This window comes from Pseudomonas sp. BS3767, assembly GCF_900099665.1.
Classification (GTDB): domain Bacteria; phylum Pseudomonadota; class Gammaproteobacteria; order Pseudomonadales; family Pseudomonadaceae; genus Aquipseudomonas; species Aquipseudomonas cerasi.
In genome coordinates, this window is the sequence record NZ_FNCX01000011.1 from 1 (window position 1) to 57,671 (window position 57,671).

Here is a 57,671-nt window from a genome sequence, read left to right on the forward strand (position 1 = left end):
ACCTTGCAAACTATTGATCTACAAGGCTTTTTCGTTTCCGTCTGCGCCGGAAGTGGGGCGAATTATAGACACCTCACAGAGGGCGTCAACCGTTATTTTGAACTTTTACCGATCTGGCCTTCGCAGCGCCGCCCAGACGCGGGATTCGCCGAGCAAACACGGGAATCCGCAGCAACAACAGAAATGCACCTATCCCCGCATACAGCGCCCACTCTTTAAGGTCGGCCCGGACAATCCAGAACATATGCAGCAAACCCAGTCCCAGAATCACGTAGATGATCCGGTGCAGCTTTTTCCAGCGCGCCCCAAGACGACGCTGACTATAGCGGTTGGATGTCACCGCCAGCGCAAGCAGCCCAAGGAACGCCAGCGCACCAACGATGATATAAGGACGCTTGACCAGTTCGACACCCAACTGCCCCCAATCCAGCCCCAGAATGAACAGCGCGTACATTGTCAGGTGCAGCAGCGCATACGCAAAACACCATAGGCCCAGCTGGCGACGCACCACGATCCACCCCGACCACCCGGTCAGACGCTGCAACGGCGTCATGGCGAGTGTGATCAGCAGCATGACCAACGTCGCCACTCCGAAGTTCTCCACAAGGACCTTGCCGGGATCAGGCCCGAGCGCAAAGATCCATGCCTGGTACAACCACCACACAGGGGCAATGCAAGCGGCAAGAAATACAGCCAGACGCAAAAACGGATATCGCATCAATAGTCCTTCCGCAAATCCATGCCGGCATACAAGGAACCCACCTCTTCCTCATAGCCATTGAACATCTTCGTATCGCGCAGATTCGGACTGAACAGGCCGCTCGGCAAGCGACGCTCACGGGCTTGTGTCCAGCGCGGATGATCGACAGTCGGGTTGACGTTGGCATAGAAGCCATACTCGTTTGCCGCAATGCTTTGCCAAGTGGTCTTCGGCTGCTCACTGACCAGGCTGATACGCACGATGGACTTCACACTCTTGAAACCATATTTCCATGGCACCACCAGACGTAACGGTGCGCCATTCTGGTTAGGCAGCTCCCGCCCGTACATGCCCACCGCCAGAATCGCCAGAGGGTTCATCGCCTCGTCCAGACGCAGCCCTTCTACATAAGGCCAGTCGATCAGGGCAAAGTCCGAGCGCTGGCCCGGCATGGACTTGGCGTCTTCCAGCGTTTCAAAACGAATGTATTTGGCTTTGGAAGTCGGCTCTACCTGCTTGAGTAGCGCAGAGATCGGAAAACCAATCCATGGAATGACCATCGACCAGGCTTCGACGCAGCGCAACCGGTAGATCCGCTCTTCCAACTGATAAGGCTTCATGAAGTCTTCGAGTGCATAACGGCCAGGCTTGCCGACTTCACCATCGATCACGACACTCCAGGGCTCGGTCTGCAGAGAGCCGGCATTCTTGGCAGGATCGCCCTTGTCAGTACCGAACTCATAGAAGTTGTTGTAATGGGTCGCGTCCTTGAACGGCGTGATCGCCTCGTCCTTGACGTTGACCGCCTGCCACTTCGTGGAGGGCAGTTTATCCGCGAACCAGCCCGGCGCTTTACCAGGCTCTACATCGGCATACCGCGATGCATCGGCGGCACCTGCCCAGCGCGGCATTGCTGTGACGGCGAGCCCCGCAAGCGAGCTGGCGAGCAATGTGCGTCGCGAGAGATAAATGGATTCAGGCGTGACGTCCGACTCTTTGGAGCCGGACGCAGAAGGAAGCTTGATTAGCATGATGACTCCGCAGGCCAGGGAACTGATGCACCTATAGACTACGGAGTATGGTGGAAATTAGATCTTTGACTAGGCCTTGCGGCGACGTAGCAGATACTGAATGGGGCCAGAAAGAGCGTACGCGAGGAATATCAGCAGCAAAATGCGCGGCGGGTCGCTGAATACGACAGCAAACACCAGGACCACCGCCAGAATCGCAACAAAAGGCACCCGCCCCTTCAAGTCCAGCTCCTTGAAGCTGTTGTACTTGATGTTACTGACCATCAGCATACCGGCGGCGGCGACCAGCAATGCGACGAGAAACGACAGCTTGGAGCCCTGAATCCCGAAATCGCTGAATGCCCAGACCGTGCCGGCCACCACACCTGCCGCTGCCGGACTGGCCAGGCCGATGAAGTAGCGCTTGTCAGCCTTGCCGACCTGAGTATTGAAGCGCGCCAGACGCAATGCAGCACCGGCTACATAGATGAAGGCAACCATCCAGCCGACCTTGCCCATGTCGCCCAATGCCCAGCCGAATGCCAGCAACGCCGGTGCCACACCGAAGGCAACCATGTCGGACAGCGAGTCGTACTCGGCGCCAAACGCACTTTGCGTGTTGGTCATGCGCGCAACACGACCATCCAGGCCGTCGAGCACCATGGCCACGAAGATCGCAATCGCAGCGAAGGCGAAATACTTGCTTGCCCCGGCAAAATCACCGGCGCTCATGGCGCTTTGCGCACTCATGGAGCTGATGATGGAGTAGAAACCCGCGAACAGATTCGCCGTGGTAAACAGGTTGGGAAGCAGATAGATACCCCGATGCCGGACCTGTCGGCCGTCGGCGTCATGGCCATCTTCCACGTGTTCATCGATAGGTAGCAGACTTTCAGCGTCAGAGGCCTTGATGGGCTCTTCAGGACGTTCGCTCATGGAGATTACCTTGCAGCGGTATGAAAAGGTTCGACACAGGTCTGCGGCGAGGGTTCGCCTGCAAACGATGCAGCTTTATACCAGAGCCTGACCCATAACGAAAAAGCGCGACCGATGGGTCGCGCTTTTTCCTGTGAACCAGCTGTAGTCCGGCGGTGAGCCGGAAAAGCTTAGTTCTTGTCTTTGTCGACGATTTTGTTCGCCGCGATCCAAGGCATCATCGAGCGCAGTTTTTCACCGATGATTTCGATGCCGTGCGCAGCGTTGTTACGACGCTTGGCAGTCATCGACGGGTAGCCGGTGGCGCCTTCGCTGATGAACATCTTCGCGTATTCACCGTCCTGGATACGCTTCAGAGCGTTGCGCATGGCCTGACGGGATTCGGCGTTGATGACTTCAGGGCCGGTGACGTATTCGCCATATTCGGCGTTGTTGGAGATCGAGTAGTTCATGTTGGCGATACCGCCTTCGTACATGAGGTCAACGATCAGCTTCAGTTCGTGCAGGCACTCGAAGTAAGCCATTTCCGGCGCGTAGCCAGCTTCAACCAGCGTTTCGAAACCAGCCTTGACCAGCTCGACAGTACCGCCGCACAGAACAGCCTGCTCGCCGAACAGATCGGTTTCAGTCTCGTCCTTGAAAGTGGTTTCGATAATGCCGGTACGGCCGCCGCCAACGCCCGAAGCGTAGGACAGGGCAACGTTCTTGGCGTTGCCGGAAGCATCCTGATAAACCGCGATCAGGTCAGGGATACCGCCGCCCTTGACGAACTCGGTACGCACGGTGTGGCCGGGAGCCTTCGGCGCAATCATGATCACGTCGAGGTCAGCGCGCGGCACGACCTGGTTGTAGTGAATCGCGAAGCCGTGGGAGAACGCCAGTGTTGCGCCCTTTTTCAGGTTCGGCTCGACTTCGTTCTTGTACAGCTGGGACTGAAACTCGTCCGGGGTCAGGATCATGACCAGGTCGGCAGCGGCAACGGCAGAAGCGACGTCGGTCACTTTCAGGCCATGCGCCTCGGCCTTGGCGACAGTGGCCGAACCTTTACGCAGGCCGACAGTGACATCAACGCCGGAGTCTTTCAGGTTGCACGCCTGGGCGTGACCTTGCGAACCGTAACCGATGATGGCGACTTTCTTGCCCTGGATGATCGAAAGATCACAGTCTTTGTCGTAGAAAACTTTCATGGAAATCCCCTGTTATCTTGGCCACACAGGCCATTTGCTTAATTGATTTAGATGCTCAGCACTTTGTCGCCACGGGCAATACCCGTTACGCCACTGCGTACTGTTTCCAGGATAGCGGCGGTGCCGATGGCCTGAATGAAGCTGTCCAGTTTGTCGCTCGTGCCGCTCAGCTGCACGGTGTAAACGCTGGCGGTCACGTCGACGATCTGCCCGCGGAAGATATCCGTGGTGCGCTTGATCTCGGCACGCTGCGCGCCAGTGGCCTTGACCTTGACCAGCATCAGTTCGCGCTCGATGTGAGCGCTTTCCGACAGGTCGACCAGCTTGACCACTTCGATGAGCTTGTTGAGGTTCTTGGTGATCTGCTCGATCACCTCATCATGACCTACGGTGGTGAGCGTCAGACGCGACAGGGTCGGGTCTTCGGTCGGCGCAACCGTCAGGCTTTCGATGTTGTAATTACGCTGGGAGAACAGACCGACGACGCGCGACAGTGCACCCGGTTCGTTTTCCAGCAGCAGGGAAATGATATGGCGCATGATTATGTCCGCTCCGTCTTGCTCAACCACATATCGCGCATGGAGCCGTCCTTGATTTGCATCGGATAGACGTGCTCGGTCACATCGACCTGAATATCCATGAACACCAGCCGGTCAGTCATGGCAAAGGCTTCTTCCATCTTCGGCTTCAGATCCTTCAGGTCAGTGATACGCATGCCGACGTGGCCATAGGCCTCGACCAGCTTGACGAAATCAGGCAGCGACTCCATGTAGGAGTGCGAGTGACGCGCGCCGTAGCTCATGTCCTGCCACTGGCGGACCATGCCCAGCACACCGTTGTTGAGCAGAATGATCTTCACCGGCAGGCCGTACTGCAGGCAGGTCGACAGTTCCTGGATGTTCATCTGGATACTGCCTTCACCGGTCACACAGGCAACGTGCGCATCGGGGAAGCTCAGCTTGACGCCCATAGCAGCCGGGAAGCCAAAGCCCATGGTGCCCAGACCGCCGGAGTTGATCCAGCGGTTCGGCTTGTTGAAGCGGTAGTACTGCGCAGCGAACATCTGATGCTGGCCGACGTCCGAGGTGACATAAGCGTCGCCCTTGGTGACTTCGCACAGCGTTTCGATAACGGCCTGCGGCTTGATGACCGTGCCATCGCCACGGTTGTACGGGAACAGATCACCCGTACCGCGCCACTCGTCAATCTGCTTCCACCACGCGGCAACGGATGCCTTGTCGGGTGTCTCGCCGATCTCTTTCAAGGTGGCGACCATTTCGGTCAGCACGCTTTCGACAGGACCGACGATAGGCACGTCGGCCTTGATGGTCTTGGAGATCGAAGCCGGGTCGATATCAATGTGGATAATCTTGGCGTTCGGGCAGAACTTGCTGGCGCCGTTGATCACACGGTCATCGAAGCGCGCGCCGACGGCCAGAATCACATCGGTGTGGTGCATCGCGAGGTTGGCGGTGTAGCTGCCATGCATCCCGAGCATGCCGACGAACTGACGATCCGTGCCCGGATAGCAGCCAAGCCCCATCAGGGTATTGGTTACCGGTGCATCGAGCAGTTGCGCCAGTTCGGTCAGTTGCGCCGAAGCATTGCCCATGATCACTCCGCCACCGGCGTAGACGATCGGGCGCTTGGCCGCCAGCAGCATCTCGACGGCCTTGCGGATCTGACCGGAATGGCCACGAACCGCCGGGCTGTAGGAACGCAGCTTGGCTTTTTTCGGAAAGACGTATTCGAATTTTTCGGCCGGGTTGGTCATGTCCTTCGGAATATCGACGACCACCGGGCCTGGACGACCGGACTGTGCCAGGTAGAACGCCTTCTTCAGAACTTCCGGGATTTCCGACGGGTGCTTGATCATGAAGCTGTGCTTCACGATCGGCCGGGAGATACCGATCATGTCGGTCTCCTGGAACGCATCGGTGCCCACCAGCGTACTGGCTACCTGACCGGACAGGACCACCATCGGAATGGAGTCCATGTACGCCGTGGCGATACCGGTAATGGCATTGGTTGCACCAGGACCCGAAGTCACCAGCACCACGCCCGCCTTGCCGGTCGCCCGCGCATAGCCATCAGCCATGTGCGTGGCAGCCTGCTCGTGGCGAACAAGGATGTGGCTCACCGCCGGTTCTTTGAACAGGGCATCGTAGACATGCAGGAGGGCACCACCGGGGTACCCATAGATATGCTCAACGCCTTCGTCACGCAAAAAGCGGACGACCATTTCAGCGCCAGATAAAAGCTCCACGTTGTTCACCTCTAAAACGCCAGAATACCGCCCACTCCGGGACGGGTCTTAATAGGTTTACTGCCAGCAGAGCATGAGCGACGGTGGTCGCCGACTACGTCAGCACTGACTGAGCAAGTATTGGGAGGTCCCTGAGTGTTGCGGAACATTCCCACCCAGCGCGAGGTAACGCGTTGCGGGTGTTACAGGTCGGCGCGGGTGTGCGCCTCATGATCTACCGAGAGGGTCTGCTTCTGGCAGTCCTTCTACAGCGAACTTTGGATTGTTGTGATTCCCCCCCTTCAAGTCAAGCGATCCGTGCGCTTTCTTGACACCCGACGAGTGAAATCGCACCGTTTCGGACTGAAATGCACTGTTATGGTAGCTTTCTGCATGCACAGACTTTCAAGGACCCGACATGCACTGGATGATTCTCGCCGCTGCGCTGGCCATCAGCGCAACCAGCCAGGCCGCTTCAATCTATAAGTGGGTGGATGCCCAGGGTGTGACGCACTTCGATGCTCAGCCGCCTACTGGTCAGCAGGTACAGGAAATCAATGTGCAGACACCGCCACCTGCCGCCGCGCCGGGCATGCCAGCGGACGACGGGGCTGCGCAGCAACGCGAGATTGACCAGAAAGTCAAAAGCCAGGTGAAGGCTCAGGAAGCCAACCGCGCGGAAAGTTGCGAGACCTTGCGCACCAATCTCGCGCAGTTGCAGAACAATCCGCGCGTGCGTGAGCAGGTGGGAGGCGAATCGAGGCGCCTTACGGATGAGAACCGCAAGACGCGTATCGAAGAAACCAACAGGGCTATCAGCGAATACTGCCGATAGAAGCGCGCCGATCAGCGCGCTGCTGTAATCAGCTGGTCGAACCGCGCCAGATGCGCTTGCAGTTGCCGGGTTTCAGTCATGCACCCGGCATAGACCATCTCGGCCATTTCCAGAATGCCGGAAGCGTTGGGCAATGGCAGGTCGCGTTCAAGGATGACCTTCATCCGCGGCAGGAAAATCCATTGCAACCACTGGGCGAACTCCAGAGTATCGACGCTGAACGGTTCCTGACTGGCGAGCGCCTGCTCGCTGGGCGGTGTCGTATCCCACCAGCCCAGCAAGCGCAACTCGCGCTCTATCAACAACAGTTGCTCGGCAACCTCAGGCAAACGTCCGTCCATCAGCGAGCCTTTTGACGAGCCAGGGCGGCACCGGCCGCATCACCCTGCTTTTCGCGTGACTGAGCGATCAATCCCCACAGGCTGGCCTGAAGGCTGGTGCGTCCGTTGGCGTAAGTCAGACCACGACGTGCCAGTTGCTCGGCCTGGGCCGCATCGCCCTGAGCCAGACGCACCTGAGCCAGACGATAGAGCACTTGCGGCTCGCGCGGTGCAACCCGCTGCGCACGCTCGAGACTGGACGACGCGCCATTGAGATCGCCGCTGCTCTGCTGTTGCTGCGCGGTGGTCAGCAATGCCAGTACAGGACCATCAAGCTGTTCGTCCTCCGACAGACCGCCACCGCTGGACGGGATTCCGGTCGGAGCAGAGGCAGCCGGCATGCTGTAACTGTTATTCGCAGGAGCCTGACTGACCGGGGCCTGATTGACCGGGGCGGCATCGACAGGCGGAGTGTTGACACTGAACGGCGCCTGAGTGGCCGGCGCAGAGAAACTCTGCCCGGCATCAGCACCACCCGCGCCCGGCACCATCACTACGACGCCCGAGTCCTGCGGTACGGCTTGCGGCTGCTGTTGCACCGGCGCGGTGTTGGTGCGGTAAGTACCGTTACGCGAAGCTGCCGCACGTTCGCCGTTGGACACCTTGGAGCTCGAATCCACGACCGGAATCGAGCCGCGTTCCACACTGGCGCAGCCGTTCAGCAAGGCCAGTGCCGTTAAAGCTGGAATCCACCATTTATTCACTTCAAAACCTCGATTGCCTAGTTCAACCAACCCTTGACCCAGTCCATCACCTCAGTGGCAGGTGCCGGAGCGCCGCCGCATGTCGCGCCGGGCTGGGGCTCACTGCCGCGAATATACGGCATCTGCACGGCATTCGGGCAGCTTGCATCCGAACCCTGACCGGTCTGTGCATCGACCCACGCCTGAACGACGTTGTCCGGCATCGCCATGTCCAGCGGCAGCGGACCGGCCTTGCGCATGAAACTGGTCCAGACCTGCAGGGCACCGGTAGCACCGGTAAACGGTGTCTTGCCGTTGTCATCGCGGCCCATCCACACCACGGCCAGCAGGTCCTGACTGAACCCGGCAAACCAGCTGTCGCGAGAGTCGTTACTGGTGCCGGTCTTGCCTGCCAGATTCAACGAGCTCGGCAACACGTTGTAAACAGATTTGCCCGTACCTTCGCGCATCACCCGCTGCATCGCATTCTGCACCAGGTATATGGCACCCGGATCGAAGCGCTGTTCAATCTGGAACGGATAACGTTTGAGCGGCTCGCCTTCAGCGGTGAGCACACTGCGGATACCGCGCATCGGCGTATTGAACCCACCGCTGGCAATGGTCTGATACATGGTGGCCACCTCCATCGGACTCAAGCCACCCGCACCCAGCAGCATCGACGGATAGGCAGGCCATTCGCGCGTCACACCCAGCTTGGCGAGGGTCTTGAATACGTTTGGAATGCCCAGCTCAAGACCCAGCTTGGCGGTCGACAGGTTGTACGAATGCGCCAGCCCCTGATACAGAAAGATATTGCCGTGTGACTTGCGATCGTAGTTCTGTGGTTTCCAGATCTGGCCATCGGCGCCTTTGACCTGAAACAGTTCGTCGGCGATCCAGCTGGTCAATGTGTACTGGCTTGGCCGTTCGAGTGCCGTCAGGTAGATAGCCGGCTTGACCAGCGAGCCGATCGGCCGTACCGCGTCGATCGCCCGATTGAAGCCCGAGAACCCGGCCTCACGCCCGCCGATCAACGCCTGCACTTCGCCGGTTTCAGGGTTGGTGACGACCATGGCCGACTCCACCTCGTCAGAGCCCTTGCGCCCGGCGAGCTTCTTGAATGTATCGTCCATGGCAGCCTGGGACTTCATCTGCAGGATCGGATCGAAGCTGGTAAAGATCCGCAACCCTTCTTCGGTCAAGTCTTCGTCACGATAGTCTTCGCGCAGCTGACGCTTGACCAGATCGAGGAACGCCGGAAACGAACTGTCGGCGAGGGTCCCGGTCTTGGTCACACCCAGTGGCATTTTCTTCGCAGCGGCAACCACTTCCGGAGTAGCGACGCCCTGCTGCTCGAACAGGTCGAGCACCAGATTGCGACGCTCCAGAGCACGCTCCGGATTGCGACGCGGGTTGTAGAAGGAAGGCCCTTTGACCAGACCGACCAGCATCGCCACCTGATGGATTTTCAGTTCGGAGAGCGGCTGGCTGAAGAAATACTGGCTGGCCAGACCGAAACCGTGAACGGCACGCTGGCCGTCCTGCCCGACGAACACTTCGTTGAGATAGGCCTCGAGGATTTCCTGCTTGCTGTAATGGATCTCCAGCAGAACGGCCATCATGGCTTCGGTCAGCTTACGGGTGAGGCTGCGCTCGTTGGTCAGGTAGAAGTTCTTGACCAACTGCTGGGTCAGCGTGCTGCCGCCCTGGCGCATTTGCCCCTGTGAGGTATTGACCCAGATCGCCCGGGCAATGGACTTGGGCGACACGCCGAAGTGGTGATAGAAATCACGGTCCTCGACCGCTACCAACCCGTCGAGCAGATAGGGCGGCGCCTGATCCAGCTTGATCAGGATCCGGTCTTCCAGATTCTTCGGGTAAAGACCGCCGATCAGCAAGGGTTCAAGCCGCGCCACCGCAAGCTTGGCTCCATTGCCCGACGACAGGTCGGCTACGTAGTCACCGGAAAAGCGCACGCGAACCTGCTGCGCTGCGTCAGTGCCTTCGTAGAACTGGAAACCACGTGTGTTGAGGTCGACGGTATTGCCGTTCACCGCTGCGGCGCCGGGCCCGTTCGCCACGCTTTCGCGGCGATAGCCCAGGGCGTCCAGCTCGATGAGAAAGTCATCGCGGCTCAGCTTCTGTCCGACGAAAAGTTCCAGCGGCCGTGCATAGACCTTGGCCGGGATGGTCCAGCGCTTGCCGGAGAATTTTTCCTGGACGATGGCATCCAGGTAAATGGCCAGGCCGCCCAGCAGAACCAGGCCGACAATACCAAGCTTCAGCGCCCAGCCCAGCCACTTGTTAAGGCTGCGGGGAGGTTGTTTTTTTGCAGAACGAGAGGTGCGGGATCGAGTCATGGGCGCGGATTATACGCACTTTACCGAGGATCGACAGACGCCCGAGTCAGCGGTTTGCAGCCTCGCGCCAAGCGGCCATAATGGCGGCATCGTGTACTTACATTTTGAACACATTCCTGAAGGATCGACCGTGAGCCAGTCTTTGATTGCTGCCCTGCAGAACCCTGCCCTCTTCCCCCATCCGGTGGAGAGTTTCCAGGTCATCGAAACGCACATTTCCTGGGTGCTGCTGACGGGTCCATACGCCTACAAATTCAAAAAACCGATGAACTTCGGCTTTCTGGACTTCACCACGCTGGCCCTGCGCAAGCATTTCTGTGAGGAAGAGTTGCGCCTGAATCAGCGCCTGACCGACGACCTCTACATCGAAGTCCTGCCGATCACCGGCACAGCGGACGCGCCGCAACTGGGCGGCGACGGCGAAGCCATCGAATACGCGCTGAAGATGAAGCAGTTCTCGCAGGACGGCCTGCTGAGCACACTGCAGGCCAACGGTGAAGTGACGACTGCGCACATCGACGAACTGGCGCACCAGATTGCCGGTTTTCACCTGACCTCGCCGCAGGTCGGGGCTGAAAGCGAACTCGGCTCGCCTGACAGCGTGATGGCCCCGGTGGTACAGAATTTCGAGCAGATTCGCCCGCTGATCAGCGAAAAATCCGACCTGGCACAGCTTGATGCCCTGCAGGCGTGGGCAGAGTCGAGCTTTGCGCGACTCAAGCCGCTGCTGTCTCACCGCAAGGCCGACGGGTTCATCCGCGAATGCCATGGCGACATTCATCTGGGCAACGCGACGGTGATTGATGGCAAGGTCGTGCTGTTCGACTGCATCGAGTTCAACGAGCCGTTCCGCAAGACCGATGTCTACGCCGACATCGGCTTTCTGGCAATGGACCTTGAAGACCGTGGCCTGAAGTCGCTGTCGCGGCGCTTGATCAGTCAGTACCTGGAAGTCACCGGCGACTATGCAGGCCTGGAGCTGTTGAATTTCTACAAGGCCTACCGCGCAATGGTTCGTGCCAAGGTGGCGTTGTTCAGCCAGCCAGCCGATGCCGACGGCTTGCAGCGCGCAGCGACGCTTCGTCAATACCGCAACTATGCCAATCTGGCAGAGAGCTACAGCACCATCCCTTCACCGTTTCTGACGATTACCCACGGTGTCTCTGCCGTCGGCAAAAGCCACGTTGCGATGCGTCTGGTGGAATCGCTGGGCGCCATCCGCCTGCGCTCGGACGTAGAGCGCAAGCGCCTGTTTGCCGGCCAGAATCAGGATCTGTACGACGCGCAAGCCAGCGGCGCAACCTATGCGCGCCTGCATGAGCTTGCTACCGCAACCCTGCGCGCGGGCTTCTCGGTGGTGATCGATGCCACCTACCTGAAGCGCGAGCAGCGCGATGCGGCGGCAAAGATTGCGGAAAACACCGGTGTGCCGTTCCTGATTCTGGATTGCGAAGCGCCACAGGCTGTGATCGCTGGCTGGCTTGCGCAGCGTCAGGCGCAGGACAACGACCCGTCTGACGCGACGCTGGAAGTCATCGAGGCTCAGCAGGCCAGTCGCGAGCCGCTCGGCGCCGACGAGATCCTGCGCAGCAAGAAGGTTGCAACCAACGTCAGCAGCGACCTGGACAGCCTTATCGACAACCTGCGCCAGCGCCTGCCGGGCCTGTAAAAAGACACATGGCCGTTGAGCGGTTAACGCTTCACGGCCTCAAGATGATGGCGATATAATGGCGCCATAATTCCAACGCAATGACATGTGCGAGGCCATCATGAGCCACCCCAAACAGATCGACTCACCGCTTTATATGCTGCTGCGCAAAGATGATGTCGAAGGTTTCAATCAAGAGAAACCACGAACCGGCACCATTGATATGGTCGGGGGCGACTTCAGGGGGCTGGACCTTCGCGCGCTGGACACCGCCAATATCGACTTCACCGACGCTTATTTTCGCTCTGCCGACCTTCGTGGCCTGGACCTGCGAAATACACCGATGGAAGGTGCGAGCATCGCTCACGCTCAGATTTCAGGGGTGTTCTTCCCGGCCGAGCTCTCGGCTGACGAGATTCTGATGTCGGTGAATTTCGGCACGCGCCTGCGCTACCGTACCCACTGATACCGCAAAAACGTTGCAGCCTGCATGCGCGATGCACGGCAGGCTGGCGATGTATTGTCCTGCTTTCACCCCTTCTTCTCTCGCATGAGCAGCCCCGTCGCCACTGACGCTACGCTGTGCACCGCACTTTTTAATCCTTGAATACCGTGCCTGGATCATAAGCAGGCACCGGCACCCGTACGACCAAAAGAAATGTTGACTTACAAATGAGAATAGTTATGATTATCACATCCGGTCGCGAGACTGGACGGTAGCCTGAAAGACCTTGGTTCGGACTTTCAGATTATCTCCTCATCAGGCTAATCACGGTTTTTGACCCGGCTCTTTGCCGGGTCTTTTTTTGTCCGGCGCAAAACCAACGAACACTCAAAAACCATCGCCGCTGCCATGCGACTCAAGCAGGCCCAGTCTTGCCAGCAAGTCGTCCAGCAAGCTCGATCCTCCCAGCCGTAAACGCCCGGCGTTGATCCATTGCAGACCAAACCGGGCGCGGACCAGTGCCATGTAAACACGTGCCTCGTCGAACGTACGGATCCCGCCTGCAACCTTCAGCCCCACCTGCCCGCCTACGTCCGCAATCGACTCCAGCATGACCCGTGCAGCCTGCGGCGTGACATGCGTGGCGGCCTTGCCGGTGCTGGTCTTGATAAAGTCGGCGCCTGAGACGATTGCATCGCGGCACGCATTGAGGATCATTTGCGAGTCGCGCAAGTCACCGGTTTCAAGGGTCGCTGTAAGCCTGACCTGCCCGGCACACAAGGCCGAACACGCCGAGATCATCGCCAGGCCGGGTTGCCGGTCTCCGCCGAGCAGCGCGCGAAAGGGGTAGACGACGTCGATCTCGTCCGCGCCAGCCATCAGCGCAGCGCGTACCTGCGCGATGACCGACTGAACATTGCTGCTGCCATGAGGGAAATTGACCACCGCGACGACCTTGATATGACGAGCCTGTAGGCGATCCAGCGTGGTGCGCGCCAGACACACAAACCGTTGCTGGACGCTGACCGCTGCCACCGGTCCCACAGGCGTACAGGCACGCCGACAGATGCCGACAATGCGCTGCTCCGTGTCGTCTGTATTGAGGGCGAACAGCTCAAGCAACCCGATGACCTGACGCGCCAGTCGCTCATCATCTGCTGTCATCTCTTTCATAGTGTTTCCGCTCTGCAAAACATGAGCCGACGATATACGGCTGCAAGGCTTGCGGGCGCGGGCGGTGCGCTTAGAGACGAAAGCTACAAAAAGACAGGAAAGAACCGACGCAGCCTGTAATGACGTCAACGTAACGCAGCGCATCGATCCGAAGAAAATGCCAGACTTGTCCGATCAGGCATCAACCCAAAAACTGGCCCCCGAAGAACCGGCCTATGGAGGCTTCTTGATATTCCTCTGCACTTCAAGCCACCTGCCCGAAGCTCACAGCAAAGGCTTCGAGCTGGGCGAACATGCGTTGTTTGCCGTGCGCCGTCAGGGAGAGGTCTTCGTCTACAAAAACCGCTGCCCGCATCGCGGCGTTCCCCTGGAATGGCAACCTGATCAATTTCTGGACAGCAGCGCAAGCCTGATCCAGTGCGCTACGCATGGAGCATTGTTTCTGATCGAGAACGGCGAATGCGTGGCCGGGCCTTGTGAAGGCCAGTCCCTGACCGTCATCAAAAGCCGTGAAGACGCCGAGGGCATCTGGGTCTCGCTGCAGTTGGATGCATGAAGGGGACTGAACCGCCTGTACCCGGATGCCTCAATCCAGCCCGAGTACCTGCAGACGCCGGTCAATAAAGATCTCTTCAGACGTCAGTTGCGCACCGTAGGCAAGAATTTGCACACCGGCATCAACGGCTTCACGCAACGCCGCTGCGTAGGCAGGATCAATCTCCTGCGCAGGCCGCACAGCGTCCACACCGGTGAGATTGACGCAATACAACAGCACGGCGCGCACGCCTTCGCGCGCCAGCGTCGCCAGTTCGCGCAGGTGCCGCGCGCCACGCTGGGTCACCGCATCGGGGAATGCCGCCACGCTGGAACCATCGAACCCCAAAGTGACACTTTTTACTTCCAGGTACAGGTAGCCATCCGGGTACTCCAGACGAAAGTCCACACGGCTTTTTTCCTGGCCGTAGGCCACCTCGCGCTTGAGCGCCGTGAAACCCGTCAGTTCGCTGATGACCCCGGCGCGCAAGGCCTCTTCAACCAGCGTATTGGCCCGTCCGGTATTGATACAGGCCAGGCGACCCTGCGGGGTTTCGCTGATTTCCCAAGTGCCCGGCAGTTTGCGCTTGGGGTCATTCGAGCGACTGAACCACACGCGCCCGCCGGGCATCATGCAGTTGAGCATCGACCCGGTGTTAGGGCAGTGAATGGTCAGCAACTCACCGCTATCGGTTTCGATATCAGCGAGAAAACGCTTGTAACGCACCAGCAGACGACCCTGTTCAAGCTGCGGAGAAAAACGCATCAGACGCCCCAGCTACGCAAACCGCGAGCGATTCGCTCGACCGCCTGTTCAAGGCGCGGCAGGCTTTGCGTATAGGCAAAGCGCACGTGGTGCCCGGCCTGGAAACGGCCGAAGTCCAGCCCCGGTGTAAAGGCGACGTGCTCGGTTTCCAGAAAGTGCCGGCAAAAGGCAAAGGCATCACCGCCAAACGCGGAGATATCCGCATACAAATAGAAGGCCCCTTCCGGCTCGACGGCGATACCGAAACCCAGCTCGCGCAGCGCTGGCAGCAGAAAGTCCCGGCGGCGGCCGAACTCGGCGCGCCGTTGCTCGAGTATGGTCAGTGTCTGCGGCTCAAAACAGGCAAGCGCCGCATGTTGCGCCATGCTCGGCGCGCTGATGTAGAGGTTCTGGGCCAGTTTTTCCAGATCGGCCACCGCATCCTGTGGTGCGACCAGCCACCCCAAACGCCACCCGGTCATGCCGAAATACTTTGAAAAACTATTGAGGACGAAAGCGTCGTTATCCACTTCCAGCACGCTACTGGCATCCACACCGTAGGTCAGGCCGTGATAGATCTCGTCCACCACCAAATGGCCATTGCGGGCTTTCAGAGCCTGAGACAAGGCTGCCAGTTCGTCACGACTCAATAGAGTGCCGGTCGGATTGGCCGGCGATGCCACCAGAGCGCCGACACTGTTCGGGTTCCAGTGCGTGGCCACCAGCTCGGGAGTCAGCTGATAGCGCTCTTGCGGACCGACCGGCACCAACTGCGCCTCACCTTCTATCAGACGTAAAAAGTGTCGATTGCACGGGTAGCCAGGGTCGGCCAGCAACCAGTGTTTGCCCGGATCGACCAACAGACTGCTGGTCAGCAACAAGGCGCCTGAACCGCCCGGCGTGACCAGAATCCGCTGAGGATCGACGTCGACGCCGTAACGCTGAGCATAAAACCTGGAAATGGCCTCACGCAGTTGCGGCAGACCGCGCGCGGCGGTGTAGCGCGTTTTGCCGTCTGCCAGCGCCGCCTGGCCAGCCTTTATGATGGGCTGCGCAGTGGTGAAATCGGGCTCGCCTATTTCAAGGTGAATAACGTCATGACCCGCCGCCTGCAATTCATTGGCACGCGCCAGCAATGCCATGACATGAAAAGGTTCTATGGCGCGACTGCGCGCACTGTAAGGCTGGCTCATGGATATTCCTTTATAGGGCGGGTGTTAAAACATGATTGTCATCACGGCGCGCCATGATTCTACCCAACCACCCGCCCGACGGTGCGTTTGCGAACTGAAAAGCCCGGTTTCCAAACGCTGAATAAAAGAAAGCTACGACGGTGCGCAGCGGCTAGAGTTCATTTGGATGGAGGGCAGATGCGAAATGGCCATCTCCACAAGAAGACGGCGTCGTCATGCTCGACAACCGGGAGTAGCGCACTCCGATTTGATCTGGTAAGTTCGCCCGCTTGCAGCTGCAGGGCCGACGGGTGTCGGTGATGGAACAATCCTGCGCAATAGATTAGAAGAGTGAGAGGCGGTCCAGACATGCCCACCCCAGAAAAGCAACAGAACCATCTAATCAGCGGCTTTGAGCCCTACGTGGAAACGAAGGGTGAAGAGTACATGGGCGAGCCGATGCGCGCGCACTTCACCAAGATCCTGAACAAGTGGAAGAAGGACTTGATGCAAGAGGTCGACCGAACGGTAGACCATATGAAGGACGAAGCTGCCAACTTCCCGGACCCGGCCGACCGTGCCAGTCAGGAAGAAGAGTTCAGCCTTGAACTTCGTGCCCGCGATCGCGAACGCAAGCTGATCAAGAAGATCGACAAGACGCTGCAACTGATCAAGGACGAAGAATATGGCTGGTGCGAATCCTGCGGCGTAGAGATCGGCATCCGCCGTCTTGAGGCTCGCCCGACTGCAGACCAGTGCGTCGACTGCAAGACCCTTGCAGAAATCAAGGAAAAACAGGTCGGTAAATGACCTGGGGCCGCCTTTGACTGAAAAGACGCTTCGGCGTCTTTTTTTGTGCCTGTTGAAAGCACGATGACGGCGAATCTTGTTCCCACTCCGTGCTCATCGCTGTCAATAGTCCAACTGACTCCCATGCGCTCGTTGATCGCGATGGCACTGACGACGCAGAGTGCGACGTTAGTGACGGCACTGCTGTGTGACGCAGAGCGTCACGAACTGCACGCCAACGCTGAGCATTGACACAAGACTCTGCATAACCACCCACTGCGTTCCACTTGCCCGCCCAAGCCCGTCACCCGTAACATCCCGCCCATGAAAAAACCGGCCTATATCGGGCGCTTTGCGCCGACTCCCAGTGGTTACCTGCACTTTGGCTCGCTGGTCGCAGCCCTCGCTTCCTATCTCGATGCGCGTGCAGCAAACGGTCAGTGGCTGCTGCGTATGGAGGATCTCGACCCGCCGCGTGAAGTGGCCGGCGCGCAGGCGGGGATTCTTGAGACGCTTGAGCGCTACGGTTTTGAATGGGACGGCCAGATGGTGCGGCAAAGCGAACGCCATGACGCTTACGCCGAGATCCTCCAGCGCTGGTTCAATCATGGCCTGGCCTACGCCTGCACCTGCTCGCGCAAACAGCTTGAAGACTTTCAGGGTGTCTATCCGGGTTTCTGCCGCAATGCAGGACATTCTCCGGAAAACGCCGCCATCCGCATTCGCGTACCGGAGCTGGAATATCGCTTCGAAGACCGGGTTCAGGGCCTCTTCAAAATGCACCTGGGGCGCGAAAGCGGTGACTTTGTGATCCGCAGGCGCGATGGTCTGTATGCCTATCAACTGGCCGTGGTCATTGACGACGCCTGGCAAGGCGTCACCGATATCGTCCGCGGTGCCGACCTGCTCGACTCGACACCCCGCCAACTGTACCTGCAGGAACTGCTGGGCCTGCCCCAACCGCGCTACCTGCATGTGCCGTTGATCACCCAGCCTGATGGTCACAAGCTGGGCAAGTCCTATCGTTCCCCGCCACTGCCGGCCGACCAGGCGACGCCGCTGCTGCTTCGGGCCTTGCGAGCACTGGGGCAGCCGCTCGATGCACACATGAGCGATGGCACCGCGCAGGAAGTGCTTGCCTGGGGCATCCGCCACTGGAACGCTGACCTGATACCCCGACTGCGCAATATTGAAGAAGCCCGGATAGACTGATCCAGAGCGGTCGCCGCAAACTGCGACGCAAGGATACTTGCAGGTTATCCGGCATCCGTTAACATGCCGCTCCTCATCTACCAGCGCAGGGAGACCAGATGTACATATACCGGTTGGTTTTGCTTCTGGTGGTCGGCATTTATCTGTTCTCTCCAGCCATCATGGACTGGTGGATCGATGCCACCGGTGCCTGGTATAGACCCTACATGCTGTGGCTGATCCTGATTGTGGTGACGTTCATTCTGCAGAGCCAGCGAGATGCCGATGAGCTTTAGTCTGACGCAGATGCTGCTGGTCAGCGCCGCCTACCTGCTGGTGCTGTTCGGTGTGGCCTGGGTCAGCGAACACGGTCTGATTCCGCGCTGGATCATTCGTCACCCGCTGACCTACACCCTGTCACTGGGTGTCTACGCCAGCGCCTGGGCGTTTTATGGCACGGTTGGTCTGGCCTATCAGTATGGCTACGGCTTTCTGTCCAGTTATCTGGGGGTGTCCGGGGCCTTCCTACTCGCGCCGGTGTTGCTTTATCCGATCCTCAGAATTACCCGCACCTACCAGCTGTCATCACTGGCCGATCTGTTCGCCTTTCGTTTTCGCAGCACCTGGGCCGGCGCGCTGACCACCGTATTCATGCTGATCGGCGTGCTGCCACTGCTGGCCTTGCAGATTCAGGCGGTCGCCGACTCCATCGGCATTCTGACCCGCGAGCCGGTGCAGGACCGGGTCGCAGTGGCGTTCTGCTCACTGATCACCCTGTTCACGATTTTCTTTGGCTCACGGCACATCGCCACGCGCGAGAAACACGAGGGCCTGGTGTTCGCCATCGCCTTTGAATCGCTGATCAAGCTGATCGCCCTGGGCGGCGTCGGTCTGTACGCCTTGTATGGCGTGTTCGACGGCCCGCAACAACTGGAACTGTGGCTGCTGCAGAACCAGACCGCCCTCGCCTCGCTGCACACGCCTTTGCAGGAAGGCCCGTGGCGCACGCTGCTGCTGGTGTTCTTCGCCTCGGCCATCGTCATGCCGCACATGTACCACATGACCTTCACGGAAAACCTCAACCCGCGCTCGCTGGTCAGCGCCAGTTGGGGTCTGCCGCTGTTTCTGCTGTTGATCAGCCTCGCAGTACCGCTGATCCTCTGGGCAGGCCTCAAGCTCGGCGCCACCACCAGCCCGGAATACTTCACGCTCGGCATCGGGATCGCCGCCAACAGCAAGTCTCTGGCCCTGCTCGCGTATATCGGCGGGCTGTCGGCGGCCAGCGGGCTGATCATCGTCACCACGCTGGCGTTGTCCGGCATGGCACTCAATCACCTGGTGCTGCCACTGTATCAGCCACCCGCCGAGGGCAATATCTACCGCTGGCTGAAGTGGACGCGACGCGGACTGATCGTGGCGATCATCGCCTTGGGTTACGGCTTCTATCTGATGCTCGGCGCGCAGCAGGATCTGGCCAATCTGGGCATCGTCGCCTTCGTTGCGACCCTGCAATTCCTGCCGGGTGTGCTGTCGGTACTGTACTGGCCGACCGCCAACCGGCGCGGCTTCATCGCCGGGCTGCTGGCCGGCATTTCGGTCTGGGCGGTCAGCATGCTGTTGCCGCTGATCGGCAACCTGCAGGGCTTCTATATTCCCTGGCTGAACATGATCTATGTGCTGGACGACACCAGTTGGCACATGGCAGCCATCGCCTCGCTGGCCGCCAACGTCTTGCTGTTCACCCTGATCTCGCTGTTCACCAATGCCAGCCCTGAAGAAGCCGGGGCTGCCGAGGCCTGCGCGGTCGATAACGTACGCCGCCCGCAACGCCGTGAACTGCATGCCATCTCGCCGCAGGAGTTCGCCACCCAACTGGCCAAACCGCTGGGCGCGAAAGCCGCGCAGAAGGAGGTCGAGCAAGCGCTGCGCGATCTCTACCTGCCTTTCGACGAGCGCCGCCCCTATGCCCTGCGCCGCCTGCGCGACCGCATCGAAGCCAACCTGTCCGGGCTGATGGGCCCCAGCGTAGCGCAGGACATGGTGGAAACCTTTCTGCCGTACAAATCGGGCAGCGAAAAATACGTCACCGAAGACATACATTTCATTGAGAGCCGGCTTGAGGACTACCACTCGCGCCTCACCGGTCTTGCCGCCGAACTCGATGCCTTGCGCCGCTACCACCGCCAGACCCTTCAGGAACTGCCGATGGGCGTCTGCTCGCTGGCCGAAGATCAGGAGATCCTGATGTGGAACAGGGCCATGGAAGAACTGACCGGAATCGTCGCCCAGCGCGTGGTCGGTTCGCGACTGGAAACCATTGCCGAGCCGTGGAAGGGCCTGCTGACCGGTTTTACCAGCCTGCCCGATGAGCATTTGCACAAGCAGAAGCTCGGTCTGGACGGCCAGACCCGTTGGCTCAATCTGCACAAGGCAGCCATTAACGAGCCCCTGGCGCCGGGCAACAGCGGCCTGGTGGTGCTGGTCGAAGACCTGACCGATACGCAAATGCTCGAAGACAAGCTGGTGCACTCGGAACGTCTGGCAAGTATTGGCCGACTGGCCGCCGGTGTGGCGCACGAAATCGGCAATCCGATCACCGGTATTGCCTGCCTCGCCCAGAACCTGCGCGAAGAACGCGAAGAGGACGGCGAGCTCAAGGAAATCAGCAGCCAGATCCTCGAGCAGACCAAGCGCGTATCGCGCATCGTCCAGTCATTGATGAGCTTTGCCCACGCGGGCGCCCATCAACATAGCGACGAAGCCGTTTGTCTGGCCGTGGTGGCTCAGGATGCTATTGGTCTGCTGGCGCTGAACCGGCGTAATTTCGAAGTACAGTTCTACAACCTGTGCAACCCTGAGCACTGGGCTGTCGGCGATCCGCAGCGGCTGGCGCAGGTGTTGATCAATCTGCTCTCCAATGCCCGCGATGCCTCCCCGGCAGGCAGTGCAGTCAGGGTCAGAAGCGAAGTATCCGAGCACACTGTGGACTTGATCGTCGAAGACGAAGGCAGTGGGATTTCAAAGGCAATCATGGACCGATTGTTCGAGCCGTTCTTCACCACCAAGGACCCTGGCGAGGGAACCGGACTTGGCCTGGCGCTGGTCTATTCCATCGTTGAAGAGCATTATGGACAAATCACTATCGACAGCCCGGCCGATCCCGAGCAGCAGCGTGGAACCCGAATCAGGGTGACCTTGCCACGCCATGTCGACGCGACGTCCACCGCGAACTGAGACCGTCGAGAGAACTGAATCAATGCCGCATATTTTGATCGTCGAAGACGAAACGATTATCCGCTCAGCCCTGCGTCGCCTGCTTGAACGCAACCAGTATGAAGTCAGTGAAGCCGGCTCCGTTCAAGAGGCTCAGGAACGCTTCAGCATCCCGTCGTTCGATCTGATCGTCAGCGACCTGCGCCTGCCTGGCGCGCCCGGCACCGAGCTGATCAAGCTCGGCGAAGGCAAACCGGTGCTGATCATGACCAGTTATGCGAGCCTGCGCTCGGCGGTCGACTCGATGAAGATGGGCGCGGTGGACTACATCGCCAAACCCTTCGATCACGATGAAATGCTCCAGGCAGTCTCGCGGATCCTGCGTGATCGACAGACGGTCAAGCACCTTCAGGACGAGCGCAACGCCACCGCCAAAACCAGCAGCGCTGAAAAAGGCCCGGCACAGAACCATAATGGCGAGATCGGCATCATCGGCTCATGCCCGCCCATGCTCGATCTCTACAGCAAGATCCGCAAAGTCGCCCCGACTGATTCCAATGTTCTGATTCAAGGGGAATCAGGCACTGGTAAGGAACTGGTCGCCCGCGCCCTGCACAATCTCTCACGCCGCGCCAAGGCGCCGATGATTTCCGTCAACTGTGCGGCCATTCCCGAATCGCTGATCGAGTCCGAACTGTTCGGTCACGAGAAAGGCGCGTTCACCGGAGCCAGCGCAGGCCGTGCAGGTCTGGTTGAGGCCGCTGACGGTGGCACGCTGTTTCTCGATGAAATCGGCGAACTGCCGCTGGAAGCCCAGGCTCGCCTGCTGCGCGTATTGCAAGAGGGCGAAATTCGGCGCGTCGGCTCGGTGCAGTCGCAAAAGGTCGACGTACGCCTGATTGCCGCGACCCACAGGGACCTGAAAACGCTGGCCAAAAATGGCGAGTTTCGTGAAGACCTGTTCTATCGCTTGCACGTCATCGCCCTGAAACTCCCGGCGCTGCGGGAACGTGGCAGCGACATCCTGGAAATCGCCCGTGCGTTCCTGGCTCGCCAGAGCAGCAAGGTCGGGCGCGACGACCTCAAATTTGCACATGACGCGGAACAGGCTATCCGCCATTACAGTTGGCCGGGGAACGTACGCGAGCTGGAAAACGCCGTGGAACGCTCGGTGATTCTGTGCGAGAACCCGGAAATCACCGCTGACCTGCTGGGTATCGACATTGAGCTCGACGGGCTGGATGACGACGAATACATGGGCATGGCGCCGTTGCCGGGCTCTTCTGGCTCGACGGGCAACGAGCCCGCCGAAGACCTGTCGCTCGAAGACTATTTTCAGCACTTCGTTCTGGAGCATCAGGACCATATGACTGAGACCGAGCTGGCGCGCAAACTGGGTGTCAGTCGCAAATGTCTGTGGGAGCGCCGTCAGCGTCTGGGTATCCCGCGTCGCAAGGGCGTCGCCAACGAGACATAAAATCAGCCCAAGGCTCTGGCACGCGGTGCGCAGGGCGGGGACAAACTGTTACCTCACGCGCTTCACGTAACAAAAGCCGGGTCTTACGGTAACGCAGGCCCGGCTTTTTTGTGCGCACTCGAACGGCCTTTCGCCCGCAAAGGCCCGGTTTACGGGGCCTGGTCAAAGTTGGCACAGCTTCTGCTATATGCTTGGTACAAGAAGAACAACAAGCCGTACGACACCCATAATAAAAACAATACGAATCGACTCACGCATAACAAGAACAACACGGCGGAGGCGCAGCTAACTGATTCTTTTGGAGAGGAGTTGTATTGGGGGCTTGCCCCGCAACCAGGCCGAGAACAACAAAAACTACCCTTAGGTAGCGCCTGAACTGGTTGGATCGAATGATCATTGCAACGCAGCGACCAAAGCAATCCGTTTGCTCTTGACTCCCGATTGGGAGGTTTCACAGACGCAAGTCTCGTGAATGGGCACTCAACAAAAACAAGAAGCCCAGGCAGAAAACAATAATAAAGAGCACACACTTTGGGGGAGCTTCGGCTCCCCCAGTAGCTTCCCCGCCTTGATCCGCGCCATCGCTTACCCTTCCGCGACAGCTTCCTACACCATCACTCGACTAAATGCTAGAATCCCCGCCCATCATGCGGTCATTCCACGTTTTTGGCCGAATATTCCTTCAAACAGTGCATCCCATGCTGAAGAAGTTGTTCCAGTCATTTCGTTCCCCACTGCGCAAACCGCAGCAACACACGCGCACCACGCCTGAAGTGCTCAATAGCAGCCAACATTCGCTGCAACGCAGTCAGTTCAGCCGCTATGCCGTGAATATCGTCGAGCGCCTGCAGAATGCCGGCTACCAGGCCTATCTGGTCGGTGGCTGCGTACGCGACATGATGCTCAACATCACGCCCAAGGATTTCGACGTCGCTACCAGCGCCACGCCCGAACAGGTGCGTGCCGAATTCCGCAACGCGCGGATCATCGGTCGTCGGTTCAAGCTGGTGCACATCCACTTCGGTCGCGAAATCATCGAAGTGGCGACATTCCGCGCCAATCATCCTCAGGATGACGAAGAAGAGGACAGCAACCAGTCCTCGCGCAATGAAAGCGGACGCATCCTGCGTGACAACGTATACGGCACACTTGAAGAAGACGCCCAGCGTCGCGACTTCACGATCAACGCGCTTTACTACGATCCGGTCAGCGAGCGCGTTCTGGATTACGCCAACGGCGTGCATGACATCCGCAATCGCCTGATCCGCCTGATCGGCGATCCGGAGCAGCGTTATAAAGAAGACCCGGTGCGCATGCTGCGTGCCGTGCGCTTCGCGGCCAAGCTGGACTTCGGCATCGAGAAGCACAGCGCTCAACCTATCCGCGCACTGGCGCCGATGCTGCGTGACATTCCGTCGGCCCGCCTGTTCGAAGAAGTGCTCAAACTGTTCCTCTCCGGGCACGCCGCCCCCACCTTTGAAATGCTGGTGGACCTGGAGCTGTTCGAACCGTTGTTCCCGGCCAGCTCCAAGGCCCTGGAATACAACCCGACCTACACCCATACGCTGATCAGCAATGCGCTGATCAATACCGACCTGCGCATCAAGCAGAACAAACCGGTCACGCCGGCGTTTCTGTTTGCTGCCCTGCTCTGGCCTGCGCTGCCAGCCAAGGTGCTGCGCGCTCAGGAACGTGGCATGCCGCCGATTGCAGCGATGCAGGAAGCCGCTCACGAACTGATCATCGAGCAATGCCAGCGCATCGCGATTCCCAAGCGCTTCACCCTGCCGATCCGCGAGATCTGGGACATGCAGGAGCGCCTGCCGCGCCGTTCGGGCAAACGCGCCGACCTGCTGCTCGACAACTCGCGGTTCCGCGCGGGCTACGACTTCCTGCTGTTGCGTGAAACAGCCGGCGAGCAGACCGATGGTCTGGGCCAGTGGTGGACCGATTATCAGGACTGCAACGACAGCGAACGCCGCGACATGATTCGCGACCTGAGCAACAAGCCTGAAGCGGCGGGCACAGCCCCGCGCAAGCGTCGTCGTAACAGCGGCGCCAAACGCAAGCGCACCACGGGCGAGGCGCAAAGCGGTGAGTGAACCGCTGTTGGCCACTGAACGCGTGTATATCGGTCTGGGCAGCAACCTGGCTGACCCGGCCGAACAATTGCGCAGCGCCCTCAAAGCCATTTCGCAGTTGCCCGGTTGTCACTTGAGCGGCGTGTCGTCCTTCTATATCAGCGACTCGCTACTGCCAGGCCAACCGCGCTTCACCAATGCCGTCGCGGCAATCGACACCGCTCTGCCCCCCCTGACGCTGCTTGATGCGCTGCAAGCCATTGAGCTGGATCAGGGCCGCGAACGCCATGAACGCTGGGGGCCGCGCACGCTGGACCTCGATATTCTGCTGTTCGGCGACCGTCTGATTGACGAACCACGCCTCAAAGTGCCGCATTACCACATGCAGGCCAGGGCATTCGTGCTGTACCCACTGGCAGAGCTGGCTCCAGAGCTGACACTGGCCGACGGGCGCCCACTGAATCGCCTGCTTGATGAATGCCCGTTCACAGGTCTTGAGCGTCTGCCTGCCGAGGCATGAAGCCTGTCTGTCACCGCACCGGTGTAACCGGTCGGACGCACAGGTAACACCTTCAATTGACTTCACGCCCCCTCCTCACGAAGATAGGCCTCCCGCCGCCACACCACAGGCGAACGGGCGCGAAACAGGCCTTTGCAAAACACCGCGATACGACGGTGTGCCTGCTTTTCCAGGATGACTCTCACGCGCTGAGCACCCGTCTTCACAGCGCCTGATGGAGGACTTTACATGCCGAACATAACCGTTACGTCGCTGCTGGCCATGAAGCAGAAGGGTGAGAAAATCACCATGCTGACCTGCTACGACGCAACTTTCGCCCACACGGCCTCCCAATCGGGTGTCGAAGTGCTGCTGATAGGCGACTCGCTGGGCATGGTCCTGCAGGGTCACGACAGCACCCTGCCTGTTACCACGGCTGAAACGGCGTACCACGTTGCCTGTGTGAAACGCGGCAACCAGGGCGCGATGATTCTCGCCGACCTGCCGTTCATGGCCAACGCAACGCTGGAACAGACCCTGATCAACAGCGCAACGCTGATGCAGGCGGGCGCACACATGATCAAGGTCGAAGGCGCTGCATGGCTGGCCGAGTCGATCCGTTTGCTGGCCGAGCGCGGCATTCCGGTGTGCGCGCACATGGGCCTGACCCCGCAGGCCGTCAACGTGCTGGGCGGCTACAAGGTTCAGGGTCGGCTGGAGGCGCAGGCCAGGCAGATGCGCGCCGATGCAATCGCGCTGGAACAGGCGGGCGCAGCGATGATCCTGCTGGAGTGCGTACCCAGCGAACTGGCTGAGGAAATCACCCAGGCAGTGAAGGTCCCGGTCATCGGCATTGGCGCAGGCAGCGCTACCGACGGTCAGGTCCTGGTGCTGCACGACATGCTCGGCCTGTCCATCACCGGGCGCGTGCCCAAGTTCGTGAAAAATTTCATGACCGGCCAGCCCGACATCCAGTCGGCTATCCGGGCCTACGTGGCCGCAGTCAAAGACGTCAGCTTTCCGGCCACTGAACACGGATTCTCGGCATGAACACAGTAAAAACCGTACAGGACCTGCGCGCCGCTGTTGCGCGGGCACGCAGCGAAGGCAAGCGCATCGCGCTGACCCCGACGATGGGCAACCTGCACAGCGGCCACGCCGCGCTGGTCACCAAGGCGGCGCAGCGTGCCGATTTCGTGGTCGCTACCATTTTCGTCAATCCGCTGCAGTTCGGTCCCAACGAAGACCTGGCCACCTACCCTCGCACGCTGGCTGCCGATCAGGAAAAACTCCTGCAGGCCGGCTGCAACCTGCTGTTCACGCCAAGCGTGGAGGAAATGTACCCGCACGGCATGGCCGACCAGACGCTGGTCAGCGTGCCGCACCTGTCGCAAGGCCTGTGTGGCGCCAGCCGCCCCGGCCATTTCGAAGGTGTCGCGACCGTGGTCAGCAAGCTGTTCAACATGGTGCAGCCTGACCTGGCGATCTTTGGTGAAAAAGACTTCCAGCAACTGGCCGTGATTCGGGCCATGGTCCGTGATCTGAACATGCCGATCCAGATCATCGGCGAGCCGACGGTACGTGCCGACGATGGCCTGGCGCTGTCCTCGCGCAACGGTTATCTGAGCGACGATCAGCGCGCCGCGGCACCCGCGCTGTATCAGGCGATTCGCCAGACCGCCGACGCGATCAGGGCCGGCGAGCAGGATTTCGATGCGCTGCTGGCGAGCAAGAGGCAGCAACTGGAGGCCGCCGGTTTTCGTATCGACTATCTGGAGATACGCGATGCCACCAGCCTGCGTCCGACGACTGCCGAGAATCGCGACCTGGTCATCCTCGCAGCGGCATTCCTGGGCAAAACCCGCTTGATCGATAACCTGCACCTGACCAGAAGCTGACAGGATGTGCGCAGGCAATGAACTAAGACACACCGGTAATGCCATACCGGTACAGGTTGCCTGAACCACAGCCGACAGTATTCGAGACAAAACCCCGGTTGCCTGTGTGCGAAAAAGTACCGGGGTCATGTAAGGCGAGGCGCAGACAAACAGGTACGCGAAGGGTAGTCTGCGATGTGTAGCCCGTGAGAAAGCTTGCGACCTCGCTCCAACAATATCCAAAGACAGAACCAGTTAAAGGAAACCCGCAGCGATGGCGTACTACCGCACTCCTTCCGATGTGACCGCTCTGCCCGCTTGGCAAGCGTTGAGCAAACACCGCCAGGCCATGCAGAATTTCAGCATGCGCGAAGCGTTCAACACCGACCCGCAGCGCTTCAGCCAATTCACCCTCAGCAGCGCTGGCCTGTTTCTCGATTATTCCAAAAACCTGATCACCACCGAGACCCGCGACCTGTTGGTCAGCCTGGCTGGCGAAGTGGGCCTCAAGGAGGCGATCAAGGCTCAGTATGACGGCGAGCTGGTCAACTCATCCGAAGGCCGCCCTGCTCTGCACACCGCTCTGCGCCGTCCGGTCGGCGACAAGTTGAAAGTCAACGGCGTCGATGTGATGCCGGACGTACACCGCGTACTCAATCAGATGACCGAACTGGTCGGCCGCATCCATGACGGCCTGTGGCGCGGTTACACCGAAAAACCGATTACCGACGTGGTGAACATCGGCATCGGCGGCTCGTTCCTCGGTCCGGAGCTGGTCTCCGAAGCGCTGGTGGCCTACGCGCACAAGGGTGTCCGCTGCCATTACCTGGCCAACATCGACGGCAGCGAGTTTCACGAGTTGTCGATGAAGATTCGTGCCGAGACCACGCTGTTCATCGTCTCGTCGAAATCCTTCAACACGCTGGAAACCCTGAAAAACGCTCAGGCTGCACGTGCCTGGTACCTGGCGCAGGGCGGCTCGGAAGTCGAACTGCATCGCCACTTCATCGCGGTGTCCAGCAACAACGCGGCGGCCGTGGCCTTCGGCATCCGTGAAGAAAACATCTTCCCGATGTGGGACTGGGTCGGCGGTCGCTATTCGCTGTGGTCGGCCATCGGTCTGCCTATCGCGCTGGCCATCGGCATGTCCAACTTCAAGGAACTGCTGTCCGGTGCCTACACCATGGACCAGCATTTCCAGAGCGCGCCGTTCGAGCAGAACATGCCGGTGTTGCTGGGCTTGCTGGGCGTCTGGTACGGCAATTTCTGGGGCGCACAAAGCCACGCGATCCTGCCGTACGATCACTATCTGCGTAACATCACCAAGCACTTGCAACAACTGGACATGGAATCCAACGGCAAGAGCGTCCGTCAGGACGGTACGCCGACGTCGACCGATACCGGGCCGGTGATCTGGGGTGGCGTGGGCGCCAATGGTCAGCACGCTTACCACCAGTTGCTGCACCAGGGCACGCAGATGATTCCGGCCGACTTCATTGTGCCGATCGTCAGCTTCAACCCGGTTGCCGACCATCACCAGTGGCTGTACGCCAACTGCCTGTCGCAAAGCCAGGCACTGATGATGGGCAAGACCCGCGCAGAAGCCGAAACAGAACTGCGCGAGAAGGGTATGGATGAGCAAGAGGTGCAGAAGCTGGCACCGCACAAGGTCATCCCCGGCAACCGTCCGAGTAATACGCTGGTGGTCGAGCGCATCAGCCCGCGTCGTCTTGGCGCGCTGGTGGCCATGTACGAACACAAGGTGTTCGTGCAGAGCGTGATCTGGGGCACCAACGCCTTTGACCAATGGGGTGTGGAGCTGGGCAAGGAAATGGGCAAGGCGGTCTACCAGCGCCTGACCGGCGGCACCGAAGAGCCGGCTGACGATGCATCGACCCAAGGTCTGATCAACTACTTCCGCGGCCGTCACCGCGGCTGATTTGTCCCTCTCATGGTTATGACCATCGTTCCCACGCTCCGCGTGGGAATGCCGTTCGTAACGCTCTGCGTCACAAAAAGGACGCAAAGCGTCCAGAACTGCATGCCGACGCGAAGCGTCGGCACGATAGTCAGTTGGACTTGTGCATCACAGTGAGCGCTGCGCGCTTGGCATGAGAGCTTCAGTCAGTTTTATCCACGCCCTCCCCCGATGCCCTGAGCACGACATGGAATTCATCCGCACCCGCATCGAAACCCAGGTCATCAGCCTTACCGGCCTGGCGCTGGGTCAACTTGATCTGGAAAGCCCCAAGGGCGATCCGGGCCTGTTTGGCCCTCAGGCGGTGTGCTGGAAGGTGCATGGCGATTTCACCAGCATGCTGGTCGGCGGCATCAGCGCATTGATGCTGCAGGCTTTGCACCCGCTGGCACTGGCGGGCATCTGGGACCACTCCAACTTTCGTCAGGACATGCTCGGCCGCCTGCGCCGTACCGGGCAGTTTCTGTCCGGCACCACCTATGGCTCAACGCGAGATGCCAACTGGCTGATCGACAAGGTCCGCAACATTCACCTCAACATCGTCGGCACCGCGCCCGATGGTCGGCCGTATGCCGCCAGCGATCCGGATTTGCTGACCTGGGTGCATGTGGCTGAAGTCAGCAGCTTTCTCGCAGCCCATCTGCGCTACCTCAACCCGGATATGTCGCTCGCCGATCAGGACGCGTATTACGCTGAAACAGCGCTGGTTGCCGAGCGACTCGGTGCACGCAACGTTCCACGCTCGCATCAGGCCATCGCTGACTATCTGGCAGACATTCGTGGCCAACTGGTCTGTGACGCGCGCAGCCGTGAAGTGCTGCGCCTGCTGCTTGACGCGCCTGCCCCCAACTGGCTGGCCAAGCCGTTTGGCGTGTTGATGATGCGCGCCGGTATCGATCTGCTGCCGGACTGGGCCAGTGACATGCTCGACATCACGCAAAGCCCCTTCAAACGCCGGATGATCCACCTGGGCGTCAACAGTACTGCGCCCATTCTGCGCTGGGCCGTACGCGACGGATCGGCGCAACGTGCCAGGCGCCGCATGGACGTTTGAACCATACGTGACGGTTTGCGGCAAACCGTGACCGAGCGGTTCACGGTTGGAACCTGCCTGCCTATCTGTGCCACCATGAGCGCTCAATAACAATGAGGATCAGCACCATGCTCGACGTCGTTATCGTCGCCGCCACCCGTACCGCCGTGGGCAGCTTTCAGGGCTCACTGGCCTCTGTCGCCGCAGTCGACCTCGGCGCAGCGGTCATTCGTCAACTGCTTGCCCGCACCGGCGTGGACGGCGCGCAGGTCGATGAAGTCATCATGGGTCAGGTGCTGACCGCAGGCGCTGGTCAGAACCCGGCGCGGCAGGCAGCCATCAAGGCCGGCCTGCCCTTCTCGGTACCGGCCATGACCCTGAACAAGGTCTGCGGCTCCGGCCTCAAGGCCCTGCACCTGGCGACCCAGGCGATCCGCTGCGGCGACGCCGAGATCATCATCGCCGGCGGCCAGGAAAACATGAGTCTGTCCAACTACGTGCTGCCGGGCGCGCGTACCGGTCTGCGCATGGGCCACGCCAGCATGGTCGATACAATGATCACTGACGGCCTGTGGGATGCATTCAATGATTACCACATGGGCATCACCGCCGAGAACCTCGCGCAGCAGTACGATATCAGTCGTGAAGCCCAGGACGAGTTCGCCGCCTTGTCTCAGCAAAAGGCGATGGCTGCGATTGAAGCCGGACGCTTCGCCGATGAGATCACGCCAATCCTGATCCCCCAGCGCAAGGGTGATCCGCTGTCCTTTGCAACAGACGAGCAGCCCCGCGCCGGCACCACCGCCGAGACCCTGGCCAAGCTCAACCCCGCCTTCAAAAAGGACGGCACGGTCACCGCCGGCAATGCCTCGTCGCTGAACGACGGGGCTGCCGCCGTGATGCTGATGAGTGCCGCCAAGGCCGAGCAACTGGGCTTGCCGGTGCTGGCGCGCATCGCCGCGTATGCCAACGCCGGTGTCGACCCGGCCATCATGGGCATCGGGCCGGTCAGTGCCACGCGTCGCTGCCTGGACAAGGCTGGCTGGTCGCTGGCCGAACTGGACCTTATCGAAGCCAACGAAGCCTTTGGCGCACAGTCCCTGTCGGTGGGCAAGGAGCTGGGGCTGGATCCGCAAAAGCTCAACGTGAATGGTGGCGCTATCGCCCTTGGCCACCCCATTGGCGCGTCGGGCTGCCGCGTGCTGGTGACACTGCTGCACGAGATGATCAGGCGCGATGTGAAGAAGGGCCTGGCCACGCTGTGCATCGGTGGTGGTCAGGGGGTTGCCCTGGCGCTGGAGCGCTAGGGCAGGCAGAAGGCGCGGGACAGCCCGCGCCTTGCATCATCAGGCGGCTGCGGGCGCCACTTCCATGTCAGCAGGCTCCGGACGCTTGATCAGCGCGTAGATCACGCCGGTCAGCACACTGCCGGCGATGATCGCCACCAGATAAAGCAGCGCATGGTTGATCGCGTTGGGGATCAGCATCACGAACAGGCCACCATGCGGTGCCATCAGCTTGCAACCGAAGTACATCGACAACGCACCCGTCAGCGCGCCACCCACGACACTGGCCGGAATCACCCGCAACGGGTCCTTGGCAGCGAAGGGAATGGCACCTTCCGAGATGAAGCACAGCCCCAGCACGAACGCCGCCTTGCCTGCTTCACGCTCGCTCTGGGCGAACTTGCGGCGGGCCAGGATCGTGGCGATGCCCATGCCGATGGGCGGCACCATACCGGCAGCCATCGCTGTAGCCATCGGCGCGTAGCTCTGGGACGCCAGCAAACCGACCGAGAACGCATAGGACGCCTTGTTGATCGGCCCACCGAGGTCGACGCACATCATTGCGCCCAGCACCACGCCCAACAGGATCGCGTTGGTGGTGCCCATGCTGTCGAGGAAGTGCGTTAACGCTTCGAGCATCCCGGCAACCGGCTTGCCGACCACGTAAATCATCACCAGACCGGTGAACAGGCTCGACAGCAACGGGATGATCAGAATCGGCTTGAGCGCTTCGACACTGGCCGGCAGACGTGCGTAGCGGTTGATCGCGGCAGCACTGTAACCGGCCAGAAAGCCTGCAACGATACCGCCAATGAACCCGGCACCCAGCGTACTCGCCAACAGACCACCGATCATGCCGGGTGCCAGCCCCGGACGGTCAGCAATCGAATAGGCGATGTAACCGGCCAGCAACGGCACCATCAGTTTGAACGCCGCTTCCCCACCGATCTGCATCAGTGCCGCAGCCAGCGTGCCCGGCTCTTTGAACGCGGTGATACCGAACACGAAGGAAAGAGCGATCAACAGCCCGCCCGCCACGACCATCGGCAGCATGAACGACACGCCGGTCAGCAGGTGCTTGTAGACGCCCGTCTTTTCTTGTCTGGCGGGTGACTTGGCGGTGGCCTCATCGGATTCCACCTGCCCTTCCGCCAAGGCTTTTTTCAGGGTCGCCTCGGACTGCTTGAGGGCGATACCGGTGCCGCAACGGTAGATCTTCTTGCCGGCAAAGCGGTCGGTATTGACCTCGATATCCGCCGCCAGCAGCACCACGTCGGCATCGGCGATGGCCTTGGCGCTGAGCGGGTTGCGTGCACCGACCGAACCCTGGGTTTCGACTTGCAGGTCGTAATTCAGACGCTTGGCAGCCTGCTGGATCGCTTCGGCCGCCATGAACGTGTGCGCGACGCCGGTCGGACAAGCCGTGATCGCAACGATGCGCGGTTGCGCGCCCGTATCACCGCTTGCCTGAGGCGCAGCTGCTTCGGACGCCACATGCACCTGCGCTTCTCGCTCGGCGCGCTGCAGAAAACTGTCGACATCCTGCAACGCATGCGCAGGCGAATCCTGAAACAGGCGTTTGCCGACAAAGCGGCTCAGGTCCACAGGACCGGTATTGACCACCAGGACAAGATCGGCGGCTTCGATGTCCTGAGCGGACAAGTGCTGATCGGCCTTATTGGGATCGATGATTTCGACGCTGGTTTCCCAGCCCTGGCGCAGGGCCGCCGCTTCGAGCAATCGTGCGCTGAGTACGCTGCTGACCTTGCCGTTCGGGCAGGCCGTAACTATGGCTAACTTCATGACGATCCTCTCTTATTGTTCTGAAAGGCTGCGTACAGTGACGCCGCCTTCAAGCCGTTTGAGTTGCGCGGCATCGGTGATACCGAAACCGATCTGGGTCACCGCCATGGCGGCAATCGCTGTGGCCGTGCGCAAGGTCTTCTGCGGCTCTTGACCGCTGATCAAGCCGTGCACCATGCCTGCCAGCAGCGAGTCACCCGCACCGACCGTACTGGCCACGGTGACCTTGGGCGGCAGTGAATGCAGTGCCACGCTCGGGCTGAACCAGTGCACGCCTTCGGAGCCTTGAGAGATCACCACATGCTCGATGCCCTGCGCCTGCAAACGCGCAGCCGCCTCGGCTTGTGCAGCGATGGAGATGATCGGTGCGTCGAGCGCATCAGCCAGCTCTTCGGTATTGGGTTTGATCAGCCAGGGCCCGGCCTTCAGACCGGCACGCAAGGCCAGACCACTGCTGTCCAGCGCCACTTTCAGACCGAGGTCCTTGAGCATCAGCAACAGTTTTTGCAGCCAGTCCGGCGTGACACCGCGCGGCAGACTGCCCGCCACGACCACCACGTCGAAACCCTGAGCGATCTGTTCAACGCGAGTGAACAGCGCTTGCTGCGCCTCTTCACTGACCTGTGGGCCCGGGCCGTTCAAGTCGGTGATGCGGCCACTGCCTTCGGCCAGCTTGATGTTGCTGCGCGTTTCGCCCGGCACCCGGACAAACTCGTCGACGAACTGACGGCGCTCGAACAACGCCTCGAACGCTTGCTGATTATCGACACCGAGAAAACCGGCAACGGTCAGGTCATGGCCCAGATCAGCCAGCACCTGCGCCACATTCAGGCCTTTGCCCGCGGCGTGAGTGAGCATCGCCGTGCTGCGGTTGACCTGGCCCAGCTCCAACTGCCCCAACTGCACAGTCAGGTCCAGCGCCGGGTTCATGGTCAGGGTAAGAATCTTCGCCATTACACAGCCTCCACAAGCGCGCGGACTTCAGCGGCGCTGCCCGCCGTTAGCGCATTTTGCGCCAGTTGCTGAGCGCTGCTCAGGGTCAGTTCACGTACGCAGGCCTTGACCTCGCCAATGCTGCGCGCCGAAACACTCAATTCATCCACGCCCAGACCGACCAGAATCGGCACGGCCAGCGGGTCTGCAGCCAGCTCACCGCACACGCCCACCCATTTGCCGTTGGCATGCGCAGCGCGCACGGTCATGTCGATCAGTTGCAGCACCGACGGGTGCAGGCCGTCAGCCTGGGCCGACAGCGTCGGGTGGCCGCGGTCGATGGCCATGGTGTATTGCGTCAGGTCATTGGTGCCGATGCTGAAGAAGTCCACTTCCTTCGCCAGCACCGGAGCGATCAGCGCCGCCGATGGCACCTCGATCATGATCCCCAGTTGCAGGTCGCTGACCCGAATTTCCTCGCGCAGGCGCTGGGTCATGTCCCGCGCCTGACGCCACTCTTCAAGCGTGCCAATCATCGGGAACATGATGCGCAGCGGGCCGCTGTCTGCCGAACGCAACAGGGCGCGAAGCTGGCTTTCCATGACGTCAGGGCGCTGCAGGGTAAGACGGATACCGCGGACGCCGAGGAACGGGTTTTCCTCTTTGGCGATCGGCCAGTAAGGCAGCGGCTTGTCGCCACCGACGTCCAGCGTACGCACCACCAGCGGACGCCCGCCCAGATCGGTCAGCACGCGGCGGTATTCAGCTTCCTGCGTAGCTTCATCGGGCGCCTGGGAATGCGCCATGAACAGCAGTTCGGTACGCAGCAGGCCGACGCCTTCCGCGCCCTGCTCCACGGCGGCCGGTGTGCCGGTGCTGTCGCCGATATTGGCGAAGACTTCGACAGCATGACCATCGCGCGTCACGGCGGGCTCCATGCGTGCTTCGGCTGCCGCCTTGAGACGCTGCTCACGCGCGTCACGGTCCTGAACTGCGCGCTGCAGAGTCGCCTCGTCAGGCGCGACGGTCAGCCGTCCGCGCTGGCTGTCGAGCAGCAGTACGGTGCCCGGCTTGAGCAGCAACACTTCATCACCAGCCCCTACCAGTGCAGGAATGCCCAGCGCACGCGCCACGATGGCGCTGTGCGCGGTGGCACCGCCACGTGCGGTAAGAATACCGGCGACCTGCGCCGGGTCGAGACGGGCAACGTCGGACGGGCCGACTTCGTCCATCACCAGAATGTAGGGTTCGTCCGGGGCCGCAACGGTTTCGACGCCACAGATCTGCGCCAGTACGCGGCGACCGACGTCACGCAGGTCTGCGGCGCGCTCGGCCAGCAACGCGTCCTGTAGCTGTTCCTGCTGAACGGCAGCGGTCTCGATGACCGTGGCCCACGCAGCCGCCGCGCTTTCGTCGTTATTGAGGCGCACCTCGACTTCGTTGGTCAGTTCCGGGTCTTCGAGCATCTCCTGGTGGGTGATGAAGATTTCCCGGATGGCCTTTGATTTGCTGCGCTGAATGAGATTTTCGATATCGCTGCGCACTTCGCCAATCGCCTTGTGCAAGCGCTCGCGCTCGGCAGCCACCGACTCACCCCGCTGGGGATAATCGAAGCTTTGCAGCACTTGAATATGCGCCGGCCCCATGGCAATGCCCGGTGAAGCAGAAACGGCCTGCAACACGCTGCCTGCTGGCGGAGCGCTGAGCGGTTTGGCAGCCGCCGGGGCCGGCGCTGGCGCAGCCTCGGTCTGCGAGACAGCAGGCAAGGGTTCGACTTCCTCGCCCAGACCTTGCTCAACGGCAGCGATCAGGGCTGGCAACGCGTCGTCGGCGATGCTCGGCTCGGCAATGAATTCCAGCGTCTGACCACGGCGCGCACCGAGGCTGAGCAGCTTGCTCAGGCTCTTGGCCGACACGGCGGCTTCGCCGGTTTCCAGCACACGCATGCGGATCTCGCCGTCAAACTCCTTGGCCAGCTGCGCCAGTATCTTCGCCGGGCGAGCGTGCAGGCCATGGGCGTTGGCCAGCTGAATCTGCCGGGTCGGCCACTCGGCGGGCAGTTCGCCGCCGAGCGCTTCCAGCACGGCGCGACTGTTGGTGGCGTGACCCAACTCGTGGCCACGGCCTTCGATCAGCAACAGACACAGACGCTCGAGCAGCGCCTGATGCGCCTCACCGAGGCTGGCCAGGCAGAACAGACCGGTCAGCGGCTGACCCAGGTAGCGCATGGGTTTGTCGGGGGTGACGAACGCCAGACCGGGACGCTTGACGGTTTGCTCGCTGTGCAGCCACCAGAGGCCATCACCCAGCGACAACGCCTCCACTTGCTGGAGCACGGCGGCGAAACCGTTGCTCACGCAGTCGGCCTTGCGCAACAGGCGTGCGCCGCGCCAGACCAGTTCTTCGAAATCGTCGGCCGAAACGCCGAGGCTGATCATCTGGGCGTCGAGTGCCAGTTCCTGCGGAGCGCCCTGCAATAGCTTGAGCAGGTCTTCCGGGGTCTTCGCTTCGCGCAGCGCCTGGCCGAGGTCCTCTTCACCCAGTGCGCGCGTCAGCAGTTGCAGCAAACGCAAGTGCTCGTCGGATTTGGCAGCGATACCAATCGCCAGGTAAACCATTTGTCCGTCGCCCCAGTCCACCCCTTCGGGGAACTGCATCAGACGCACACCGGTGGTGAACACCAGGTCGCGGGTTTCGGGTGTACCGTGTGGGATGGCGATGCCCTGGCCGAGAAAGGTCGAGCCTTGCTGCTCACGGTTCATCAGCCCGGTGAGGTAGCCCTCGGCAACCAGACCATCAGCGACCAGGTGGTCGGCAATCAGCTTAAGTGCGGCAGTTTTATCCACAGCCGACTGGGCCATGGATATTTGCTCCAGAGTGAGTTCGAGCATTGCCTTGACTCCTGTGCAGCGCCAAGGCGCCACCTGATTCTTGTTTTAATGACGATCACGTGATCGACAGCTTAGGGGGATGAGGGTGATATCTTTCCGAGCATCGTATCGGACATCACTTTCATCTCGATTGCAGCAGACAACAGGCGTGCTGAATCGTTTAATCTAGAATTGCCCGGCACGTTACTCGATTCTGCGGATTCATTGAAGCCCGGACGGCGCGATCACTGTGGGACAATTCCCAAAATACGTGAAGTACTTGGGAATTTCCTACGGTCTGGTGTAAAGATCAGCGCCATGAAAAAAATAACTCGATTGTCCTGAGCCGCGTACCTAATAAAAGGAAATTCCGGGGTGAAACTGAGCGATATCGCACGTCTGGCAGGTGTTTCTGTCACTACGGCCAGTTACGTGATCAATGGCAAGGCCGAAAAACAGCGCATCAGTCCGGCAACGGTCGAGCGTGTCAAAGCCGTGGTCGAGCAGCACGACTTCCGACCCAACCCGCAAGCGGCGGGCCTGCGCAGCCGTCATAGCAAGACACTGGGCTTCATCCTGCCCGACCTGGAAAACCCCAGCTATGCACGCATTGCCAAATTGCTCGAGCAAGGCGCGCGCAGCCTCGGTTATCAATTGCTGATCGCCAGCTCCGATGACGACCCCGCCAGCGAACTGCAACTGTTGCAGCTGTTCCGCGCCCGCCGTTGCGACGCGCTGCTGGTGGCCAGCTGCCTGCCGACCGGTGACGACAGTTACCGGGAATTGCAGCTCAAGGGCACGCCGATCATCGCCATCGACCGGGAAATGAATCCCGAGTTTTTCTGCTCGGTGGTCAGCGATGACCATGACGCCTGCCAGCAACTGACCCACAGCCTCCTGCAAACCCGACCGCGACATATCGCCCTGATCGGCGCACGCCCTGAACTGAGCATCAGTCGCGCGCGTGCAGCCGGCTTCGAACATGCACTCGACGGGTTTACCGGCGCCACCATCATCGAGCACGGCGAAGCGTTCAGCCGTCAGTGTGGTCAGCGTTTGATGACCGAACTGCTACAGCGCCAGGGGCATTTTCCGGACGCGTTGATCACAACGTCTTATGTGTTGCTGCAAGGCGTGTTCGATGTGCTGCAAAGTCAGGTGCTGCAATCGCCTCCACTGCATCTGGGCACCTTCGGCGATACGCAGTTGCTCGATTTTCTGCCGTTGCCCGTCAACGCCATGGCCCAGCAACACCAGTTGATCGCCGACAAGGCCCTGCAACTGGCGCTGGCCGCTATCGAGAAGGACGATTACCAGCCCGGCGTGCACGCGATTGCCAGGGCTTTCAAGCAACGTATTCACGAGGCGTGACTGTGACGCTGATCGATACCCATACCCACCTGGATTTTCCGGATTTCGATGCCGACCGCGCTCAGGTTCTGGACAACTGTCTGACGCTTGGCGTTGAGCGCATGGTGGTGCTTGGGGTGTATCAGCGTAACTGGCAGCGGCTCTGGGAACTGACCGAAGCCAACCCCGCCCTGCACGCAGCGTTCGGCATGCATCCGGTGTACATCGATGAGCACCGTACCGAACACCTGATCGAGCTGGGCAACTGGCTGACGCGCCTGAAAGGCCATCCGCAGTTATGTGCGGTGGGTGAGATCGGTCTGGATTATTACGTAGAGCGCCCGGACAAGGCGCGTCAGCAGACGCTCTTTGAAGCGCAATTGCAGCTGGCAGCGGACTTCAACCTGCCCGCCTTGCTGCACGTGCGCCGCAGCCATGCCGATGTGATCTCGACGCTCAAGCGCCACAAACCAAAACGCAGCGGCATCATTCACGCCTTTGCCGGCAGCCGCGAAGAGGCACGCGAATACATCAAACTGGGGTTCAAACTGGGTCTGGGCGGAGCGGCGACCTGGCCGCAGGCACTGCGCATGCATCGGGTCATCGCCGAACTGCCGCTGGACAGCGTGGTGCTGGAAACCGACTCACCGGACATGGCGCCCGCCATGCATCCCTACCAGCGCAACAGCCCGCAGCACTTGCCCGACATTTGCGAGGCCATCGCGGAGCTGATGAAGATCAGCCCCCAGCGACTGGCCCAAGCGAGTACGGACAACGCCTGCGAACTGTTCGACTGGCCTCGCCTGTCACACACCTGATGTCACCTGCCTGACCCGTGCGGCCAGGATCGGATCAGAGCAGAAGGGTCCACAGCGCAAACCCTGCGTACCAGACCACCGCAGCACGTACCAGCAGCTCCCAGAGCATGTCGAGGCCGGTGACGCCCTGCGCGCCCATCATCGGCGGCGGAACCTCGCTGGCGGCGCAGCCAACGCGCGTAATCAGTTGTGCAGCGCTGATGTTCCAGTTCAGCAGTTCATGCAGCATCCCCCGGGTGACCGCCACAAAATTGCCGACCAATGCGAAGCTGGCGGCGAGCAACCTGACCGGTACCCAGTCAAAGGCATGGCGCAACTGCCCTGCACGCTCGACCAGTGCTGGAGTCTTGCCGTGCTCGGCAGCAAGTGCCAATAGCCTGTAGGCCAACGCAGCCACCGGGCCGAGTACGAAGTACCAGAAAATCACGGCGAAGAAACTCTGAAACGCCTGCCAGAGCAGGTAGCCCTGCACACCCTGCAGCAATTGCTCGCTGTTGTCCGCCTGCACGCCCATGTCGCGCTCGGCCACGTGCACTGCAGCCTGCGCATCGCCGCGTCGGCAGGCATCACGAAACGGCCCGAGCACCGCGACCAGATCCACCCGGCCAAGGCTGTAGATCAACACCAGCAGGTGAATGGGCAGAACCAGCCAGCCATAGGCTACCGAGCCGATGATGGTCAGCGCCAGTTGCAGGATCAGCACGGGCACGAGCACCAGCAGCGCCAGCATCAACCAGGGACGTGTCGAGGTCCGCGGGCTGGCCTCGAGCTTTGCCAGTTCTTTCAGCCACGGCCCGTCACGCTGAACGCGCTGACGCAGGGCAGAAAACTTTTCGATAAGAACGGCCAGCAGTAGCACCAGAAAACTCATTGTTCGTCCCTCACATCAATCCAGCAAAGCCGCTCGAAACCTGGCCCAGTCAAAACAGGGCCCAGGATCAGTCTTGCGTCCCGGCGCCACGTCACTGTGACCACAGATACGCTCGGGGGTGATCGCCTCGAATGCCTGGCGCAACTGTCGCGTCAGGTCGATCAGCGCGTCGTATTGCGCATCGGTGAAAGGCTGGTCATCCGTCCCCTCCAGTTCGATGCCGACAGAAAAGTCATTACACCCTTCCCGGCCCTGAAAACAGGAAACGCCGGCGTGCCACGCACGATCAAGACAAGAGACGAACTGAATGACCTCGCCATCACGTTCAATCAGAAAATGCGCTGAAACGCGCAGATCGGCAATCCCCACAAAGTAGGGATGCTCGTCGGTGTCGAGCCGGTTCTGAAAGAAAGCCTGCACCTTGCCGGTCTTGAATTGCGCTGGCGGCAGGCTGATGTTGTGGATCACCAGCAGCGAGATTTCGCCTTCGGGTCGCGCATTGAAGTTGGGCGAGGGGCAATGCTGCACGCCGTCGCACCAGCCGCTTGCGGAGTCCAGTTGCATGAATGCTCCTTGAACGGGGGTAAATAAGTAGCGCTGATTATGCCCGTGACAGCAGCTGACGTGGGGGTTGGGGTACGGATCCGCGATGTAGGAAACACGCCGTAGATGCAGGGATCTGTGACGGAGCGTCACTGGCACGTGCCGACGCGAGGCGTCGGCACGCTGGTCAATCGGCTGCCTGACGATCAGCAGCGCAGACGAACGATAGTTTTAATCAGTCAATCAGGCACCCTTGAGGTTGCGCAGGTTGCTGATGACGGACTCCAGAGCCCGATCGAAGAGTAGCGCGTCGTCGAGAATACGCACCGCACCGCGACGAAATTCGACGGCAAGGCCGGTGCGGGTCTTTTCCAGAACCTTCATGCCGGTACGATTGACGAACACATAACGTCCGGTAGGCTCGACAATCGCGGTCAACTTGCAACGCAGCTTGTGCTCTTCATCTTCCTGAATCTCGACCCAGCAACCGACCCGCAACTTGTCGACCATCTGCAGGCCTGCATCGTCGTCGGGTAGCTGAACCACCGGTTCATTGAGCATCTGCTCTTCAGGAGTAATCAGAACGATTTCCTCGACCACCGCCATCATCGGCGGGCCTTCGACGGCCAGGCCGTCTGCCTGAACGGTATCGCCCTCGCCTTCCTGCAAGCGCGAGAAGTGCTGGAAAGCCTGGACATGCAGTGACTCCAGCTGGCTGAAGAATTCGCTGGTGGCAAACGGGTCGAACGCGGCGCTGGTCAAGCCATCACGCAGCGACTTGAGCAGTCCCGGAACCAGCTCCAGCAAGCGCTGCAGAGCCTGCGGGTCGTCGTGCAGCTCGACGCTCCAGATCAACTCGTCCATGGTCTCCAGCCCGGCCTGCCACTCGCTGGACTCTTCGCCATGCTTGAGACAGGTCAACAGCAGGACCTTGCTCCAGGCCTCCTGCAACAGCCGTACAACCACCTCGGGCAAGGTTTTGCCCAATAGGCGCTGATTCAGCTCATGCTGCACCTGCTGCCTGGCCAATTCGGCACGGGCGCGCCCTTCTTCGGCATCGCGGGTGCGCTGCTCGAGCAACTCGCTGCGGCGACGCTCGTCACTGGTGAAGGCCAGAAAATCCGCCAGCAACTCGGAAAAAATTGCCGGGTCATCGACAAAATCATTGAGCAGGCGCTGCACGATCTGCTCGACACGCTGATACAGCGAGTCGCGCTGATAGTCGTCACGACCGCCCCAGCCCAATGCGGCAGTGGCAATTTCGTTAAGCAGGCGACGGGCAGGATGACTGCCGCGGCTGAAGAAGCTTTTGTCGATGACCGCCACTTTGAGCATCGGAATCTGCAGACGCCCGATCAAAGCACGCAATGAAGGCGTCAGGTTGCGGTCATCGAGAATGAACTCGAACAGCATGGCGATCAGGTTGATGACGTCCTCGTCACCGACACCGACGATTCTGGATTTGCCGGTCTTGACGTTGACTCGCGTCAGCAGTTGTTCCAACTGATTGCGCAGGTCGAAATCGTCTGAAGTGTCCTGCGACGGCACATATTGCTGCAGGTGAGACAGCAGGCGCAGCAGGTCCCGGCTGGAAATCGGACGCACTTCGGCGTTGGGCTCATGACGCGGCGCGAGATTACCGCGCACGTGCAGAAGCAGTTCCTGCAAGGCCGAGAAGACCTCCTGCACACCCTTGTCGAGCTTGTCGGCGGCTTCGTTCAGGGCAGGGTCGGACATCTCGGAGACACGACTTCTGGGCGCCGCCCTGTCGGATGAACGACGGGCCGGCAATGCTTTCATGTTCGGTAATACACCTGTGGCAATCAGCAACTGATTGGCTTCGCTGTACAGGTCGTCCGTATTGGCCAGGACGTACTTCTCGAACAGTTTGAGAATGATCAGTTTGACCTTGATCTCGACGCCAAGGCTGCGCCCGGCGTCCAGAAAGAACCTGCACAGCATCGCCGGCCCCAGGGGGTTGGAGTCTTCGGCAATGGCTTGCGGAATGAGCACGTTCAGGCGTGCAGTGAGCTGCCCCAGAGCCAGGGCGTCACGGCTCATGACCTTGCTGACCATAGCGTCCACGGCCACGGTCTTCTCGAGATCGTCGTTGTGCACCAGCGACAGCTTGTCGAAGGACACAGGGGCCGGAAGCACAGGCTCCTGAATCTGATACTGGCCCAGGACCAGAAAGGACTCGTAGAACTTGTCGAGGAAGCCACGTTCTATGCTTTTGCGCTTGAGGCGCAGGTCACGCATGGCTTCAAAAAAGATGTTCTGCTCAGTGTTGCTGCGGGCGCGGTCAGCCATTTCGAACAGCGTATCGTCGGCGTTATCGAACAACGCCTGCAATGCATCCTTGAGCTGCTGGGCCGCCTTGTCGCGAACCTGCAACAACACAACGGGTAATCGGGCCAACGGAGTACCCGCCCCCTGCAAAGGGAACGATTTGCTCAACGGCACTACTTTTTCGTCGTTTGGCATTACACCCCCTGACAGGAAACAACCTGAACCCCATCACAAACGTGGCTTGTTACCCTCGCACTGTGAAGCGACCCCCTTGGCCTTGCACAACGTCAAACTCATGGCGTCAATTACAAGTCGGATTATCTTTCAAAACTTGTCATCAACGCCAGTGAGACTTTTCTTTCACTCTCGCGAATGAAGCGGCAAGGCATTCATGTGCAGCGATAGACCGCGATATTCGCTTTCCATCGCAAACGAATTTGCCAAACCGACCAACTGCACGTTTCCAGGGGTAACACCCTGGCATGGCGCAGGTGGGTAAGCGGGATGCGGTGCCTTATACTCGAACGACTTTGCTACTGGAGCCCGCTATGCCGAATTTACGAATTGCCGACCTGACCGCCGAGATCGAGGCCAATGTGCGTCGCGCATTGCTGGAGGATGTCGGCAGCGGCGATATCACCGCCCAATTGATTCCGGCAGAACGGCTGGCCAAGGCCACTATCATTTCCCGCGATGCAGCGGTGATCGCCGGTACTGCCTGGGTCGATGCGGTCTTCCGGCAACTGGACCCGCGCGTCGCCGTGCACTGGCAAGTGACCGATGGCGACCGTGTTAGTCCCAATCAGGCGCTGTTTCACCTTGAAGGCCCGGCCCGCTCGCTGTTGACCGGCGAACGCAGCGCGCTCAATTTCCTGCAGATGCTCTCGGGAGTGGCCACCCGGGCGCAGTACTTCGCGGACATGGTCGCGGGCACTCAGGTCAAACTGCTGGATACCCGCAAGACCCTGCCGGGCCTGCGCCTGGCGCAGAAATACGCGGTCACCTGCGGCGGCTGTCATAACCATCGCATCGGGCTCTACGACGCTTTTCTGATCAAGGAAAACCATATCGCAGCCTGTGGCGGCATCGCTCAGGCAATAGAAGCGGCGCACCGAATTGCCCCCGGCAAGCCTGTTGAAGTCGAGGTGGAAAGCCTGAGTGAGCTCAGGCAGGCGCTGGACGCAGGCGCCGACATCATCATGCTCGATGAATTGAGCCTTGATGACATGCGCGAGGCTGTGCGCCTTACCGCAGGCCGTGCCAGTCTTGAAGCCAGCGGCGGCATCAATGACGACACCCTGCGGGTGATTGCAGAAACGGGTGTCGATTACATTTCCATCGGTGCGATGACCAAGGACGTGAAAGCCGTGGACCTGTCCATGCGCCTGAGCCTCTGACGCATCGCGCACAGCCAACTGTCACTATTCGCTCGGGAGTAGACGCTTTGGAACAATGGTTTGTGATGAACGCGGGCAAGCAACTCGGCCCGATGGACGCGGATGCTGCGCGGCTGATTGCCCGTGAGTCGCCCGGCGCGTGGTGCTGGAAGCAGGGCATGCCGGACTGGCAGCCGATCTATCAGGTGCCGCAGGTGCGCGCCATGAAGAAAGACGGGGTGACGCCTTTTCCTGATCCGACGCCGGACATGATCCAGCCCAGGCCGTCCGCGCTGCCGGCGCAGGCAGCCCCGACACCCGCGCCGGCCTCTGTGCCCGCCAGACGCCCTTCGTTTACGCCCGACCCGAACGCCTCGGGCGGCTATGGCCTGGCGCAGACCACCGATGGCGTGGACTTCAAGCTGTACGGCACGGAAACCCAGTTCATCGAACTGGAGCTTGACCCTGGCGAAAGCGCCGTCGCCGAAGCCGGAGCGATGATGTACAAGACCTGCGACGTGCAGATGGAGACCATCTTCGGCGACGGCAGCAATCAATCGTCCGGGCTGCTGGGTTCGCTGTTCGGTGCAGGCAAGCGCATGCTGACCGGCGAGAGCCTGTTCACTACGGTGTTTTCGCAACAAGGTTCAGGCAAGGGCCGCGTGGCGTTTGCAGCGCCCTACCCCGGCACGATACTGCCGCTCAACCTGCGCGACTTCGGCGGCAGGCTGATCTGTCAGAAAGACAGTTTTCTGGCTGGCGCCAAGGGCGTCTCCATCGGTATCCAGTTCCAGAAGAAAATCCTCACCGGTCTGTTCGGGGGCGAAGGTTTCATCCTGCAAAAGCTGGAAGGTGACGGCTGGGTGTTCGTGCACATGGGCGGCACGGTGCGCAAGATCGAACTGGCGGCAGGCGAAGCGCTGGACGTCGACACCGGATGCCTGGCAGCCATGACCCAGACCGTCGATTACGATATCCGCACGGTCGGTGGCGGCATCAAGTCGATGCTGTTCGGCGGCGAAGGGGTTTTCTTCGCCAGACTGACCGGCCCCGGCACAGTATGGCTGCAAAGCCTGCCCTTCTCCCGACTGGCCGGGCGCATGCTGGCCGCAGGACCATCGGGTGTGGGCAGAAGCGAACGTTAACCTCAGCACTACGTTATTGGACCGAAGACTGTGCTGCGCACTTGCAACTATCGTGCGGCGCTCTGCGTCGCATGCCTTTCCGGACGCTCCGCGTCCTCTTGACGACGCAGAGCGACGCGACATGCATTCCCACGCTGGAGCGTGAGGAACGATAGCTATTATCAGCACCCAATAAAAAACCCCCGCCATCGCTGGCGGGGGTTTTTATTGGGCGCTGCTCGGGTTTAGCCGATTGCCACGCCGTGAGCTTCTGCCAACGGCTTCAGACCGCCGGCAAAGCCCTGACCAATGGCCTTGAACTTGAACTCTTCGCCATTGCGATACAACTCGCCGAAGATCATCGCGGTTTCGGTCGATGCATCTTCCGACAGGTCGTAACGAGCAACTTCCTTGCCGTCAGCCTTGTTCACAACGCGGATGTAAGCGTTGGAAACCTGGCCAAAGCTTTGCTTGCGCTCTTCAGCGGAATGGATGGTAACCGCGAAAACCAGCTTCTTCACTGCCGCTGCCAGGCCAGTGAGCTTGACCGTTACCGACTCGTCATCGCCTTCGCCAGCGCCTGAACGGTTATCGCCCAGGTGCTCGACCGAACCATCAGCCGACTTCTTGTTGTTGTAGAAAATGAAGCTGCTGTCGTCCAGCACTTTGCCATTTTCGCCAACGATGAAGATCGAAGCATCCAGGTCGAACTCGGCGCCATCGGTCACACGCGGATCCCAGCCCAGGCCCACGGTGATTTCTGTCAGACCAGGAGCCTCTTTGGACAGGGAAACGTTGCCACCTTTACTCAGACTTACTGCCATGTTCTTGATCCTTTCCAGAAAAGTGGTTGAGCGTGAATCAGAAATTCATGCCGAAAGAGTTGGCCACGGCTTTCAGTCCACCGGCAAAACCGCTACCCACGGCGCGGAACTTCCACTCGCCATTGTTGCGGTACAGTTCGGCGAAAATCATCGCGGTTTCAGTGGAAGCGTCTTCTGCCAGGTCGTAGCGAACAACTTCAGAACCTGACTGCTCATTCAATACGCGAATGAACGAGCCCCCCACCTGACCGAAGTTCTGCTTGCGGCTGCCTGCGTCGTGAATGGTCACGACGAAAACAACTTTCTCCACATCGGCAGGGACACGGGCCAGATCGACCTTGAGGACTTCGTCATCGCCGTCGCCAGCACCGGTACGGTTGTCACCGGTGTGCTCGACAGAACCGTCGGCGCTCTTGAGCTGGTTGTAGAAAATGAAGTCAGCTTCACTGCGGACCTTGCCATTGGCGGCCAACAGGAATGCGCTGGCGTCCAGGTCGAAATCCTGTCCGTCAGTGGCTCGCGGATCCCAGCCCAGACCGATCAATACGTTGGTCAGGGTAGGGTCGGTTTTCGACAGCGAAAGGTTGCCACCTTTTTGCAGAGTCAAAGCCATGATTCGTTTATCTCCTTTATCCAGTGTTTACGCTTTTTCTTCCGCGGATTCGTCTTTGCCCGGGAAGAGCAGGCTTGCAACGATACCGATGATCAATACGACGACCACAACCAGCAGGCTGGTGTTGGCGCTGATCTCGTAACCGTGATGGAACAGGTGGTTGGTTGCATTCAGGCCCAGTTTGACGGCGATGAAAAACAGCAAGGCGATAACCGCTTTCTCCAGGTGCACCAGGTAGCGCTTGAGGGCTTCCAGAACGAAGTACAGGGTACGCAGACCGAGAATCGCGAACAGCATGGCCGAGAACACGATCAGCGGCTCGCGGCTCACGGCGATGATTGCAGGCACGGAATCGAACGCGAACAGCACGTCGGAGATTTCCGCCACAACCAGACACAGGAACAGCGGGGTCGCGAACAGAGCGCCTTTGGCCGCCAGCGTGATACCGGCGTTTTCAGGCTTTTTGACTTCCTGCTCGAGAACCGAGCGACGAACGAAGAAGTTGCTGCCGTGCAGTTTTGGCCACACCGGGAACAGCTTCTTGGCGAAGCGATAAGCCATGTGTTGCGAGTAGTCGACTTCTTCGTCGTCGTCATCGCCCGCCCTGAGCATCATGATGGCTGTCCAGGCAACGATGACCGCAAACACCACTTCGACCCATGGACCCAGCGCCAGAAGGCCGGTACCGATGGCGACGAAGATGCCGCGGAAGACGATGGCGCCGATGATACCCCAGTACAGAACGCGGTGGCGCAGGCCATCCGGAATCTTGAACCAGGAGAACAACGCCATGAATACGAACAGGTTGTCGACGCTCAACACTTTTTCCAGCGCGTAACCGGTCACGAACAGCGTGGCGACTTCAGAGCCGTGCTGGACATACAGGAAACCGGCGAAGGCCAGCGAAATGGCGACCCAGAAAATCGACCACGCCGAGGCTTGCGCGAGGGTGATTGGCTTGTTTCCACGGTGGGAGAACATGTCGATAGCCATGGCCGTAACGGCCAGACCGACGAAAACCGCCATCGTGAGTGGAGGGAAGCCTAGAGAGGTGCTTTCCATTTAACTGCGTTCCTTAGGGTAAAAAATTACAGGTCGAAATCGGACGGGTTGAGGCCAAGCTCTCGACAGATCGTGCGGCAGACTTCCCGCTCTTTCTCATCGAAGCTGCCATCGGCGCCGCCGATAGCACAGCAGACGCGCACCAGCAAACGGGCTGCATCTTCTTTCTTTTTGATCTTGCCGATGGTTTTCAAGGCCTCGGCACGACCAATTTCAAAATCGAACTCGAACTTTGAGCAGGCTTCCTGGAAGCCCTGGATGACGTCCTTCATGTCGAAAACTTTCAGTTCCTGAGAGTTCTGAATGAAGCCGGCCATTTTCTGCTTTTCACTGGAGCTGATATCACCGTCTGCGGCCGATACCAGAGCACAGCCGGAAACCACAGCCTCCATGAATTCGCGATTCTTGAACTTCGAGACTTCCGAAGCCAGCTTGTCGCGAGCAGCTGTTGCGTTTGTTTTCAACCAGTCCAGCATGTCTATCTCCCATGAGGCGGCACAGCCAGCCCAGAAATACCACGGTATGTTTACTTGGAACCTGCAGCCCAGCGCATGCCCCATCCGTAGGCTTTATCCATGTTGCTGTGGCCGTTATGGAAATCCACACGACGCGTCACCTTGACCGCACCGTTGTCATTTTCCAGCAGGGCAATGGCACACATGCCCTGGCGACCGCCTTCTTCATTGAGGCGAACCTCGATGGGCGGCTGGCCCGGCGCGTGAATGGTGACGACCCCGTCGGTTTCCTTCCAGTTCGGCGCACCTTCATAGATGAACGCGTAGACCAGAATGCGACGGATCTTGCTCCAGTGCGCGCCATTGATATGCAGCCACTCACCGTCGCTGATCGAGCCGGTACGGTCATCGCCCATCAACTTGATGAACGGCTCGGTGTTGAGCGAACCGAACGAGTTGCCCAGCGCCTGAACAGCGCCTTTGAGACCGTCCTGCATTTCGAAGAGGCAGCCTACATCAAGGTCGATGGCATTGCTCTTCTTCATAGAGAAGAAGCCACCGCCCTTGCTGTCGTTACGACGGTTCCAGTTCAGGTTGACCCGAATCTCACCGAAACCGGCACTGGATTTTTCCAGACTGATCGAAGCACGGGTCTTGTCGAGCGTAATCTTGCTCAGACTGACGGTCGACTTGGGCACAGGTGCAGGTGCAGGTGCAGGTGCAGGTGCAGGTGCAGGTGCAGGTGCAGGTGCAGGTGCAGGTGCAGGCTGATCCTGCGGCGCGGCGACTTCAACGCCGAAGTTTTTCGCCAACGGCTCAAGGCCGCCAGCAAACCCCTGGGCCACGCAACGGAACTTCCATGCCCCCTGACGCAGGTAGAACTCGCCCAGAATCAACGCGGTTTCTTTCATGCCGCTGGTAGGGATATCGGCTTCGATACCGCTACCGCCGGTGATGTTCAATGCCAGGCGCGACACGCTGCCAAAACTGGCCTTGTTCTCATAGATGGTCGCCGTCAGGGCCACCTTCTCGATGACCGAGTCCAGACGGCTCGGATCAAGACTGAACACTGCGCGTCCGGCTGACGCTTCCGTCTGCTGCAGCGCACCGCCGTTCACGCTTTTCTGGCCATAGAAACACATGTCCTGATCGCCACGGACCTTGCCGGAACCGGTCAGCAGGAACGCAGACACATCGATATCCGCATCCGCGAGCGGAGAGTAAATAACTTCCACCGTCAGCGGGCCGGCAGCGACCGGCGCGTTGGCGCCCGGAACAAGTTGGGTCATGCGCGTACAGCCCCGATCGCCAGTTCGACCAGATCATCTGCAGTACGGCCATTGGTGACCTGCCCTACTGCGGTGAAATCCCAACCTGCAGGGGTGCGCGCCAGATAGGACATCACAACGCCGGTGTGCTGACCTTTTTCGGACAGATCAAAGCGGCCCAGTTCGTTACGGCTGCCCAGGTCGACAATACGGCAGTAGGCGTTGGCGACTTTTTCGAAATTCTGACCGGTGAACGAGTTGACGGTGAACACCAGGTATTTGACGGTGGCAGGCAGTTTTTCCAGATCGACGCTGATGGTTTCATCGTCGCCCGCGCCTTCGCCGGTACGGTTGTCACCCGAATGCTGAATGGCACCGTCACGCGATTGCAACTGGCGGAACCAGACCAGATCGAGGGGCTTTTTGTCGGCGTCGAGCATGATGCACGAGGCATCCAGGTCGATATCGCCGCCGCCACCACCGAGCAATTTACCGAAGAAACCACTGGCTTTTTCAGGGTCCCATCCAAGTCCCATGCTGACTTTCTTGAGGCCTGTACCAGCAGTTTTCTCGAGTGAGATCGTCTGGTTCTTTGCCAAAGTGAGTGCCATTTTTCGCTCCATGTGACGTTGGATTTCGGATAAAAGTGTTACAGCCTTACCGTGTTGGCCCGTCTTTGCCATCAGGATTGTGTAACTTGGCGTTAACGGGGCCTTTATAGCGGCCTCGACGCCACGTCGGATGGAACAAACGCCAGTGCGCATCCTGAGCAGCGGCGAGCAATTCGTGGTCACCTCGGGTGTCGCCCCAGGCGCGAACCCGGAACTGGGTCAATGGCCCGTAAACGCTCTCCAGGCGTGCAACTTTCGAGTCGCAACGGCAGTTGCTTCCTTCGATCAAGCCGGTCAGCTTGCCGTCGATCACTTCCAGATTGGTACCGATCAGCTCTACTTTCAGGCGATCAGCAAAAGGTTGCAGGACCATAGCAGGCGATGCTGAACAAAGCGTGACAATGGCACCCTTCTCGATTTCAGCGGCAATGGACTCCAGCGCGGCAGGACGCATCAGGCGTTTCCAGTGCGACTGGCAGAACGCTTCCGCCTTCTGCTGCAGCCACTGCACTTCGACGCCACTGAGGAAGGCCTTGATCAGGCGCCCTTTCAGTTCGTCGCGGGTCACGCGCTTGGCAAGAAAGCCGATGCTCGGCAATACCAGCCGGGCCATACGCACAGAGAAGGCTCGTTGCCCAAAGGCGAACTTGAGAAACGGCACGAAGCTGTCGTGTCGGGTGATGGTCCCGTCAAAATCGAAAACCGCCAACAGGCGTTGTTCAACTTCGATTTCAAGATCGGGGCCTGCAGGTTCAAGATCGGGTTCTACGGTTTCAAGGTCAGGTTCTATCATCTAGCTAACTGCCTCAGCGAGTCGAATGCTGGCATCCATGATCGAAGCGGGTGCGGATAACACTCCATGCCATTTGGCGCGCTCCATGATGTGGGTTGCCCATTTATAGTGGGTAGCCGGTTCACACATCGCGTCGTTGTACTTGAACACTGCGGGGGCCACAGAGTTCAAAATCATCCGGGCGGAGTTGATGTCCTCCAGACTGACGCGTAGCGCATTCTGAATGATATTGACCTGCGAGGGGTGAATTGCCGTTTTACCGACCAATCCATTGGTAATATCCAGCGCCAGCTCATGCTCCAGAATGTCCGGAGTAGCCAGTTGCTCGAACACCGGAGCGGTAAGCGCAAAGCCCTGCGAACCCATGACACCCGCCAACATGGGGATGACATACCCCATCGGCGTCGAATACAGGGTCATGGCCGGATTACGGCGCAGCCCCAGGCAGCCCATCAGGTCATTGCCCCCGATGCGCAGCGCAATGATCCGCTCGCACAGACTGGCCTTCAAGGCTTCCCCCAGCTCGACCATCGCTGTCGGATTGAACACTTCAGGGGTTTCCAGTGTAGGCATCAACGCCAGCGCCGGGTTGGTGACGGCCTGCTCCCAGTTCGTCAGACTTTTCAGCGAGAGCTTGGGAACAACGAAACCGTCGACGTGCGCCATCAGCGGCCAGTCGTTGAGAATTCGCGCCATCGCAGCGTCTCTTGGACGCACGAACAGCAGCGGACCGTCGGCCGGACGACCGCCACGATCGCGGATACGGGTGAGTACCTGACGAAGATTGAGTAACGCCGTGTCGACATCGGTCAGTGCTACGGCGTCTTCCAGACAGACGACCAGCGAACGCAGCTCGGGAATCTTTTCACCGAACACCACATCGACGATATCGTCCCGGGTCGCGGGCATGTACAGCGTTGCCCCCAGCGCATAAGGCGAGAATAAGGCCATTAGCTCAGACTCCGAATGATGGTCACAGCCCGATAGGGCCCCAGGAGATCGCCAACTTCTTCGACGGGAATCCCCGCTTTTTCGGTCAGGTGCAACAGCAATTGCACGTCGCTGTCAGCCAGGTTGCGCACCAGTACATGATCCGGCACGCGGCGCATGACCGCTCTGGTGGCTTCGGCAATGCCCGGCTTGATGCGATTGAAGTTATTGATCCCGAAGCGCTCGGCCAGACGGTCAACCACCTGTAATGCGGCGGCCTTGAGTTCGGTTCGCTGAGGCAGCGTCCAGGGTGTCAGTGTGAGCGTAGAACTGTTTTGACGACGCTGGCTGTCGATCTGTTCAATAAAAGACTGCGTGACGTCGTGGTCGCGCAACTGCTCGTACACCACGCAACCGTGCAGCCCGCCGTCCGTCGGCCAGATAGAGCGCGACACCAGACCGGACACCGTGGCACCGAGAATGCCGGAAGGAATCACCCAGTCCTCTGCCGACGCTGCCAGCCAGGCACTGCCGCACGGATCGGCCAGCACCACCAGCCGTGGCTGATCCGGAAAGCGCGTATCGCCCGCCAGACTGCGACGGATCTCCCCCGAAATCGCGCCCTTGCCGGTCCAGCCGTCGACGAACACGATGTTCTGCGCGCCGTGGGCCTGAATAATGGCTTCAAGCGCCACCGTATCAATGCCGCGATCACGGACGATACTGATGCCGTAGTGGTGCGCTTCGCAGCCCAGATCGATCAGCGCCCGTCGCAACAGCACACCCAGCGGCAGACCGGCGCGCACGAACGACACCAGAATGATTTCAGCGCCTGTGCACTCGCGGTCAAGCGCCTGGGCCAGAGCTTGTACATCTTCGGCCATGCGCGCGCCGTTCTGCTTGAGCGCCCGCTCATACAGCGCCTTGTGAGCGGCGCTGGGCGCTGACTCCTCGCTGATCATTTCCGAATAGTGCTTCTGTCGCGTCTGAATCAGGCGCTCCTTCTCCTCGACGCTGGTGGTCTGCATCGCCACGCCGCGCAACAGGAAATGCACGTCGTCGTGCAGGTAACTGCCACTACCGACCGTATCGAGCCCGTGAACGGGATCACTCATGCGCGGCTCCGACAAACATTTTCGCCAACTGACTGCGGGCAGGCGTCGCCCACCAGTGGCACTCTTCCATGAAACCCAGATCGGTAATGCTGTCGCCAAAACCGAGCACCGGGCGTTCGCCATTGATCGCCTTGTCGCGTCGCAGCCACTCCTGGACCGCGTAACGCTTTGCCAGCCCTTCGGGCAGGAAAGCCAGATTGTTGCCGTTGCCGTGGATATGCATGCCGTCGAGCAAGCCTCGCGCCTGCACTTCGGCCAGCACTTTGCCGAGGATGCTGTCATCGCTCTCGTTGTGCTTGGTCACCACATAATGGAACAGCTGCGCCTCTTCGACCACCCAGCCGCGCAGTGAAAAACCCAGTTCCTGACCGATCGCCAGTGTCGTCGCCGACAGCTCATGCAGACGCGACTGGTAACTGGCCAGGGTCTGTTTCATCTGTTCGTTCCAGTCATGGTCCAGCCGTCCCATGACATCGAGCATCACGCCACCATGGGAGCAGATCGCACCTGCGGTGAACGGCAGTTTGACCCGGCTGTAGGCCTCGACACTGCGCGCCGTCACCGGCACCACATCGGAATGCGCCAGCAACCAGTGCGCGAACGACTTCTGCACATTGGTCATGTAGCCATTGGCATTACCAGAGATGTCCAGCGTTGCGACGTGCTTTTCAATGTCAGCCGGCGTTTTGCGCGCGGTCTGGAACAGGGTGTCGTCCAGATCGACGAAGATCAACGGGCGGTCGTTACTCATCGCAGATGACCTCGGCGTTCAGTGCTTCGATCAACTCGGCAGGCACCGCCTGCCTTGGGGTTTCGGTACAGATCAGCACCCGGTCGAACTGACCCGGCCGCACGTTGTAGAGGAAGTTGGGAATGCCCAGGCCATAGTTGTCGGAGAACGACAGCGCATGGCCGATGGCGTGACCGAGTGCGATCGGTGAACGGCTGGTGGAGCTGAAGTGCACGTCGGCTCCGGCCTTCTCCAGACGCTCGGCGAGCAGGAACGGACGCCAGACGAATTCGCTGGTGCCAACCACCAGAATGCGCTCGCCCTTTTTGACGGTAATACCGGGTGCCAGCGTATCGGCCACCGAGAGCACACCCATGCGTCCCCAATCGTTGGCGGTGACCAGCGGCCAGTCACCCATGGCAACGGTGCCGACTTCCGGCATCTCAGGCAGTGGCGCGCTTAAGTCTTCATCGAAGAAGTAAGAGCCTTGCAGCAGCGAAACCTGTTCTGCCACTGCGCCCATCGAGGTACTGACCGCGCCCGCCGACCAGTCGGTGAGCACACAGGTCACCACCCGCTCGATTTTGCTCAAGCCGGCGTCAACCAACGCTTGATGCAGGTTGATGAAGGTCTTGCCTGTGGACGCCTCGTCATCGACCAGCACCAGCGAACGGGCACCGAGCATCATCTCGCGTAACGCCGGATCGACGGGCAGGTGGATCAGATGAGCGCTGGCGTGGCTGTGCTCTTCTTCAAAGCGGGCAAACAGCGCGCTGCCGGTCGGATGGCGCGTGCTGACCATGTACAAGGCATCCGGGCGCGTTGCGCTATAGGCACGGTGTACGCCGGCACCAAGGCCGACAGCCGTTTCGGCCATGCCGATGACCAGCACCGGGCCGGGCAGGTCTGCGGGGATCTTGTGCGCCAGGTCCTGAAAACTTTTCAGCATCACGCCTGGACGCGCAGGGATATGGCGCCCCAAGACTCGGGACACGAAGAGAAACGCGCGCTTGGGGTTACGCCGCTCGGCGAAGCCGAACAGTGAATCCGGAGCGATGGTCGACGAATCGACGCTGACATCGAGGCGACCACGAAGCAGATCAGCACGAAGCTTTGTAGGGTTGGAAAAAGCTGCGCTGCTGTCCATCGATAAATTCCTGATTAGCGGGGCCGCAGCCCCTGACGCCTGCAGACCAGCCAGGCAACACCGGCTTCACTGGCGAGAGGCTTCAACAAGCCATAACGACGACTGAGCGGTGCGTGAGATTTCTGTGGTGGTGTACGACCTTTCCGGGCGGGCATGCGCAGCGTCGATGCGGCACGCCTGCAGGAAGGCCAGCAACAGTGCGGACTTCACGGCGAAGTTCATGTTTTGCCCGTCCGGTACGGTTGAGGTCACCATGCCAATCACTGCGCCCCCGTTGTCAAATAACGGGCTGCCACTGGAACCCGGCTGTATCGGTGCCGTGAACTGAAACAGGCTGGCATCGTTGTGCAGGCCGAACAGACCGGAGATCCCGCCCTGAGTCACCTGCAACCCGCCACCTGAAATGGACGCCAGTGGATAGCCCAAAACCGCTACGGTATCACCCGGCTCACAGCCCTGCCCGTCCCGGAATGTAACCGGAGACAACAGCGGTGCGCCCTGCACGCGCAGCAGCGCGATGTCGTTGCGACGGTCGATGACCACCGGCTCGGCCTTGTAACGGCCCTCCAGTGAAGTGATGTAGAACACGCCCATGTCTTCGATGACATGCGCACAGGTCATGACGTGCGCCGGGCCGACCACGAACGCCGTGCCGGTCGCCGACTCATGCCGCGGCCCGCCTCCCGAACCCGCAGACGGGCGGCGCGGATGACGGTCGTCCACGTCCAGACCGATCTTGCGCCCGAACGCCGACAGTCCATACGCCGAGCCTTCGCTCAGTGCGCGGAATTTCCATTGCTCATTGCGCTTGTAGAACTCGCCGATGATGATCGCCGCTTCGCCGTTATCGCGCAGGTCCAGGCGGTGCTCGATATCGCCATCCACGTTGAGGTGCAGGCTGGCAATATCGCGGATCGGCCCCATGGCGGCGTAGACGTAGACCATCAGCAGCACGCGATCACTGCCCTTCGGCAACCTGTCCAGCCATAACGTGCAGCCAACATCCTGAGGGCCGCCGCTCCACTCCATCCAGCCTTGTTCCTGATGCAGCAACGCTGGGTCGCCCATCGGCTGGCGCTTATCGTTGACCGCCAGCAAGGCGACCGCTGCGTACTCACCAAAAACCGAAGACTTACCGCTCTCCAGGTTCCAGGAGCAGTGGGCGTTAGCTAAAGCAGTGTTTGCACCTGGCGCAAGAAGCTTCATGCCCGATCCTCCCTGATAAGAGCGATTAGTGATAGCAAAAATCTATTATCACGATCAAACCGAGGCCCGTACAGCGACCGTGATGGCCTTGACGCGGATATCTTCGAGCCAATGTGTTTCCGGTTCTTTCAAGCCGAGACGCCGGGCCGCAAAAATACCCGGAAGGTTGATGCCGGTTTCACGGGTGTAACCAATGCCGCCTGAATAACGCGGGTTGATCTCCAGCAAGCGCGGCTTGCCATCCGCGTCGTCGCGGGTCTGCACATTGATCAGCCCGTCGCAGGCAAAATGCTCCGCCGCACGTACCGCCAGCTGTACCGCTTCGCTGTCACGCTCGAAAGTCTGATTGAGCCCCACCTTGCGCCGCCCGACAAAGGCGACCGCCTTGCCGTGCTCGCAGACCATGTCTACCGAACACTCACTGCCCGGCATGTACGGCATGAGCAGCATGGCGGGAACATCATCGGCCTGACGATAAGCATTAAGGTACGCCTGAAAAGTCGTTTCACGCGCATCCGGATTGGCGAAACAGCGAAAATCGTCGACATCGGCCTTGAAGCGCCAGAAGCCCCGCCCGTAAATCCCGACCACCGGCTTGATACACACCTCGCCAGACACCGCCAACGCATCGTAAGCCGCCTGCAACTCCTCGGCATTGCTGACGGCAATCCCCGGAATACACGCCAGCCCCGCCGCCTCGGCCGCTGCCGTGAAACGACTCTTGTCATCGACATCCATGAAGGTCTGCAGGGACGTTCCGCCGGTAACGAGGTCCAACCCTTCGGCAACAAAACGCGCACGCTGCGCTTCGTAAAAGCTGCCTATACGCCCGGCGACAATAATCTTGACGCCCAGCGAGCGAGCAGTCTGCAGCACCCAGTCGATACGCTCGTCGTTATCGACCGGCTCTTGCAGCGCCACATCGGCCTGCCCGGTGATTTCGGAGCGCTGCTGGCGATGCGAAGCGATGATCTGCACCGACGCAGGCAGCGCATCGCGCGCGCCCATGATCACTTCACGCTGGCTGGATTGCCCTTCAAGGAACCAAATCATGTCAATCTCCGGGAGACAACGCCGTCAGCAACGGCCTTGTCGAATTTTGTAATAACTGTTTTGCTTCGAAATGTTCGGATTAGGGCAAAGTCACGCAATTTTAAACAGAGGACGCTGGTATGAAGTGGCTGAGAAGGTCGATTTGGCTTGTGGTATTCGTTGCACTGGGGATCGGCGCATTAAGCCTCTACTACGTCCTGCCGCGCCATGATGTCGTGATGATCACCGGCGTGGAAGTCAAAAGAATGGACGCCGACGGCGTCATCAACGCCGAAAACCCGGCAGACGGCCCGACCCGCGACGTGTACTTCATCAACACCGAAGACCCGGACACCAAGAAAGTCGTGGTCTACCGCAACGAAGACACCGGCTGGAGCTTCCCGTGGTACTTCAAATTCGACTCCGCCGAC

The 57,671-nt window shown here is 60.0% G+C and carries 52 protein-coding genes (1 of these 52 running past the window's edge); 21 read left to right on the forward strand and 31 right to left on the reverse strand.

The window, feature by feature from the left end; translation table 11 throughout:
- Positions 1-85 precede the first annotated feature (85 nt).
- The 6 genes from msrQ to BLR16_RS24580 all read right to left on the reverse strand — a co-directional run bounded on the left by msrQ (position 86) and on the right by BLR16_RS24580 (position 6,099).
- The gene (msrQ, locus tag BLR16_RS24555; RefSeq protein ID WP_003430664.1) at positions 86-718 is read right to left on the reverse strand and encodes a protein-methionine-sulfoxide reductase heme-binding subunit MsrQ; all 633 of its coding nucleotides are present in this window, start codon (positions 716-718) and stop codon (positions 86-88) included.
- On the reverse strand, positions 718-1,731 hold the full coding sequence (msrP, locus tag BLR16_RS24560) for a protein-methionine-sulfoxide reductase catalytic subunit MsrP (RefSeq protein ID WP_074809179.1): 1,014 nt from the start codon (positions 1,729-1,731) through the stop codon (positions 718-720). The genes msrQ and msrP overlap by 1 nt, the downstream gene beginning before the upstream one ends.
- A gap of 69 nt (positions 1,732-1,800) precedes the next feature.
- Positions 1,801-2,646, reverse strand: a complete 846-nt coding sequence (pssA, locus tag BLR16_RS24565; RefSeq protein ID WP_003371380.1) for a CDP-diacylglycerol--serine O-phosphatidyltransferase — start codon at positions 2,644-2,646, stop codon at positions 1,801-1,803.
- Positions 2,647-2,816: 170 nt separating this feature from the next.
- Entirely contained in the window at positions 2,817-3,833 is a 1,017-nt protein-coding gene (gene ilvC, locus BLR16_RS24570) for a ketol-acid reductoisomerase (RefSeq protein WP_002552076.1), read from the reverse strand.
- Between the two features lie 47 nt (positions 3,834-3,880).
- Entirely contained in the window at positions 3,881-4,372 is a 492-nt protein-coding gene (gene ilvN, locus BLR16_RS24575; protein ID WP_002552075.1) for an acetolactate synthase small subunit, read from the reverse strand.
- Between the two features lie 2 nt (positions 4,373-4,374).
- Entirely contained in the window at positions 4,375-6,099 is a 1,725-nt protein-coding gene (locus BLR16_RS24580; RefSeq protein WP_003430666.1) for an acetolactate synthase 3 large subunit, read from the reverse strand.
- A 397-nt stretch (positions 6,100-6,496) separates the two neighbouring features.
- Between BLR16_RS24580 and BLR16_RS24585 the strand changes: the two genes are divergently transcribed.
- On the forward strand, positions 6,497-6,913 hold the full coding sequence (locus tag BLR16_RS24585) for a DUF4124 domain-containing protein (RefSeq protein ID WP_074809177.1): 417 nt from the start codon (positions 6,497-6,499) through the stop codon (positions 6,911-6,913).
- 11 nt (positions 6,914-6,924) lie between these two features.
- Here BLR16_RS24585 and BLR16_RS24590 read toward each other — a convergent pair whose 3' ends face one another.
- The 3 genes from BLR16_RS24590 to mrcB are packed head-to-tail and all read right to left on the reverse strand — an operon-like array spanning position 6,925 to position 10,336.
- Positions 6,925-7,254: a YqcC family protein gene (locus BLR16_RS24590; protein WP_003371368.1), complete on the reverse strand. Its 330-nt coding sequence runs from the start codon at positions 7,252-7,254 to the stop codon at positions 6,925-6,927.
- On the reverse strand, positions 7,254-7,997 hold the full coding sequence (locus BLR16_RS24595; protein ID WP_044310159.1) for a tetratricopeptide repeat protein: 744 nt from the start codon (positions 7,995-7,997) through the stop codon (positions 7,254-7,256). Before BLR16_RS24595 ends, BLR16_RS24590 begins: the two co-directional genes overlap by 1 nt.
- 17 nt (positions 7,998-8,014) lie before the next feature.
- Positions 8,015-10,336: a penicillin-binding protein 1B gene (gene mrcB, locus BLR16_RS24600; RefSeq protein WP_003371363.1), complete on the reverse strand. Its 2,322-nt coding sequence runs from the start codon at positions 10,334-10,336 to the stop codon at positions 8,015-8,017.
- Positions 10,337-10,466: 130 nt separating this feature from the next.
- Between mrcB and BLR16_RS24605 the strand changes: the two genes are divergently transcribed.
- Complete coding sequence (locus BLR16_RS24605; protein ID WP_054082235.1) at positions 10,467-12,005, forward strand: bifunctional aminoglycoside phosphotransferase/ATP-binding protein; 1,539 nt, start codon at positions 10,467-10,469, stop codon at positions 12,003-12,005.
- A 100-nt stretch (positions 12,006-12,105) separates the two neighbouring features.
- The gene (locus BLR16_RS24610; protein WP_003371360.1) at positions 12,106-12,450 is read left to right on the forward strand and encodes a pentapeptide repeat-containing protein; all 345 of its coding nucleotides are present in this window, start codon (positions 12,106-12,108) and stop codon (positions 12,448-12,450) included.
- A 366-nt stretch (positions 12,451-12,816) separates the two neighbouring features.
- Here BLR16_RS24610 and deoC read toward each other — a convergent pair whose 3' ends face one another.
- Positions 12,817-13,602, reverse strand: a complete 786-nt coding sequence (gene deoC, locus BLR16_RS24615) for a deoxyribose-phosphate aldolase (protein WP_074809175.1) — start codon at positions 13,600-13,602, stop codon at positions 12,817-12,819.
- A gap of 226 nt (positions 13,603-13,828) precedes the next feature.
- Here deoC and BLR16_RS24620 point away from each other — a divergent pair, with 226 nt between their 5' ends.
- Positions 13,829-14,158 carry a Rieske (2Fe-2S) protein gene (locus BLR16_RS24620; RefSeq protein ID WP_058416318.1) on the forward strand — a complete coding sequence of 110 codons (330 nt, stop codon included), beginning with the start codon at positions 13,829-13,831 and terminating at the stop codon, positions 14,156-14,158.
- Between the two features lie 30 nt (positions 14,159-14,188).
- On the opposite strand, the gene sfsA is transcribed toward BLR16_RS24620, so the two are convergent.
- Both sfsA and BLR16_RS24630 read right to left on the reverse strand, forming a co-directional pair.
- Entirely contained in the window at positions 14,189-14,902 is a 714-nt protein-coding gene (gene sfsA / locus BLR16_RS24625) for a DNA/RNA nuclease SfsA (protein ID WP_044310155.1), read from the reverse strand.
- Complete coding sequence (locus BLR16_RS24630) at positions 14,902-16,074, reverse strand: pyridoxal phosphate-dependent aminotransferase (protein WP_060708674.1); 1,173 nt, start codon at positions 16,072-16,074, stop codon at positions 14,902-14,904. Before BLR16_RS24630 ends, sfsA begins: the two co-directional genes overlap by 1 nt.
- A 348-nt stretch (positions 16,075-16,422) precedes the next feature.
- On the opposite strand from BLR16_RS24630, the gene dksA reads away from it, so the two are divergent.
- The 12 genes from dksA to BLR16_RS24690 all read left to right on the forward strand — a co-directional run bounded on the left by dksA (position 16,423) and on the right by BLR16_RS24690 (position 31,498).
- Positions 16,423-16,863, forward strand: a complete 441-nt coding sequence (dksA, locus tag BLR16_RS24635; RefSeq protein ID WP_003430674.1) for an RNA polymerase-binding protein DksA — start codon at positions 16,423-16,425, stop codon at positions 16,861-16,863.
- Positions 16,864-17,166: 303 nt separating this feature from the next.
- Positions 17,167-18,054 (forward strand): tRNA glutamyl-Q(34) synthetase GluQRS, encoded by an 888-nt coding sequence (gene gluQRS, locus BLR16_RS24640; RefSeq protein WP_046719946.1) that lies wholly within the window; start codon positions 17,167-17,169, stop codon positions 18,052-18,054.
- A 98-nt stretch (positions 18,055-18,152) separates the two neighbouring features.
- Positions 18,153-18,329 carry a hypothetical protein gene (locus tag BLR16_RS24645; RefSeq protein WP_002552060.1) on the forward strand — a complete coding sequence of 59 codons (177 nt, stop codon included), beginning with the start codon at positions 18,153-18,155 and terminating at the stop codon, positions 18,327-18,329.
- On the forward strand, positions 18,313-21,267 hold the full coding sequence (locus BLR16_RS24650; protein ID WP_092194496.1) for a sensor histidine kinase: 2,955 nt from the start codon (positions 18,313-18,315) through the stop codon (positions 21,265-21,267). Before BLR16_RS24645 ends, BLR16_RS24650 begins: the two co-directional genes overlap by 17 nt.
- A gap of 22 nt (positions 21,268-21,289) precedes the next feature.
- Entirely contained in the window at positions 21,290-22,723 is a 1,434-nt protein-coding gene (locus BLR16_RS24655) for a sigma-54-dependent transcriptional regulator (protein WP_003430684.1), read from the forward strand.
- 698 nt (positions 22,724-23,421) lie between these two features.
- On the forward strand, positions 23,422-24,825 hold the full coding sequence (locus BLR16_RS24660; protein WP_003345072.1) for a polynucleotide adenylyltransferase PcnB: 1,404 nt from the start codon (positions 23,422-23,424) through the stop codon (positions 24,823-24,825).
- Complete coding sequence (folK, locus tag BLR16_RS24665) at positions 24,818-25,324, forward strand: 2-amino-4-hydroxy-6-hydroxymethyldihydropteridine diphosphokinase (RefSeq protein ID WP_003371342.1); 507 nt, start codon at positions 24,818-24,820, stop codon at positions 25,322-25,324. Before BLR16_RS24660 ends, folK begins: the two co-directional genes overlap by 8 nt.
- 228 nt (positions 25,325-25,552) lie before the next feature.
- The gene (gene panB / locus BLR16_RS24670) at positions 25,553-26,353 is read left to right on the forward strand and encodes a 3-methyl-2-oxobutanoate hydroxymethyltransferase (RefSeq protein WP_003371340.1); all 801 of its coding nucleotides are present in this window, start codon (positions 25,553-25,555) and stop codon (positions 26,351-26,353) included.
- Complete coding sequence (gene panC, locus BLR16_RS24675) at positions 26,350-27,201, forward strand: pantoate--beta-alanine ligase (RefSeq protein WP_003430688.1); 852 nt, start codon at positions 26,350-26,352, stop codon at positions 27,199-27,201. The genes panB and panC overlap by 4 nt, the downstream gene beginning before the upstream one ends.
- A gap of 253 nt (positions 27,202-27,454) precedes the next feature.
- Positions 27,455-29,119 (forward strand): glucose-6-phosphate isomerase, encoded by a 1,665-nt coding sequence (gene pgi, locus BLR16_RS24680; protein WP_003371334.1) that lies wholly within the window; start codon positions 27,455-27,457, stop codon positions 29,117-29,119.
- A gap of 226 nt (positions 29,120-29,345) precedes the next feature.
- Positions 29,346-30,212 (forward strand): oxygenase MpaB family protein, encoded by an 867-nt coding sequence (locus tag BLR16_RS24685; protein WP_003430690.1) that lies wholly within the window; start codon positions 29,346-29,348, stop codon positions 30,210-30,212.
- Positions 30,213-30,319: 107 nt separating this feature from the next.
- Positions 30,320-31,498: an acetyl-CoA C-acetyltransferase gene (locus tag BLR16_RS24690; RefSeq protein ID WP_074809186.1), complete on the forward strand. Its 1,179-nt coding sequence runs from the start codon at positions 30,320-30,322 to the stop codon at positions 31,496-31,498.
- Between the two features lie 39 nt (positions 31,499-31,537).
- Here the strand turns inward: BLR16_RS24690 and BLR16_RS24695 are convergent, their stop codons facing one another.
- Genes BLR16_RS24695 through ptsP form a run of 3 tightly spaced genes read right to left on the reverse strand, consistent with a single transcriptional unit; the run spans position 31,538 to position 37,104 of the window.
- Positions 31,538-33,280, reverse strand: coding sequence for a PTS fructose-like transporter subunit IIB (locus tag BLR16_RS24695; RefSeq protein ID WP_003430694.1), 1,743 nt, complete (start codon positions 33,278-33,280; stop codon positions 31,538-31,540).
- A 12-nt stretch (positions 33,281-33,292) separates the two neighbouring features.
- Complete coding sequence (pfkB, locus tag BLR16_RS24700) at positions 33,293-34,234, reverse strand: 1-phosphofructokinase (protein ID WP_074809164.1); 942 nt, start codon at positions 34,232-34,234, stop codon at positions 33,293-33,295.
- Entirely contained in the window at positions 34,234-37,104 is a 2,871-nt protein-coding gene (gene ptsP, locus BLR16_RS24705; RefSeq protein ID WP_074809162.1) for a phosphoenolpyruvate--protein phosphotransferase, read from the reverse strand. The genes pfkB and ptsP overlap by 1 nt, the downstream gene beginning before the upstream one ends.
- Positions 37,105-37,458: 354 nt before the next feature.
- Between ptsP and cra the strand changes: the two genes are divergently transcribed.
- Positions 37,459-38,454, forward strand: coding sequence for a catabolite repressor/activator (gene cra / locus BLR16_RS24710; protein WP_003371318.1), 996 nt, complete (start codon positions 37,459-37,461; stop codon positions 38,452-38,454).
- Positions 38,451-39,251, forward strand: coding sequence for a TatD family hydrolase (locus tag BLR16_RS24715; RefSeq protein WP_161437952.1), 801 nt, complete (start codon positions 38,451-38,453; stop codon positions 39,249-39,251). Before cra ends, BLR16_RS24715 begins: the two co-directional genes overlap by 4 nt.
- Positions 39,252-39,285: 34 nt before the next feature.
- Here BLR16_RS24715 and ampE read toward each other — a convergent pair whose 3' ends face one another.
- The 3 genes from ampE to BLR16_RS24730 form a co-directional block, all read right to left on the reverse strand.
- Positions 39,286-40,122: a regulatory signaling modulator protein AmpE gene (gene ampE, locus BLR16_RS24720; RefSeq protein ID WP_092194500.1), complete on the reverse strand. Its 837-nt coding sequence runs from the start codon at positions 40,120-40,122 to the stop codon at positions 39,286-39,288.
- A gap of 15 nt (positions 40,123-40,137) precedes the next feature.
- The gene (ampD, locus tag BLR16_RS24725) at positions 40,138-40,686 is read right to left on the reverse strand and encodes a 1,6-anhydro-N-acetylmuramyl-L-alanine amidase AmpD (protein ID WP_072367067.1); all 549 of its coding nucleotides are present in this window, start codon (positions 40,684-40,686) and stop codon (positions 40,138-40,140) included.
- Positions 40,687-40,908: 222 nt separating this feature from the next.
- Positions 40,909-43,149 carry a DUF1631 domain-containing protein gene (locus tag BLR16_RS24730; RefSeq protein WP_044310143.1) on the reverse strand — a complete coding sequence of 747 codons (2,241 nt, stop codon included), beginning with the start codon at positions 43,147-43,149 and terminating at the stop codon, positions 40,909-40,911.
- Between the two features lie 353 nt (positions 43,150-43,502).
- On the opposite strand from BLR16_RS24730, the gene nadC reads away from it, so the two are divergent.
- The gene (gene nadC, locus BLR16_RS24735) at positions 43,503-44,351 is read left to right on the forward strand and encodes a carboxylating nicotinate-nucleotide diphosphorylase (RefSeq protein WP_044310142.1); all 849 of its coding nucleotides are present in this window, start codon (positions 43,503-43,505) and stop codon (positions 44,349-44,351) included.
- A 47-nt stretch (positions 44,352-44,398) separates the two neighbouring features.
- Complete coding sequence (locus BLR16_RS24740) at positions 44,399-45,475, forward strand: TIGR00266 family protein (protein WP_003430709.1); 1,077 nt, start codon at positions 44,399-44,401, stop codon at positions 45,473-45,475.
- Between the two features lie 224 nt (positions 45,476-45,699).
- On the opposite strand, the gene BLR16_RS24745 is transcribed toward BLR16_RS24740, so the two are convergent.
- From BLR16_RS24745 to BLR16_RS24805, 13 genes are all read right to left on the reverse strand, one after another.
- On the reverse strand, positions 45,700-46,278 hold the full coding sequence (locus tag BLR16_RS24745) for a TerD family protein (protein WP_074809158.1): 579 nt from the start codon (positions 46,276-46,278) through the stop codon (positions 45,700-45,702).
- A 37-nt stretch (positions 46,279-46,315) separates the two neighbouring features.
- The gene (locus BLR16_RS24750) at positions 46,316-46,891 is read right to left on the reverse strand and encodes a TerD family protein (protein ID WP_092194502.1); all 576 of its coding nucleotides are present in this window, start codon (positions 46,889-46,891) and stop codon (positions 46,316-46,318) included.
- Positions 46,892-46,918: 27 nt separating this feature from the next.
- Positions 46,919-47,953 carry a TerC/Alx family metal homeostasis membrane protein gene (locus BLR16_RS24755; protein WP_003371301.1) on the reverse strand — a complete coding sequence of 345 codons (1,035 nt, stop codon included), beginning with the start codon at positions 47,951-47,953 and terminating at the stop codon, positions 46,919-46,921.
- Positions 47,954-47,979: 26 nt separating this feature from the next.
- Positions 47,980-48,429, reverse strand: coding sequence for a tellurite resistance TerB family protein (locus BLR16_RS24760; RefSeq protein WP_003371299.1), 450 nt, complete (start codon positions 48,427-48,429; stop codon positions 47,980-47,982).
- A 50-nt stretch (positions 48,430-48,479) separates the two neighbouring features.
- The gene (locus tag BLR16_RS24765; RefSeq protein ID WP_092194503.1) at positions 48,480-49,697 is read right to left on the reverse strand and encodes a TerD family protein; all 1,218 of its coding nucleotides are present in this window, start codon (positions 49,695-49,697) and stop codon (positions 48,480-48,482) included.
- A complete protein-coding gene (locus BLR16_RS24770) occupies positions 49,694-50,287 on the reverse strand; it encodes a TerD family protein (RefSeq protein WP_002552034.1) in 594 nt (197 codons plus the stop codon). Before BLR16_RS24770 ends, BLR16_RS24765 begins: the two co-directional genes overlap by 4 nt.
- 46 nt (positions 50,288-50,333) lie before the next feature.
- Complete coding sequence (locus BLR16_RS24775; RefSeq protein WP_003371292.1) at positions 50,334-51,080, reverse strand: HAD-IB family hydrolase; 747 nt, start codon at positions 51,078-51,080, stop codon at positions 50,334-50,336.
- Entirely contained in the window at positions 51,081-52,031 is a 951-nt protein-coding gene (locus tag BLR16_RS24780) for an HpcH/HpaI aldolase/citrate lyase family protein (protein ID WP_072367064.1), read from the reverse strand.
- Positions 52,031-53,125: a cysteine protease StiP family protein gene (locus tag BLR16_RS24785; RefSeq protein ID WP_074809154.1), complete on the reverse strand. Its 1,095-nt coding sequence runs from the start codon at positions 53,123-53,125 to the stop codon at positions 52,031-52,033. Before BLR16_RS24785 ends, BLR16_RS24780 begins: the two co-directional genes overlap by 1 nt.
- Positions 53,118-53,876, reverse strand: coding sequence for an HAD family hydrolase (locus BLR16_RS24790; RefSeq protein WP_003430718.1), 759 nt, complete (start codon positions 53,874-53,876; stop codon positions 53,118-53,120). Before BLR16_RS24790 ends, BLR16_RS24785 begins: the two co-directional genes overlap by 8 nt.
- The gene (locus BLR16_RS24795) at positions 53,869-55,002 is read right to left on the reverse strand and encodes a phosphoribosyltransferase domain-containing protein (protein WP_072367062.1); all 1,134 of its coding nucleotides are present in this window, start codon (positions 55,000-55,002) and stop codon (positions 53,869-53,871) included. The genes BLR16_RS24790 and BLR16_RS24795 overlap by 8 nt, the downstream gene beginning before the upstream one ends.
- A gap of 66 nt (positions 55,003-55,068) precedes the next feature.
- Positions 55,069-56,208, reverse strand: a complete 1,140-nt coding sequence (locus tag BLR16_RS24800; RefSeq protein WP_074809152.1) for a trypsin-like peptidase domain-containing protein — start codon at positions 56,206-56,208, stop codon at positions 55,069-55,071.
- Positions 56,209-56,262: 54 nt separating this feature from the next.
- Entirely contained in the window at positions 56,263-57,261 is a 999-nt protein-coding gene (locus BLR16_RS24805; RefSeq protein WP_074809149.1) for an ATP-grasp domain-containing protein, read from the reverse strand.
- A 119-nt stretch (positions 57,262-57,380) separates the two neighbouring features.
- Here BLR16_RS24805 and BLR16_RS24810 point away from each other — a divergent pair, with 119 nt between their 5' ends.
- On the forward strand, positions 57,381-57,671 hold the 5' portion of the coding sequence (locus BLR16_RS24810; RefSeq protein WP_046719958.1) for a DUF1523 family protein. Its footprint extends 255 nt past the window's final position; 291 of the gene's 546 nt are visible here — the first part of the coding sequence; its start codon is at positions 57,381-57,383; its stop codon lies beyond the right edge, outside the window.

What these genes read in the sequence shown, in the direction of transcription:
- msrQ (WP_003430664.1), bottom strand. Translation starts at nt 718, where the DNA reads ATGCGATATCCGTTTTTGCGTCTGGCTGTATTTCTTGCCGCTTGCATT.
- msrP (WP_074809179.1), bottom strand. Translation starts at nt 1,731, where the DNA reads ATGCTAATCAAGCTTCCTTCTGCGTCCGGCTCCAAAGAGTCGGACGTC.
- pssA (WP_003371380.1), bottom strand. Translation starts at nt 2,646, where the DNA reads ATGAGCGAACGTCCTGAAGAGCCCATCAAGGCCTCTGACGCTGAAAGT.
- ilvC (WP_002552076.1), bottom strand. Translation starts at nt 3,833, where the DNA reads ATGAAAGTTTTCTACGACAAAGACTGTGATCTTTCGATCATCCAGGGC.
- ilvN (WP_002552075.1), bottom strand. Translation starts at nt 4,372, where the DNA reads ATGCGCCATATCATTTCCCTGCTGCTGGAAAACGAACCGGGTGCACTG.
- BLR16_RS24585 (WP_074809177.1), top strand. Translation starts at nt 6,497, where the DNA reads ATGCACTGGATGATTCTCGCCGCTGCGCTGGCCATCAGCGCAACCAGC.
- BLR16_RS24590 (WP_003371368.1), bottom strand. Translation starts at nt 7,254, where the DNA reads ATGGACGGACGTTTGCCTGAGGTTGCCGAGCAACTGTTGTTGATAGAG.
- mrcB (WP_003371363.1), bottom strand. Translation starts at nt 10,336, where the DNA reads ATGACTCGATCCCGCACCTCTCGTTCTGCAAAAAAACAACCTCCCCGC.
- BLR16_RS24610 (WP_003371360.1), top strand. Translation starts at nt 12,106, where the DNA reads ATGAGCCACCCCAAACAGATCGACTCACCGCTTTATATGCTGCTGCGC.
- deoC (WP_074809175.1), bottom strand. Translation starts at nt 13,602, where the DNA reads ATGAAAGAGATGACAGCAGATGATGAGCGACTGGCGCGTCAGGTCATC.
- sfsA (WP_044310155.1), bottom strand. Translation starts at nt 14,902, where the DNA reads ATGCGTTTTTCTCCGCAGCTTGAACAGGGTCGTCTGCTGGTGCGTTAC.
- BLR16_RS24630 (WP_060708674.1), bottom strand. Translation starts at nt 16,074, where the DNA reads ATGAGCCAGCCTTACAGTGCGCGCAGTCGCGCCATAGAACCTTTTCAT.
- dksA (WP_003430674.1), top strand. Translation starts at nt 16,423, where the DNA reads ATGCCCACCCCAGAAAAGCAACAGAACCATCTAATCAGCGGCTTTGAG.
- gluQRS (WP_046719946.1), top strand. Translation starts at nt 17,167, where the DNA reads ATGAAAAAACCGGCCTATATCGGGCGCTTTGCGCCGACTCCCAGTGGT.
- BLR16_RS24645 (WP_002552060.1), top strand. Translation starts at nt 18,153, where the DNA reads ATGTACATATACCGGTTGGTTTTGCTTCTGGTGGTCGGCATTTATCTG.
- BLR16_RS24650 (WP_092194496.1), top strand. Translation starts at nt 18,313, where the DNA reads ATGCCGATGAGCTTTAGTCTGACGCAGATGCTGCTGGTCAGCGCCGCC.
- BLR16_RS24655 (WP_003430684.1), top strand. Translation starts at nt 21,290, where the DNA reads ATGCCGCATATTTTGATCGTCGAAGACGAAACGATTATCCGCTCAGCC.
- BLR16_RS24660 (WP_003345072.1), top strand. Translation starts at nt 23,422, where the DNA reads ATGCTGAAGAAGTTGTTCCAGTCATTTCGTTCCCCACTGCGCAAACCG.
- panB (WP_003371340.1), top strand. Translation starts at nt 25,553, where the DNA reads ATGCCGAACATAACCGTTACGTCGCTGCTGGCCATGAAGCAGAAGGGT.
- panC (WP_003430688.1), top strand. Translation starts at nt 26,350, where the DNA reads ATGAACACAGTAAAAACCGTACAGGACCTGCGCGCCGCTGTTGCGCGG.
- pgi (WP_003371334.1), top strand. Translation starts at nt 27,455, where the DNA reads ATGGCGTACTACCGCACTCCTTCCGATGTGACCGCTCTGCCCGCTTGG.
- BLR16_RS24685 (WP_003430690.1), top strand. Translation starts at nt 29,346, where the DNA reads ATGGAATTCATCCGCACCCGCATCGAAACCCAGGTCATCAGCCTTACC.
- BLR16_RS24690 (WP_074809186.1), top strand. Translation starts at nt 30,320, where the DNA reads ATGCTCGACGTCGTTATCGTCGCCGCCACCCGTACCGCCGTGGGCAGC.
- BLR16_RS24695 (WP_003430694.1), bottom strand. Translation starts at nt 33,280, where the DNA reads ATGAAGTTAGCCATAGTTACGGCCTGCCCGAACGGCAAGGTCAGCAGC.
- pfkB (WP_074809164.1), bottom strand. Translation starts at nt 34,234, where the DNA reads ATGGCGAAGATTCTTACCCTGACCATGAACCCGGCGCTGGACCTGACT.
- ptsP (WP_074809162.1), bottom strand. Translation starts at nt 37,104, where the DNA reads ATGCTCGAACTCACTCTGGAGCAAATATCCATGGCCCAGTCGGCTGTG.
- ampE (WP_092194500.1), bottom strand. Translation starts at nt 40,122, where the DNA reads ATGAGTTTTCTGGTGCTACTGCTGGCCGTTCTTATCGAAAAGTTTTCT.
- ampD (WP_072367067.1), bottom strand. Translation starts at nt 40,686, where the DNA reads ATGCAACTGGACTCCGCAAGCGGCTGGTGCGACGGCGTGCAGCATTGC.
- BLR16_RS24730 (WP_044310143.1), bottom strand. Translation starts at nt 43,149, where the DNA reads ATGCCAAACGACGAAAAAGTAGTGCCGTTGAGCAAATCGTTCCCTTTG.
- nadC (WP_044310142.1), top strand. Translation starts at nt 43,503, where the DNA reads ATGCCGAATTTACGAATTGCCGACCTGACCGCCGAGATCGAGGCCAAT.
- BLR16_RS24745 (WP_074809158.1), bottom strand. Translation starts at nt 46,278, where the DNA reads ATGGCAGTAAGTCTGAGTAAAGGTGGCAACGTTTCCCTGTCCAAAGAG.
- BLR16_RS24750 (WP_092194502.1), bottom strand. Translation starts at nt 46,891, where the DNA reads ATGGCTTTGACTCTGCAAAAAGGTGGCAACCTTTCGCTGTCGAAAACC.
- BLR16_RS24755 (WP_003371301.1), bottom strand. Translation starts at nt 47,953, where the DNA reads ATGGAAAGCACCTCTCTAGGCTTCCCTCCACTCACGATGGCGGTTTTC.
- BLR16_RS24760 (WP_003371299.1), bottom strand. Translation starts at nt 48,429, where the DNA reads ATGCTGGACTGGTTGAAAACAAACGCAACAGCTGCTCGCGACAAGCTG.
- BLR16_RS24765 (WP_092194503.1), bottom strand. Translation starts at nt 49,697, where the DNA reads ATGACCCAACTTGTTCCGGGCGCCAACGCGCCGGTCGCTGCCGGCCCG.
- BLR16_RS24770 (WP_002552034.1), bottom strand. Translation starts at nt 50,287, where the DNA reads ATGGCACTCACTTTGGCAAAGAACCAGACGATCTCACTCGAGAAAACT.
- BLR16_RS24775 (WP_003371292.1), bottom strand. Translation starts at nt 51,080, where the DNA reads ATGATAGAACCTGACCTTGAAACCGTAGAACCCGATCTTGAACCTGCA.
- BLR16_RS24780 (WP_072367064.1), bottom strand. Translation starts at nt 52,031, where the DNA reads ATGGCCTTATTCTCGCCTTATGCGCTGGGGGCAACGCTGTACATGCCC.
- BLR16_RS24785 (WP_074809154.1), bottom strand. Translation starts at nt 53,125, where the DNA reads ATGAGTGATCCCGTTCACGGGCTCGATACGGTCGGTAGTGGCAGTTAC.
- BLR16_RS24790 (WP_003430718.1), bottom strand. Translation starts at nt 53,876, where the DNA reads ATGAGTAACGACCGCCCGTTGATCTTCGTCGATCTGGACGACACCCTG.
- BLR16_RS24795 (WP_072367062.1), bottom strand. Translation starts at nt 55,002, where the DNA reads ATGGACAGCAGCGCAGCTTTTTCCAACCCTACAAAGCTTCGTGCTGAT.
- BLR16_RS24800 (WP_074809152.1), bottom strand. Translation starts at nt 56,208, where the DNA reads ATGAAGCTTCTTGCGCCAGGTGCAAACACTGCTTTAGCTAACGCCCAC.
- BLR16_RS24805 (WP_074809149.1), bottom strand. Translation starts at nt 57,261, where the DNA reads ATGATTTGGTTCCTTGAAGGGCAATCCAGCCAGCGTGAAGTGATCATG.